This is a genomic window from Luteimonas huabeiensis HB2 (assembly GCF_000559025.1).
In the GTDB taxonomy this organism is placed as follows: Bacteria; Pseudomonadota; Gammaproteobacteria; order Xanthomonadales; family Xanthomonadaceae; genus Luteimonas; species Luteimonas huabeiensis.
Genome location: NZ_JAAN01000020.1, coordinates 56,688 through 112,185, shown reverse-complemented (window position 1 = coordinate 112,185; position 55,498 = coordinate 56,688). Strand labels below are relative to the sequence as shown.

Genomic DNA, 55,498 nt, shown 5'->3' with positions numbered 1-55,498 from the left:
GCGCGCAGAGGCATGCGCCCGATTATACGGACCCATGTAAACGGCAGATGAATACACCGGCAACGCGCCGGTGCAGACTCAATGGTTCCGGAGGGAAAGTGCCGCTGCGAGTATGGGCCGCTTGTGTGTTCCGCCTTCCATGCATCCAACACCTGGTCACCGCAGTCCCAGCGGCTACCAGCTTAACGATGCCGCGATGACCGAGGCGGTCACGCACCACACGATGGATAGAGCACCGGCGCCCGTGTGGCCACCAGCAAGCCAAACCCAATGGACGCGCGATGGCGGCGTCCATCGGTCCTCGGATGCCTTCCGTACACACCGGCTACTGTTCCATCGTACGTGAGCATGTACTGAGCCAGCAGCAGTTGCTGGCGCATGGCTTCGATGTCACTGCCATGACGTTGGTGCGCCCTTCGTTCGAATCGCTTGTGCGGGCAATCTGGTGTCTGCAGGGGGCAAGTGAGGACTGGATCCGGCAATTTTTCACGCCACCAACTCCTGACGCAGATGTTAGAGATGAGACCATTAAGGGGCCTCCGGTAGATTCCATGCTGGTGACGATCGAGAAGCACCATCCCCTATGGGTACATCAGTCGTTAGCTGCACTCAAGGACGCCACGTGGAAGCCAATGCACTCCTACGTACACGGCGGAATTCGTCCTGTGCTTCAAGCGCTACTGGGCTGCCCAGAACACCAGAAGGTTGCCATTGTCCTCAATGGAAATGGCTTCTTAATGTTTGCCACCAACGTTCTGCAAATGACCTGCAGTGGCCCTGCAGGAAAGATCGCGGAACTACAGCGTCGTTTTAGGCAGTGCCTTCCGCCCGCCCCAGCCGTTGACTTCGCGTAGCAACTGGCACCGATCGCGGTGGGGGATGCGCCAACCATTGCCAACGACCGCTCTCGGACAAGAGCGGACATCACGTAGCAACGCCCGGGATGAGAGAGCGGCCGATGACTTACCGCCAAGCAAATCGCGCTGCACGCCCCTACAGATGTCATTTGGCCAGATAGGTGTCGGCTGACATGACTTCCGCATACCCGAATGCGAGCGTTGACATCAGGGCCGTATGCACTTGCTCGGCGGGCACGCTCTTCCCATCGAACTCGAGCTCGCGGGTTGCGCAGGCGTCGTGCACGACCGTTGTCTTGTAACCAAAATAGCCGCGGCGCAAGTTGTCGCGGCGATGCACATGTGGCTCATCGGCCAATAACCGTGACTTATTCGATGCCGTCGGAATCGAGTGTCTCCTTGAGGTCCGTCTTGTGGAACGAGTTCGGATAGTTCTTTGTGATGACGTGCTCGTCGTCTTGGGGGGCTACCTTCGGATGTATCAGCACGCCCTCGGTGCCGGGTACGAAGAACGGCAGGTCGCCGGCGCGAACGCTTACCGGATCATGGACGCAGTCCGGCACTGACCGGATCCGGCACGCAGCGGTCGTTAGCCCGGGACCTTGCTCCTGGCCTGGGAAGCGTCGGCCTCGATCCTGCGGCGCACCTCTTCCTCAAGACCCTTGAGCCCCCAGGTTCTTCCGATCGCGATCGCTTCATCGGCCTCCTTTCCGTCCACCCATGCGGCCCGGAGCGCTGCCATCGCACCGACACGGTTGCCGCTGGCACAGTGCGCGAGCACCGGACGTTTCGCGTCTCGAACAATGGCATCAAACGCCATCACGTTCTCACGGGTGAGATCCACTGCACCGCGTAATGGCAGGTTGGAGTACAGAAGGCCGGCCGCGCGGACGGCTGCCGCCTCGTCGAAATCTGGCGTCTCCGCATCCAAGGTGAGGTCGATGACGTGGCGGATGCCAGCATCACGCACGCGTGAGATGTCGTCGGCATCCAGCCGCCCCGCCGACACGATGCCCGGCGCAGGTGACACCGCATCCGCAACGGTCGGCAGTGCAGTCGGGTACGTGGCGGAGGCGCAGCCGGGGCCTGCGAGCGCAACGACAAGGAAGAGCAATGGAATAGGCTTCATGGCATAACCTCAGGCGCGGTTGACGACACGGTGCAACAGGATGCCAGCCAGCATGGCCGGGATGAACCACAGCGCTTCGACCGAGCCGATCCCCAGGCCCGCGAGTGCAGGACCTGGACAGTAGCCGGCGATACCCCAGCCGATTCCGAACAGTGCCGCACCGCCGAGCAGCTTGCGGTCGACCTGCTTCAGGTTCGACAGCTGGAACGTATCGGCGAGCACCGGGCTGCCACGGCGCAGCACCAAGCGGAACAGCAGCCCGGTGGTGGTGACGGCGCCGCCGAGGACGAACGCCAGCGTCGGATCGAAATCTCCGAACACGTCGAGGAAGCCGAGCACGATGCGGGGGTCGGTCATGCCCGACATTGCCAGCCCCAGACCAAACAGCGCACCCGACAGCAGCGCGGCAATCGAGAACTTCATCATCAACTCCAGACGTGGCGCACAAGGAAGGTGGTTGCAATGGCCGTGGCCATGAAGGTCAGGACGGCCGCCAGCGAGCGCATGGACAGTCGGCCGAGCCCACACACGCCGTGGCCGCTCGTGCAGCCGTTGCCCATGCGCGTGCCGAAGCCCACCAGCAGCCCGGCGACCACCAGCCCGACTCGCGAATAGTCCGTCCGCGGCAGTGGTGCACCGGGCACCAGTGCCATGTATAGGCCCGCGGCGACGATCAAGCCCAGCAAAAACATGGCGCGCCACGACACATCACCTGCCTTCGGGAACAGAACGCCGTTGAGGATGCCGCTGACGCCCGCGACCCGTCCGTTGAGCCACAGCAACAACGTCGCGGACAGTCCAATCAGCACCCCGCCTGCCAGGGCGATCATCCACGTGGTCATGCCTCACCTCCCAATTGGTTCAGGGGCAGCCGCAGGTAGCGGATGCCGTTCGCGTCCGTCGGCGGCAGCTCGCCAGCGCGAATGTTCACCTGCAACGCCGGCAGAATCAGCTTGGGCGCCGCCAGTCTTGCATCCCGTTCGGTCCTCAACTTCACGAACGTCTCCTCATCTGCCTCGCCGCCCACATGCACATTGCGCTGCTTCTGCTCGTCGAGCGAGCTCTGCGGATGCGCCTCGCGCTCGGCCGGCGGGTAGTCGTGGCACAGGAACAGGCGGGTGTCGGCGGGCAGATCGAACAAGGTGCGGATCGATCGGTAGAGCTTGCGCGCGTCGCCCCCTGGGAAGTCCACTCTCGCGGTGCCCGTTTCAGGGGCAAACACCGTATCGCCCACGAACGCGGCGTCACCAACGAGATAGGTCAGACTATCGTCGGTGTGACCGGGCGTCGCGATCGCACGCGCTTCGAGCTCGCCGATGGCGAACGTGTCTCCATCGGCGAACAGCCGATCGAACTGGCGGCCGTCGGTGGCGAACTCCGGCTCCATCCCGAACAGCGCCTTGAAGCGCTCCTGCACCTGGGTGATACCGCGACCGATCGCGACCTTCGCGCCGGTTTCGCGTTTGAGGTATGCCGCCGACGTCAGGTGGTCGGCATGCGCATGGGTTTCAAGGATCCAGTCCACGATCAGCGAATGATCGCGCACGAACGCGAGCACGCGGTCGGCCGAGGCGGTCGAGGTTCGGGCACAGGCGGGATCGTAGTCGAGCACCGGGTCGACGATGGCGGCATGGCCACCGTCACGATCGTAGACCACGTGGGTGAAGGTGAACGTGGCCGGGTCGTAAAAGCTCTGCACCTGCGGATTCATTTGACAGCTTCTTGCTCTGTACTTTAGGTACTGCTACATTACATTCGTCACCTGTCCTTGTCAAGAGCTTACTAAACTACATCCGCCATGGCCCGTTCATCAAAGAAGATACGTCCGATGCCCTCGACCGAGCAGATGGCGCAGCATGCCAATGAAGCGGCCGCACTGTTGAAGGCACTGGCCCATCCGGCACGCCTGCTCGTGCTGTGCCAGCTGGTCGAGGGCGAGGCTTCGGTAGGAGAGTTGCAGCCGATTACCGGGCTCAGCATGTCCGCCCTGTCGCAGCACCTGGCCGTACTGCGCGAGATGCAGCTCGTCACGACGCGTCGCGAGGCGCAGACCATCTACTACGCGCTAGCCGAGGGCCCTGCTGCAAGCGTGCTCGATACGCTATACGCCGCCTACTGTGGCAGCCAGGAGGCTGTCCAATGACCACGTTCCAGTTAGTGATGGGGGTCATTTCCGGCGGCGTCGTCGGCTTCACGCTCGGGCTGGTCGGTGGCGGCGGCTCCATTCTCGCGGTCCCGCTCATGGTCTACCTCGTCGGGGTGCGCGACCCGCATGTGGCGATCGGCACCAGCGCGCTTGCGGTTGCGGCCAACGCACTTATCGGCCTGACCAACCATGCCCGCAAGCGCAACGTGAAGTGGCGTTGCGCCGCGGCGTTCGCTATCGCCGGCGTGCTGGGCGCGTGGTTCGGGGCGATGCTCGGCAAGGCCATGGACGGGCAGCAGCTGCTTGCATTGTTCGCGCTCCTGATGCTCGTGGTCGCCGGCATGATGTTCCGCTCGCGCGGAAGTGAAGGGGATCCGGCGGTGGTGCTCAATCGGGGCAACGCGCCGAAGCTGCTGGGTTCGGGCGCGGTCACCGGGCTCCTGTCGGGTTTCTTCGGTATTGGAGGGGGCTTTCTGGTAGTTCCGGGCCTGATCGCCTCGACCGGCATGCCGATCCTGTTCGCGGTCGGTTCATCGCTGCTCGCCGTTACCGCCTTCGGACTGACCACCGCATTGAGCTACGCGAGCTCCGGACTGGTCGCCTGGTCGCTTGCGGTGGCGTTCATCGGCGGCGGCGCGGTCGGCAGTCTGTTTGGCGCCCGCCTCGCCACACGCCTGGGCGACCGCAAGGGCGTGCTCAACACGGTGCTTGCCGGCCTGATCGTCGTCGTCGCGGTGTACATGCTGTACCGCACCGCGAGTGAGCTCGGCTGGATCTGAATTTCGTTCTTCCCCGCAAACGTTCCGGAGGCTCCCATGAACACACCCTGGCGCTTCGCTGAAGATCACTACGCCGGTGGGCAGCCCACGCCTGCGCATCTGGCCGAACTCGTGCGCGAGGGCGTGCGTACGGTTATCAATCTGCGTGCCCCAGAAGAGCCGGCGGAGTACGACGAAGCCGCCGAGGCCGCCCGGCTCGGCGTGCACTACGTATCGCTGCCGATCGCCGGCGCCGCCGATCTCGACCGAGCCCGGGTGCGCGAGTTCGGCCAGACGCTGGACGATGCGCGCCGCGAAGGCGGGGTCCTGATCCATTGCGCGAGTTCCAACCGCGTGGGCGCAATGATCGCGCTTGACGCGATACTCAACCGCGGCTGCTCGCTGGAAGCGGCGCTCAAGCGCGGCCGTGAGGCCGGTCTGACGACGCTGGAGCCGGCGGTGGTCGCGCTCGCGGAAAACGAAGGAGCCCGGTCATGATCGGTCCCGCCGCCATCTTCCGCCAGCTCTTCGAGCCGGTGTCTTCGACCTACACCTATCTGATCGCCTGCCCCGAAACGCGCGAAGCCGCCCTCGTGGATCCGGTGATGCCCGCCTGGCAGCGCGACCTGCAGGTAGTCAACGAGCTCGGTCTGAATCTCGTTATGACGATCGACACGCACATTCATGCGGACCACATCACGTCGGCGTCGATGCTCCGGCGGGAGGTAGGCAGCCGCATCGCTACCCCCGCGCTCGATGCATTGTCCTGTACCGACGTGCCGATGGAAGACGGCGTCCCCCTGCAGGTCGGCGGCGTGCGCATAGACCCGATGCATACGCCCGGCCACACCGACAACCACTTCGCGTTGGTGATGAATGACCGCGTGTTCACCGGCGACGCGCTGCTGATCGACGGCTGCGGCCGTACGGACTTCCAGAACGGCGACGCGCGTAAACTGTACGAGAGCGTACGCGGTCGGCTGTTCGGCCTCCCGGGCGAGACGCTCGTGTACCCGGCGCATGACTACCAGGGGCGGTGCGTATCGAGCATCGCGCAGGAGAAGCAGCGCAACCCGCGGCTCGGCGCCGAACGCACGCTCGAGGATTTCATCGAGCTGATGGAAAACCTGAACCTGCCATACCCGAAGTTCATCGACTATGCCGTGCCGGGTAACAAGGCGTGCGGGCAGTGTCCTCCGGACCTGCCGGAGCACCTTCGCCAGTACTGTCAGGAAATGGCGGAAAGCCCCCAAGGTTAGCGAGGGTCGGGGGTTGGAGGCATTCCACGGCCGCCGAATCTAACCGTCCTGCCTCGGCAGGACGAGCTCCGCGACCGTCCCACCTCCCTCCCTGGGACGCAAGACCACGTACCCGCCATGACGCTCGGCGATTGCCTCGACGATCGTCAACCCCAACCCGCTGCCTCCTGCGCTGCCGGTCGCGCGTCCTCGCCAGAACCGTTGCGTCGCCTGCCGGTACTCGTCAGGTTCGAGACCAGCGCCACGATCGGACAGACGGAACCGTACCGTGGTGGCATCGGCATCAGCAACAAGGTCTACGGCACTTCCCGGAGGCGAATAGCGCAACGCGTTGTCGACGAGGTTGCGCAACGCCGCCACGGACAGCGCGGGAGGCACCGCCGGCACCGCCTGACTACCGCTTCCAGCCACGACAACGACCCGGCCATTGGCCGCCGGACTGCTGGCCGCCACCGCCTGCTCCACCACCTGCGCGGCGGTGATCCACTGTCCGTCGTCGAACGGCAGCCGTCCTTCGACCCGCGCCAGCATCAGCAACTGGTCCAGCGTCGCACGCATACGCTGCACGCCTTCACCGGCATCGGCCAGCGCACGTCGTGAGTCCTCGCCACCAGTCAGCCGCGCAACCTGCAGGTGAGTGTCGATCGCAGTCAAGGGTGTGCGCAGTTCGTGCGCAGCATGGTTGGTGAAGCTGCGCTCGCGTGACACCGCGTCGGAAACGCGCTGCAGCAGGTGGTTGAGGGATTCGACCAACGGCCGGAGTTCGCCCGGCATTGGTTGCGCGTCGAGGGGCTCGTCGGCATCGGGTTGGCGCTGCGCTAGCGTGCGACGCAGCCGATCGAGCGGCGCGAGCGCACGGCCCGCGCCCAGCCACAACGCAAGCAAGCCACCCACCGCGGCAATCAGGAACGGCAGCCCGGCCGCCAGCGCGATCTGGCGGCTCAGTTCGGCACGCTCACCGAGACTGTCGGCAGTGGTAATGCTGTAACCATTCGCCTCCAGCGTGTAGGTACGCCACGCCGTACCCTCGATCTCACGCGTGCGATAGCCCGGCGCGTCGGTCGCCATCAGTGCGCTGGATGCGCCCTGGGTGGTGGCGATCACCTCCCCACGCAGCGAGCGTATCTGGCACGCCATCCCGCGACTGCCGGCAACGGTCACCGCATCAGCCGCCGCTACCGGCGAGGCGCCCACCAACGCGCCCTGCGCCAGCAGTCCGGACACCATGCGTGCCGACATCGCCAGCCGGTCGTCGAGGGTATGCTGCAGGTTGCGATCGAGGTCACGCAGCATCCACGCCGCCGCCACGCTCCACAGCACCGCCAAGGCGATGCCGATTGTCAGCACCAGGCGGAATCGCAGGCTCATGGCTCGGCCCTGCCGAACCGATATCCGAGTCCGCGCACGGTTTGAATGACATCGGCACCGAGTTTCCGGCGCAGGTGATGGATGTGCACGTTGATTGCGTTGCTGTCGACCTCCTGTTCGAAACCGTACAGGCTGTCCTTGAGCTGTTCGCCGGACAGGCAGCGCCCGCCTGCCTGCATCAGGCTGGCGAGCAGTGCGGTCTCGCGACGCGACAGGTCGACGGGTATGCCGTCGAGCCAAGCCTGCCCACTGGCGGGATCCAGCGCCAGTGAACCGGCTTCGATCAGGTTCACGCTGCGGCCAGCGGCACGCCTCAACAAGGCGTGCAGGCGTGCCACGAGCTCGCCGAGATCGAACGGTTTGACCAGATAGTCGTCGGCGCCGCCTTGCAGGCCGGCGATGCGATCTTCCACCGCATCGCGCGCGGTCAGCAGCAGTACCGGCAAATCATCACCGCTCTGGCGCATGCGCACCAGCAGCTGCATGCCGTCTTCGTCGGGCAGCCCAAGGTCCAGCACCATCGCGTCGCAATGGGTCGTCTGTCGCGCGAGTTCGGCGTGCGCGACGCTCTCCACGCGATCGGCTGTCATTCCAAAAGCCCGAAGACCCGAGACTATGCCCCGGGCGATCAATTCGTCGTCCTCAACGACCAGGATCCTCATTGATGCCAACTCCGGAAACCAGATGCGCGCTGCACCCTAGCGCATGGTACCCGGCGTCGCCACCGCCCGGTCATGGCTCCAGCCTGAGGCGGGCCTTTAATCGTGACTTAATCGCGCGCCCTCATCGTGGCCGGCCTAGGTCTCCGGAGTACTGAATGATGCTGTTGCTGCGCCGGTTGTTGCTAAGCCTGTTGATGTTGCCGATGTTGGCGGTTCCCGTGGCCGCGATGGCGCAAGGCTGGCTCGCGCCACCGAGCGGGCAGCAGCAGCCCGAGTTCCTCGAGGCCAGCGAGGTGTTCAGGGTCGAGGCAACGGCCGTGGAGGATGGCGCGACCCGGCTGAGCGGCACGATCGCGCCGGGCTACTACCTCTATCGACACCGCCTGAGCGTTGTTGTCGACGGCGGCAAGGCGTTGCCGCTGCAGTTGTCGAACGGCAAGGCGAAAACCGACGAGTTCTTCGGCCGCACCGAGGTCTATTACGACACTGTCGAAATCATAGTCAATGGTGGCGACGCGCGCTCGGCGACGCTGCATTGGCAGGGCTGCGCAGATGCCGGCATCTGCTATCCGCCGCAGACCATGCGGGTCGATCTGCCATCGGTCGAGACGCCACCGGCAACCAAGGCCGCTGTGGACACCGCAGCGACGACGCCGCCCTCGGAAAAGGCGACAAGCGACAGCGCCCCGCAGCCGCCCACCGCCCCCTCTGCGGCCTCCGTCTCACAAAACTCGGCAGGCGTAGGCGCATCATCCGTCACGGGCTCGATCAGGGAGGCCGCCCCCGCGCCTTCCGTTGCCGGCGAGGACCAGCGCTTCGCCAGCCGCCTCGCCGATGCCAGCCTGTTCGCTTCGGTCGCGGTGTTCTTCGGCATGGGGCTGCTGCTCGCGTTCACGCCGTGCACGCTGCCGATGATCCCGATCGTTTCCAGCCTGATCGTTGGCGGACAGCCGACCACGCGGCGTGCGCTCGCCTTGTCGGTGGCCTACGTTCTGCCGATGGCGTTGACCTACGCCGCGCTCGGCGTGGCCGCCGGGATCGCCGGTGCCAACCTGCAGGCGGCCTTGCAGAACCCGTGGCTGTTGGGCGCCTTCGCGGCGGTGTTCGTGGTGCTTGCGCTGTCAATGTTCGGTGCGTTCGAGCTGCAGTTGCCGGCGTGGCTCGGCAACCGCCTGGATCGCGCCGGTCGCCAGCAGCGCGGCGGCACGCTCGCTGGCGCAGCCGCGCTCGGGTTCCTGTCCGCGCTGCTGGTGGGACCGTGCATGACTGCGCCACTTGCCGGCGCGCTGCTCTACATCAGCCAGTCCGGCAGCGCGCTGACCGGCGGCCTGGCGCTGTTCGCGCTTGGGCTGGGCATGGGATTGCCCCTGCTCGCGATTGCGGTGTTCGGCGCACGCATCCTGCCGCGCCCCGGCGCGTGGATGGATCGCGTCAAGGCGGTCTTCGGCTACGTCCTGCTGGCGTTGGCGATATCGATGCTGGCGCGGGTGCTGGCACCGGCGACGGCGCTGGTGCTTTGGGGCGCCTGGCTGCTCGGCATGGCGGCGGGTTTCCTGGCCCTGGTCGCACCGCCCGGCAGCGGCCCGCTGCGCCTGTGGCTGCCGCGCTATTTTGCAGCCGCGTCGGCGGTCTGGGCACTCGCACTCATTATTGGCGGTGCCAGCGGCTCCGGCGACCCGTGGCGCCCCCTGGAACGACTCGGTGCCGGCGATGCGAGTGCGCAGACAGCCGCGCCGACGGTCGCCTTCGTCGAAGCCAAGACGGCCGACGACCTGTCGCGTCGCATCGCCGAAGCCGGTGCGCGAGGCCAATGGACGCTGGTCGATTTCTACGCCGACTGGTGCGTTTCCTGCCATGTCATCGAACGGGAAGTGTTCGGTGATCCGCAGGTGGCATCGATGCTCGCCGGCATGCAGGTCGTGAGGCCCGACGTCACCGCCAACGATGCGGCCGACCGGGCATTGATGAAGGCGTGGCAGGTGGCCGGTCCGCCGACGTTGCTGCTCATCGGACCCGACGGTCAAGAACACCGCGCCGAGCGCACGGTGGGCGAGATCACCCCCGAAGCATTCCTGGCCCGCCTGCAGCGCGTCCAGAAAGGAGCGCAATGATGGTCAGTCTTGGCCCGTTTCCCATGTCCCTGGTGGTGCTGCTGGTCGCGCTCGCGATTGCCGCACTGGTCGCCCGGCAGTTCGTTGTGCCCTTGCCCGGGCAACCCGCGATCAAGCCGCTTTCGACGTTCCTCGACATGCTGATGGTCGGCGTGCTCGCGGCGCGGCTAGCCTTCGTGCTCGCATGGTGGCCGCAGTACCTCGCGGATCCGTGGTCAATTGTCCGCATCGGCGACGGCGGCTTCTCGATCTGGGCGGGCGTGCTCGCGGGCCTCGCATTCGGCGCATGGCGGGCGCGAAACGCTCCCGCGCTGCGACTTCCGCTGCTGTTCGGTGCGATCGCAGGGCTGGCTTCCTGGGCCGTTCTCGGTGGCGCGCTGCTGTTGATGCAGCAGTCGGTGGTGAAACTGCCGGCGACCGAACTGAGCACGCTCGACGGCGGCAGCACGAAGCTTTCGGCGATGACCGGCGAGCCGATGGTCGTGAACCTGTGGGCGACGTGGTGCCCGCCGTGTCGCCGCGAAATGCCGGTCCTGGCCAAGGCGCAGGAAGAACGCGGCGACGTGACTTTCGTCTTCGTCAATCAGGGGGAATCCGAATCGGAGATCCGTGACTACCTGCGCGAGAGTCACCTGCAACTGAGCAATGTGCTGCTCGATCCATTCTCGTCCGTAATGCAGGAGTCCGGCTCGCGCGGCCTGCCAACGACGCTGTTCTTCGATGCCGACGGCCGGCTTGTGGACACCCACATGGGCGAACTCTCGAATGCGAGCCTTGCCGTAAAGCTGCGGCGCTTCGGTGCTGCGCCCTCATCGAGTCTCCCAACCCTTCCAACCAAGGAGGTGCCGTGATGGCACGAGTGAACCCCACTGCAATACTGCTTTCGTCCGCCCTGTTGCTCGCCACCGGTTGCAGTCAGGCCGACGAGGAAAAGTCGGTTTCGACCGCACCGGCTGTCCCAACGAACGCCACCAGCAACCCGGAGACTGAAAGGCCCGCCGTGATCGAAGCCATTGAAGCCCAGGGTTTCGAAGTGCTCGGCGAGTTCGACGCCCCATCGGGTCTTCGCGGCTTTGCAGGCGTCGCAGGCCAGCAGCCCGTGGCGGTATACGCGACCAACGACGGCGAACATGCCGTCGTTGGGACGCTGATCAATGCAAAAGGCGAGGACATCGGCGCCGAGGCGCTGCAGCGACTTGTCGCCGGTCCGATGTCGGCCCGCACCTGGGCACTGCTGGAGGCGAGCGAATGGATCGCCGACGGAAAGGCCGATGCGCCCCGCGTGATCTACACGTTCAGCGACCCGAACTGCCCGTTCTGCAACAAGTTCTGGAGTGCAGCACGGCCGTGGGTGGATTCGGGCAAGGTGCAACTGCGGCACATCATGGTCGGTGTGATCCGTCCGGACAGCGCCAACAAGGTTGCCACGATCATGACCGCCAGCTCGCCGTCGGAGGCGCTCCGTCGCAATGAAACCAGCTTTAGCTCAGGCGGCATCAAGCCGGCGGCCTCCGTGCCCGCCAATGTGCGCGCCACCCTCGATGCGAACCAAAGACTGATGGTCCAACTAGGGTTCCAAGGCACGCCGGGCATCCTGTTCCGCGACGACAACGGCACGGTCCAGCGCCGAGCCGGCATGCCGGCACCAGATGACCTGGCCACCGTGCTCGGACCGCGCTGATGCGGGGCACATCCTTGCTATTGGGCCTGGTGCTGGCGGGCATGACCTACTTCGCGCAGGCGACGACGCCGGCGACGTCTCCCGCCCACACTATCGCCATGCATGGCAAAGCGATCGTCCTGTCGGACGCCGCCCACCAACCCGACCCGAAAATGCGCCGGCGGGCGGTATTCAGCCTGACCGTGGCGCCGGCTTCACCCGCTGCGACGGATCCGGGCTTGGAGCGGGTCGCGCGCGCCGTCAACCTCCTCAAGGCAAGCGGAGTGACGAAGAAGCAGTTGGACTTCGTCGTGCTGCTCAGCGAAGGAGCAACGGATTCAGCGCTGGCTGATCCCGCGTACCGCGTCCGCCATGGGGTCGCTAACCCGAACCTCGGGCTGATCGCGCAACTGTCGGCGGCGGGAGTGCAAATGTTCGTGTGCGGCCAGGCCTTGCACTCCCGGCAGCTGGACAGCAACTCGCTGGCACCCAGCATCGCAATATCGCTTTCGGCGTTGACCAGCATCATCACGCTGCAGCAGCAAGGCTATGCGCTGGTTCCGCTGTGAACCAGCAGCAGACGCCGCTGGCTGAATCGACTGTGCCCAGCGATGGTCTCCGGACACCGATCTCGGTGCCGTCCGCAATAGGAGTTCGTCGGCAGTCACTGAGGGGGGGCTCGCCGGCCAGCTGCTCCAGGGTCGGCTCCTGTACCGCTTCTAGGTATGCGGTCGAAGCGTTGATCACGAGAATCAGTCGACCGCGACGGAGACTTGGAGCCAGCGATGTCCGCTTTGGGTCGGAAGCAGCCGCTCAACTGCTGGTTAAGCCTAATCGATCCATTAACCGATTGGCCCACATCTTTGCGCTGTGTCGAAATTTCTCCCTTGGGATCAGCACCCTGGGAACGCGCTCACAGGCACAGCTATCTTCAAGCGTCTTCTCTAACAGCTTGTTGAAATTCTCCCGCGCCAGAGCTTGCTTTCAAGCCATCTGTTTGCGATATCGACCTCAGCCATAGTGGAGGGCGTGGGATGCGCGGTGCAGACGTCACTCAGGAATCGTTGTTCACGGTCGCCAAGCTCGCCGACTTCGTTCCGGCGAACCATCCGCTCCGATCCATTCGGGAGCTGGCCGATGAGGCGCTCAGGCGCATGAGCGGCCTGTTTTCGGCGCTGTACGCCGATACCGGCCGCGCCTCCATCGCGCCGGAGAAACTGATGCGGGCGCAGCTGCTGCAGCTGTTCTACTCGATCCGGAGCGAGCGGATGCTGATGGAGCAGCTCCACTACAACCTGCTGTTCCGCTGGTTCGTCGGTATCGCGATCGACGAGCCGGTCTGGGATCACTCCGTGTTCTCGAAGAACCGGGATCGTTTGAACGGAAACGAGGTGGCGAGCGAGTTTCTGGCCGAGGTGGTGCGGTTGGCGGAAAAGCGGGGCCTGATGTCGGACGAGCATTTCTCGGTCGACGGCACGCTGCTGCAGGCGTGGGCCTCGCACAAGAGCTTCCGTCCCAAGGATGGGACGCCGAAGGACCCACCGGGTGGTGGGCATCGCAACGCCCAGCCTGATTTCAAGGGTCAGAAGCGTCGCAACGAAACGCACGAATCGGCCAGCGATCCGGACGCCAGGCTTTACCGCAAGGGCAATACCGGGGCGCAGCTGAGCTACCAGGCCCATGTGCTCATGGAGCATCGCAGCGGCCTGGTGCGTGCAGCGTGTGTCACGCAGGCCAGCGGCCATGGTGAGCGTGACGCGGCGTTGGCGATGCTTGGTTCGCTGCGCGGCCGACGACGGCGCACGCTGGCCGCGGACAAGGGGTACGACACGGCGGACTTCGTCGCGGGCTGTCGGGCCATGGGTATCACCCCGCACGTTGCGCAGAACACCTCGCACCGCCGCAGTGCCATCGATGGCCGCACTACCCGACACGCCGGGTATGCGATCAGCCTGCGGACGCGCGCCTGGATCGAAACGCACTTCGGATGGCTCAAGGCGGCTGCCGGAATGCGTCAGGTCAAGCAGCGCGGCCTTACGAAGGTCGAGGCGCTGTTTCAGCTGGCGATGGCGGCGAGCAACCTCGTCCGCCTGCCGAAGCTGATCGCCGCGGGGGCCGCGTGATGGCGGCCCCGGCGGGGAAGGTGCGCCTGGAAGTCCGAAAGCGGGCTTGTTTCAGAGCGCGGGACGCGCTTGCGGAGCGCTTGAGCAGCGAGAAATCCGCGCTGCCGACCGAGTCGGGGGCTTCGCCGGGTCGAATTTCAACAGGCTGCTAGCTCCGTAGACCAGTGACCGCCGAGCTCGACCCAACCGTCGAGCATCTTGCCAACTGCATCCTCGATCACGTGGGGTGACGACCCACGCGGGAATCTCATGGACATCAACGACAGGGCTATAACACCGGTGCGCTCGATGTCGATGAGAACAATGATCTCTTGGTTGTGTGGGTCTATCGTCACCACCATGGCAGGACGGGGCCTGTTCGGTCCGCCAGCCAAGTCAATTCAGAAGACGCGCGGTTACTACGGGAGATCGTTCAGCTCGTAGCTGGTACTGCGCCCGCCCGCATTCGATTTCCGCAGCACGCCGCGCGCGAGCAGGTCGTTGATGTCGCGCAGCGCCGTGTCTGGCGAGCACTTGGCGATCGCCGCCCACTTGCTGCTGGTGAGCTTACCTTCAAAGCCATCGAGTAGCCGGTTGAGCAATTTCACCTGTCGCTCGTTCAAAGGTGTGGCTGCCCAGTGCTGCCAGAAGCGTGCCTTGGTCAGCACGGCATCGAGGGTGTGCTGCGCCTGATCGACGGCGCGATGCAGGGTGTCGAGGAACCAGGCCAGCCACTCGGTGACGTCCATGGACCGCTTCTGGGTGCGCTCCAGAATATCGTAGTAGGCCTTGCGCTCCCGCTGGATCTGCGCCGACAGGCTGTAGAAGCGCTGCGGGCTGCCGTCGGCGCGCGCCAACAGCAGGTCGCCGATGGCCCGGGCGATACGGCCGTTGCCGTCGCCGAACGGGTGCAAGGTCACGAACCACAGATGGGCAAGCCCCGCCTTGACGAGCGGTGGCTCACCCGAGTCCGCATTGACCCATTCGAGGAAACGACCTGTCTCGGTCTCCAGTCGATCGGCGGGCGGCGCCTCGAAATGTACGCGCTGGCGGCCGATGGGGCCGGAGACCACCTGCATGGGGCCACTGGCGTCGTCGCGCCAACTGCCGACCTTGATCCTGGAGAGGCCGGAGTAACCAGTGGGAAAGAGCGCCGCGTGCCAGCCGAACAACCGCTCGCGGGTCACCGGCGCCGCGCAGTTGACCGTGGCGTCGAGCACCATCTCCACCACGCCTTCGACATGACGATCGACTGGAGCCAACGCCCCGATGTCGACGCCCAGCCGGCGAGCGATGCTTGAGCGCACGGACTCGACGTTGAGCTGCTCGCCCTCGATTTCGCTGGTCTTGACCACGTCTTCGGTGAGCGCCGCCAGGCTGGCCTGATCGCGCAGCGCCATGCCCACGTCGGCCAGACGCCCCAGCAAGAGCCCTTGAGCACGACTCACATCCGCCATAGGGCCAGCGAGCGCCGCCAGGTCGAAGCGCCAGTCCGGCCAGTCACTGGCCTGCCAGATGTACTTGTAATCGCCGCTGTTCATGCGGAGATTATGGGCTCCATTCTCCGCATGCGCAAGTTTTCACCGCACGTCGTGCGGAGATAAAGTGCGCCATTCGCCGCATGGCGGGCTGCCTTACCCCGAAATGGGTGCGCTTGGGTGCGCTTTTAGTCGGGGCGACGGACGCGGGTTCGATTCCGCATTCCGGAATTGAACTGGCCCCGAAAAGCAGACGAGGTTGAACAGCTTTTCCGGTGACCGATCCACGGGAAAAACCGCTTGATCGTCCGCTGATTTTGACCTGTCAAGCCCCTCTTTTTGCTGTAACCATCAACAGTTGGCGACTTGCCACAACGCCGGTTTCGCGTACTTTCAACGGTCGTTTGGCGCGGGCTGCCGCCCTACCACCAATATCAAAACCCCAACCGTTCTCGGTTGGGGTTTTTTCTTGCCCGATCGCGCCGGTTCCCGCGTGTTGTTGGGGGTTCCTGCGGAAGCCTGCGGACTTCGCCAGCCACCCGAATTGGCCGTTCCGGGCCACATTCCACTCTCTCCTGGCCATTCCTCGCTCCGACCTCGCTCCCTGGAACTGGCCCGAAGTCCGCAAAGGCCGCAACGCAGGCCCATACAGATCAAAGGGTTACGCGCGGACGAATCAAGCGGTTGGATTGCAGCATTGAGGCACTTCGCATAACCCCATTTCCGAAGGCTGAACCGGCATGAGGGCGCTCGCGTCGTTCAGTTCGGGGTTCTCGGTGCCGCTCAGGCCCCGTCATCGCAGCCTTGGCGGGCACCCGAGGCCCTGCAAAACTGCGTTTGCAGGCTCTGCGGGCGCACCTCTCCCTTCATCGCGCACACCCGCACGGGTCATGGCGCACCAGCCAGACCAGCCGCTTGGCGTTGTACGCCGCGCACTTCAGCAGGATCGCCAGTTCGTTTCTCGCCAGCGTCATCGCCCGCACGCACTTGCCGCCCAACTGCTCGAGGCCGGCGAACACATGTTCGCCTCTGGCGCGGACGCGGTTGATCGCCTTGTTGCGCGCGTCCAGTCGCACGCGCCGCTCCTGCCCGGGCTTCGCACGCCGCGCGATGCCGTCCCGCAGCCCGTGGGCCTGCAGCAACTCCCGGTTGGTCTGCGCGTCGTAGCCTCGGTCGGCCAGCAGCCGCGCGCCGGTGTTGGCGCGGTCCAGCACCTCCTTGAGCGTCTGGCCGTCGTCGGCGTTGGCCGGCGTGACCTTCGCCTGGCGGATCAGCTTGTAGCGCGCGTCCGCGTTGGCGTGCACCTTGTAGCCGTAGAAGCTCTTGCCGTGCTTCTTGGTCCAGCGCGCGTCGCGGTCGGTGTGCTGCAGCCGCTTGGCATTCCAGCCCTCGGGCCTGCGGCCTTCGTTGAGCGCTTCGCGCTCGTCCTTGTTCGCCTGGGTGAGCGGTGCCTGCACGATGCTGGCATCCACGATCTGCCCGCCGCGCGGGATGTAGCCGTGCTGCTGCAACTGCAGGCTCACCGCCTCGAAGATGGCGCGGCCGCCCAGACCGCCTTGGGCCAAGCGCTGCTTGAAACTCCACAGCGTGCGCGCATCGGGGATGTGCAGTGCTCCGTCCAGGCGGCAGAAGTGCTGGAAGCTCATGCGGTCCAGCACCTGGTACTCGCAGTCCTCGTCGCTGAGGTTGTACAGCGACTGGATGAACAGCAGCCGCACCATCACCTCGGTGGGGTACGGCGGGCGCCCGCCTTTGCTACGGTCAGCGCGAGGGCAGGCGGTGTCGACCCGGGCGGCAATGGCCGCGAAGTCGATCAGTTCGTCCATTGCTGCCAGGTTGGCGATGAAGCCGCCGAGCTTGGCTTGGCGTTGGTCTTGCACGAACAGGTCAGCGCCAGGCTGGTGACGCCAGAAAGACGAGGGCTTGATGCGCGGGGTGATCATGGGCGACATCATGCCGGCTCACTGGCGACAACGGTTAGGGAGGTTTCGAGAAGTGCCCATAAGCGTTGCGCTCTCTCTTTCAATGAAACGTTAATGGAACGGGGAGTCCGAGAAGACGACTCGATTGCACCTGAATCATCGGGGCAATTGCGAAGCCACCCAGCGCATAATGTCCTGCGCGCCCATGGCGCCCGCCTGACGTGCAACCTCATGTCCCCCTCGGAACAAAATCAGGGTTGGAATGCTGCGAATACCGAACTGGGCGGCCAGGTGAGGCTCGGCCTCGGTATTTACCTTGGCCAACCTCACCTTGGGTTCAAGCAGGGAGGCTGCCTGCTCGAACTGCGGCGCCATCATCTTGCACGGTCCGCACCACGGCGCCCAAAAGTCAACCAGCAGCGGCAGGTCACTGCGCTCCAGATGACGGGCGAAGGTCGCTGTGGTCAGATCAATGGGTTCTCCGGTGAACAGCGGGTGCTGGCACCGCCCGCAATTGGGCTTCTCTGCCAACTTGTTGGCTGGCACGCGATTGATGGATTGGCAGTGTGGGCAGACGATATGAATGCTGTCACTCATGAGGTGACTCCTTGAGACACAGAGGAAGTAATGGCTCCGGCAGTTGGGCCGCTGTGACATGGGGATTCGAGCTGTAGCCCTTGCGTCAGTTGCCGGATGCTGTATTCATCCAGCGTTTCCCGTGCGAGCAGTTCGCGCGCGCAGCGCTCCAGCACTTCTCGGTTGATTTCGAGAATTCGGTATGCACGATCAAACACACCCATCACGATGTCACGGATGGCTTGGTCGATGCGTGTCTGAGTCGATTCGGCTACCCGGCAGCCACCCTGTACCAGTTCAGGCGCATCAAGAAAACGCGGCCTCTGTGCCTCAAAAGCAACGTACCCCAAGCCCTCATCCATGCCGAAGCGTGTAATCATGTCGCGGGCGATGTCGGTGGCCCGCGCGAGATCGTCTGAAGCCCCTGTGGACAGCTCGCCAAACACGAGCTTCTCAGCCGCGCGCCCTCCCAGGAGCACGGCGATCTTGTGCTCCAGGTCGGCACGTGTCATCAGAAATCGGTCTTCGGTGGGCCGCTGCAGGGTGTAGCCGAGTGCACCGATGCCACGCGGCACGATTGAAATCTTGTGTACCGGATCGGTGCCGGGGAGCGCCAGCGCCACCAGCGCATGCCCCATCTCGTGATAGGCCACGGTTTCCCGCTCCTTCGGATTGAGCACACGGTTCTTCCTTTCCAGGCCGGCCACGATGCGCTCAATGGCGGCGGTGAAGTCTTGCAGCTCCACAGCCTGCGCCTTGCGCCGCGTCGCGTTCAGCGCTGCTTCGTTCACGAGATTGGCCAGATCAGCGCCGGAAAAGCCGGTGGTCAACGCCGCCACCTGTTCCAGATCTACACCGTGGGCCAGGGTGATCTTCTTGACATGGACCTTCAGGATATCCAGGCGACCTTTCTTGTCGGGGCGGTCCACCAGCACCTGACGGTCGAAGCGACCGGCGCGAAGCAAGGCCTGATCGAGGATCTCCGGCCGGTTGGTGGCTGCAAGGATGATCAGCCCGACCGAGCTGTCGAAGCCATCCATTTCGGTGAGCAACTGGTTCAGCGTCTGCTCACGCTCGTCGTGTCCACCGATCGGTCCTCCGACACCGCGTGCGCGGCCCAAAGCATCCAGCTCATCAATGAAGATGATCGCCGGCGCCTGCCCGCGCGCCTGCTCGAACAGGTCGCGCACGCGCGCCGCCCCCACGCCGACGAACATCTCGACGAACTCCGAGCCGGAGATGGAAAAGAATGGCACCCCGGCTTCGCCCGCGACGGCTTTGGCGAGCAAGGTCTTGCCGGTGCCGGGCGGCCCTACCAGCAGCACACCTTTCGGGATGCGCGCCCCAAGACGACCGTAGTCCTGTGGGTTCTTCAGGAAGTCGACGATCTCGACCAGTTCGGCCTTGGCTTCGTCGACGCCCGCGACATCGGCGAAGGTGACGCCCGTGTTCTTCTCCATGAATACCTTGGCGCGACTCTTGCCGATGCTCAGGAAGCCACCCATGCCCTGCTTCTCGGCGAAGCGGCGGAACAGGAAGAACCAGACGCCGAAGAAGGCCACGGCCGGCAGAATCCAGGAGAGCACATCACGCAGCCAGGTGCTTTCCACCACCCGCGCGTAGGGCACATCGTATTTCGACAGCCGCTCGGCCAGGTCGGGTTCGACGCGAGTGGCCACGATGGTGGTCTTGCCCCGGCTGTCCGGCGATTTCAGGCGCCCGGTGACCGTGCGGTCCGACACCAATACTTCGGCGACGCGCCCCTCGGCCAGCGCTTTCTCGAACTCACTATAGGGAACGGGTTCAACCGTCTTCGCCGCCTGCCAGTAGTTCTGCAGCGTCAGCAGCAACAGACCGGCGACGATCCAGTAGCCGATGTTCCATTGATCTTTCTTTTCCATGGGCAATGTTCCTCGCAAGTCGTGCCGCTAGAGAATGGGGGTGAACAGACGGGCCACCCCGTCGCGCAAGCGGATGGCCAGCGGGCGGGCGCGCAACGCCATGGCCGATATCTCGTTCGATGCATCACGGGCGGCATCAAAAAGGGATTCCAGCCGCGTAGACAGCGCGGTGTCGTACACCTCCACATTGAACTCGAAGTTGAGGCGCAAACTGCGCGCATCCCAATTGGCCGAACCCAGGCAGCACCACTGGCCGTCTATCAGCATCAGCTTGCTGTGGTCGAACGGGCCAGGCCGTTCGAAGATGCGCACACCGTGCTCCAGCACCTGCCAGTAGTGGGCGCGCGCGGCCCATTGCACCGTGGGATGGTCACCGTTCGCAGGCGTCAGCACGTCGACACGCACGCCGCGCAACGCAGCCGTACTCAGCGCCGCGATCATGGGCTGATCGGGGACGAAATACGGTGTCCAGATGCGCACCGAATGCTTCGCGGCGCTCAAAGCGCCCATGAAGGTCCAGCGCATCCGGTCCAGGGCGTCATCGGGACCGGCCTCGATGCCGCGCGCCCAAGAGGTTCCCTGCTCATCAGCCGTTGCGGGCGGTTCGCCCCAGTAACCCTCGCTGAGCCGCTCGCTCGTGGTATCGCACCAATCATCGGTGAAGCACCGCATCAGATGCGCAACCACTGGCCCGCGCAGACGAAAGTGCAAATCGTGACAGGCCTGGCCCGGCGCATCGGGCCGCCAATACGGACCGAAGATGTTCATGCCGCCGGTGAAACCCGTCTCGCCATCGATCACCAGCAGCTTGCGGTGATTGCGCAGATGCGCGGCATGCAGGCGCGCGGGAATCAACGTCGGGTTGAACGTCGCCGCCGGAACGCCGGCGCGCTGCAAGGCGCGGTAGGCGCTGCGGGGCGTCCAGCGGGCATACACGTCGTCGATCAGCACCCGCACTTGCACGCCGCGCTCATGAGCCCGGCGCAGCGCATCGACGAACTGCGCCCCGATGCCTTGGCTATCGAAGATGTACGAGGCCAAGGCGACGCTGTACCGCGCCGATTCGATGGCGGCGAGCATGGCCGGGTAGGCCTGCTCGCCATCGACAAGCGGCTCGATGCGGTTGCCGCCGGTCAGCGACTGGCCGGTGGCGCGTCCCACCAGGTGGGCCAGACCGGCAAGTGGCGGCGATACAGCCTCGGGCATCGTGGGCGAGAGATCCTGCCGAACAGCAGGATCTGCCCCCGGGAAGAGCCGCTGCGCCCGCCGCTGGTAACGGTTGATGCCGAACAGCCCATACAGCAGCGAACCGCCCAGCGGCAACAAGGCGATCAGCAGTACCCACAGCGTGGCCGATCGCGGGTCACGCTTGTAGATGATCGCGTGCCCCGCTGTGGGGATAGCGACCGCCAGCGACACGAGGGTGGCTGCCCATGTCAGCCCGTTGGGGTCGGACACGACAGCCTCCTCATGACTCAAGATTCGCCGCCCGCCGGCTTCTTCTTGCGCTTAGGCTTGCTCTCGCCGTTCGGCGGTGCCTCGGCCACGTTCGCGGCATCGGGCTTATCAGGCTCGGCCGGCTGCGCGGGTGGCTCCTGGCGCTCGAAGACGACGCGTTCGGCCTTGTCGTCCCAGCGGGCGCTGGCGTGATCGCCCTTGCCGATACCGCCACCCAGCATCTCGCGCGCCAATGCGGTCTCCAGTTCGCTGCGGATCAGCCGCTTGAGCTCGCGCGCGCCGAACTCGGGTTTGTAGCCTTCCTCCGCGAAGTGGTCGATCAAGGTCTGATCGAAGCTGAGCGTCACGCCCTGGCTGGCGGCGTTGCGGGCCACGCGATCGAGCTGCAGGCCGACGATATGGCGGATCTCCTCCTTGCCCAGCGCATGGAAGACGATGATCTCGTCGATGCGGTTGAGGAACTCGGGGCGGAAGTGTGCGCGCAGCACGTCCATCACCTCGGACTTGGTCTTCTCGTATTCCTCGCCGGCGGCGCCACCGGCCTTCAGCCGACGCTGGATGATGTCCGAGCCCAGATTCGAGGTGGCGATGATGATGGTGTTGGTGAAATCCACCACCCGGCCCTTGCCGTCGGTGAGCCGCCCGTCGTCGAACACCTGCAGCAGGATGTTGTAGACGTCGGGGTGAGCCTTCTCGATCTCGTCCAGCAGCAACACGCTGTAGGGCTTGCGCCGCACCTTCTCGGTGAGCTGGCCGCCCTCGTCATAGCCCACATAACCCGGAGGCGCACCCACCAGGCGTGCCACGGAATGGCGCTCCCCGTACTCGGACATGTCGATGCGCAGCAGCGCACCTTCATCGCCATAGATGGACTCGGCCAGCGCCTTGGCGAGCTCGGTCTTGCCCACGCCGGTCGGCCCGAGGAACAGAAAAGTCGCCACCGGCTTGCTGCCTTCGCGCAGGCCCGCGCGCGACAACCGCACGGCATCGGCCACCGCGCGCACCGCTTCGTCCTGGCCCACCAGGCGCTCGTGCAGCCGCTGCTCCAGATGCAGCAGCTTCTCGCGTTCTTCCACCGTCAGCTCGTTGACCGGAATGCCGGTCAGGCGCGAGACGATCTGCGCGACATGCTCGGCCTTGACTTCGGCGCTGCCCGAGGCGCGCTCGCGTTCCCATTCCTCGACGAGCTTCTTGAGTTCAGTCTCCTTGGCCTCGATGCGCTTGCCCAGCTCGGCGGCCTTGTCGTACTGCTTGCGCGAGGCCACATAGTCCTGCTCACGCCGCAGCTGGTGCAGTTCGGACTCCAGCTCTTGCACCGCCACCGGGCGGGCCGTGGCCGACAGCTTCACGCGTGCGGCCGCCTGGTCGAGCAGGTCGATGGCCTTGTCAGGCAAAAAGCGCGCGGTGATGTAGCGGTCCGACAACTCGGCGGCGGCGATGATCGCATCCTCGGTGATGCTGACCTTGTGGTGCGCCTCGAAGGTGTCGCGCAGGCCGCGCAGGATCATCATGGTCTGCGCTACCGTCGGCTCGGGCACCATCACCGGCTGGAAGCGACGCTCCAGCGCGGCGTCCTTCTCGATGTACTTCTGATACTCGTTGAGCGTGGTGGCGCCGATCAGGTTCAGTTCGCCGCGCGCCATCATCGGCTTGAACACGTTGGCCACGTCCAGCCCGCCTTCGCCGCCACCCTGGCCTGCACCGACGATGGTGTGCACCTCGTCGATGAAGAGAATCAGCTCACCCTGGTGCTCGGTCACTTCCTTGAGCACCTTCTGCACGCGCTCCTCGAACTCGCCGCGGTACTTGGCGCCGGCCACCATGGCATTGATGTTGAGTTCCACCAGGCGCTTGTCGCGCAGCGTCTCGGGCACTTCGCCGGCGACCATGCGCTGCGCCAGCCCTTCGACGATGGCGGTCTTGCCGACGCCGGGCTCGCCGATCAGCACCGGGTTGTTCTTCTTGCGCCGGGCCAGCACTTCGATGGTCGTCTCGATCTCCTGCGCGCGGCCGATGACCGGATCGAGCTTGCCCTCGCGCGCCATCTTGGTGAGGTCGCGCGAATACTTGTCGAGTTCCGGCGTGTTGGTCGGCGTCTCGGCGCGGCCATCCTCGGCCCCTTTGCCGACCACCTTGCTTACCTGCTGGCGCAGCGCTTGCGGCGTGAGGCCGTAACGGCGCAGCAGGTTGGCCGCCAAACCTTCGCCTTCCTCGGCGAGCCCGATCAGGAAATGCTCCGGCCCGACATAAGAGTGGCCGAGTTCGTTGGAGGCCACGAAAGCACGGCTGAGCGCGTCCTTGACCCGGGGCGACACGCCGATCTCGCCCTCGAACGGCTTATCGCCGCGCTTGGCTTCGGATTCGATCTGGCGCTTGAGGTCATCGACCTTGATCTTGAACTGCCCCAGGATGGTCTTGACCACGTCGCTGTCGGATAGCGCCAGCAGCAGGTGTTCGGTATCGACTTCGGCGCGCCCGAACTCTGCAGCGTGTCGGGCGGCCTCCTGCAATAGGGCCTCGGACTGTTCGCTGATACGGCTGGCGAGCCCACTGCCGCGACGGCGCGCGGTGCCCGTACCGGCCGGGGCGGGTTCGCCGAACGAGGCATCGACGACCTCGTCGGTATCGGCCGCCATGGACGGTGCGTCGTCACCGATGCGGAAGAAGTCGCTGCCAAGGAAGTCTTCGAACAGCCCGCTGCGCGAGCCGAACAAGGCTTCCAGCGGTGAGACGGTGCGCTTTTGCTGGCGCACCAGTTGGCGATAGTGATCGTCACACAACAGCATGGTGCTGTGGCGACCATTGAGATTGGCTTCCACCCGCACCGTGGCGGGCTGGCCGCAGACTTGGCATTGTTTTCTGGCCATGCTGATGCTCCTGTAAAGATTGATCTGACGAGGCACCGCCGATCACGGTGCCTCATCTCTTTGTGGTTTTTGAGAAAAACGCGCTGCCCCGCGTCAGCCGTTGATCGGGATCGAGTGCCCCTGCTTGGGCGTACTGGCCTCGCGCTTTTCCATCGTGATCGTGAGCACGCCGTTCTTGAAAGCGGCCTTGATCGTGTCCTGGTTGGCATCGGCCGGCAGGTTCAGAGCGCGCTGAAAGCTGCCGTAGGAGCGCTCCACCCGGTGGAAACCGCCGTCTTTCGTTTCCTGCTCCTGACGCTTTTCACCGCGCACCAGCAGCACGTCGTTGTCGAGCGTGATCTGGATGTCTTTTTCCTCGACGCCGGGTACTTCCAGGGCGATCTTGTACTGCTTGTCGGTCTCCTGGATGTCCAGCGCCGGCTTCAGCATGCCCGGCCAGTCCGACGGCCAGCGTGGCATGGCCAGCGTCGGGAAACCGAAGCCTCGAAACGCGTCGTCGAACAGGCGATCGATCTCGCGATGCAATTGCAGGATGGGGCTGACCGGCCCACCCGCCACCGGCAGGTCATTGCGCTGCACCGGCAGCGAGGCAGTGCTCTGTTGTTCTTCCTGCTCCTTCTTGAACCAGTTCCAGGGAGCCAATTTCTTGAAATCAATGTCCATGTCACACCTCCAGAAGAAAAATTGAAGAATCTCGCTCACTCCGTTTGCCTGCGGCCATGGATAGCGCGCCCAGGCGACACGGGATGTTTCGCTGACTTTGGCTGCTCATCTGTGCGTATCACCTCCTTCTTTCTGCCTGCTTGGGTCTGATCATTGATCCATCGATCGATTTCACTTTGACGAAACCGCCACGTCCCGCCGACCTTGAAGGCCGGAATCTCCCCGTGCGAGGCGAGCCGGTAAAGCGTCCGCTTGCCGACTTTCAAGTAGGCAGCCAACTCGTCGAGTGTGAAGATCGCCTGCTGGCGCGCTGTCATACCACCCCCACAAGTTCCGTCGTCACGCGGCCTCGCTCGAGGAAATTCTTGCAAGACTTTGCAAGATATTGCGCCTAACATGCCGAAAGTCAAGAGTCAACATCCAGCGACCTGCTGGCCGATTGATGTGACTCAAATCTTCAAGGACGGTATGCCAGGGCGGGCCGGTCCGGCGCAGGGGACGGTGGGTTGATCGGGACCTTGCGGGCGCCGCCCACGGCCGCAGATCAAACACCGATCCTCACGTTGTAACCGAGCGCCCGCAGCCCCTTGCTCGTGCGCATGTTCCTTGGCGGAAACTCGTCTGGGCGCGCCCAGCCGACGATTTCCCCGAGGCTGCTCAGGCCAATGTGCGGAATTGCCCAGTCGTCGCTGCGGATCGCGTTCCAGAGCCGGGCCGATACACTTCCATTGCCCCAGACGACGTAGTTCAACAGCTCAAGCATCGTCCGCCCTTCGCGGGATCGCTGCCGCCACAGCCACTCGCCGAACTTCTCGACCTTGTCGTCGCCGGCCTGCGGTCGGTCAGGCAAGCCCAAGTGCTCGTTTTCCTGCTTGATGGCGTGGTCTCGGATCGCGTGCACCCGGGAAACGGCATCGACGAATTCCTGCTCCGTCAGTTTGAGAATGCGATCGCGTGCCAGTAACTCGCGCAGCCGGGGCGACCACTCGTAGATGGTGCGTTCTTCAAACGAGTGGTCGAAGTCGGCGTCATGCCACCACTCCAGCGCGTCGCGCAGCGCCAGTTCTGGGTTCTTCGAATTCCTGGCGAAGAACTCCTCGTAGGGGTGGCGGTTTCCATCCTTGACCTGCTTGTAGTAGTAGGCGTGCAGGAATTGGTCGGCTTGCACGCCGGGGGCCACCGACGCATCAATCCAGCCCGGTTTGGCGCCGGGCGCCGAAACCCTGGATGCGATCGATCGCATCACCTGCAGCGTGTCGTTCCAATCCTGCTCGAACTTCTGGAAGCGCTTCTCAGACGATCGCTTCGTGTCGACAAACACCAGACCGTGGTTCTTCGGCAGCAAGCGGTCTGAACCGCCCCGGCTTTCTTGGAGGCCGTTTGGTTTGAGTCAGGCCGCCTTGGCCTGACCGGCTTGCTGCCGATAGTAGTCCGCTTCGGCTTCCGCTGGCGGGATGTACCCGATCGGCTCCAGCAGTCGTTTGTGGTTGTACCAGTGCACCCAGTCCAGCGTGGCCAGTTCCACCTGTTCGCGGTTGCGCCATGACCGCCGATGGATCACCTCGGCCTTGTACAGCCCGTTGATCGTCTCGGCCAGCGCGTTGTCGTAGCTGTCGCCCACGCTGCCCACCGACGGCTCGATCGCGGCCTCGGCCAGCCGCTCGCTGTAGCGGATCGACACGTATTGCGATCCGCGGTCGGAGTGATGGATCAGTTCGCCCTCCCGCTGTCGGGCGTGCAGGGCCTGTTCCAGCGCGTCGAGCACGAAGTCCGTGGTCATCGAGGGGGAAGCCTTCCAGCCCACGATCCGCCGCGCGTACACGTCGATCACGAACGCCACGTACACCATGCCCTGCCACGTCGACACGTAGGTGAAGTCGCTCACCCACAGGGCATTCGGCCGCTCGGCCTGGAACTGCCGGTTCACCCGGTCCAGCGGGCACGGCTGCGCCTTGTCGCTGTGCGTGGTTTTGACCACCTTGCCGCGGATCACGCCGCGCAGGCCCAACCGGCGCATCAGCCGTTCCACCGTGCACCGCGCCACCTGCCAGCCTTCCCGCAGCAACTGCTTCCAGACCTTCCTGGCGCCGTACACCTGCTTGTTCTCGTCCCAGACCCGGCGAACCTCCACCTCCAGCGCCCGGTCCCGCCGCCAGCGGTCCGGACCGGTCTCGGGATCGGCCTCCCGGGCCGCGTGGCTGTAGTAGGTCGACGGAGCGATCTCCAGCACCCGGCAGATCGGCTCGACTCCGTAGGCGTCGCGGTGGTCCGCGACGAACCCGGTCATGGCTTGAAGCGGCGGTCGAGCTCCGCCTGGGCGAAATACGCCGATGCCTTGCGCAGGATCTCGTTGGCCTGCCGCAGCTCGCGGTTCTCCCGTTCCAGCGCCTTCATCCGCGCCCGTTCGTCCGTCGTCAGGCCCGGGCGCAGCCCCTGGTCGCGCTCCGCACGGCGCACCCAGTTGCGCAGCGTCTCGGCCGTGCACCCGATCTTCCCGGCGATCGACTCGATCGCCGCCCACTGCGAACTGTGCGTGTCCTGGTGCTCCGGCACCATTCGCACCGCGCGCTCACGTACTTCCGGGGAATACTTCACTGGCTTGCTCATGACTCCATCCTCTCAAGAGTTGGAGCCTCCAGGAATGCCGGGGCGGTTCAGTGATGCAAAGGCGTCCTGCTTTTGCACGAAGACTACCTGCCTAGCGTGCGGTCGCCCTTTGCTATCGAAGGTGCCAGCGCTGCTGGCAAGCCCTCACTCCCACTCAATCGTCGCCGGCGGCTTCCCGCTGATGTCGTAGACCACGCGCGAGACGCCGCGCACCTCGTTGATGATGCGGTTGGAGACGCGGCCGAGGAAGTCGTAGGGCAGGTGCGCCCAGTGCGCGGTCATGAAGTCGATCGTCTCCACCGCGCGCAGGGCGATCACCCATTCGTAGGCGCGGGCATCGCCCACCACGCCCACGGACTTCACCGGCAGGAACACGGCGAAGGCCTGGCTGACTTGGTCGTACAGGCCGCTGCGCATCAGTTCCTCGATGAAGATGGCGTCCGCGCGGGCCAGCAGTTCGGCGTATTCCTGGCGCACTTCGCCCAGGATGCGCACGCCCAGGCCGGGGCCGGGGAACGGGTGGCGGTAGACCATCTTGTGCGGCAGGCCGAGTTCCACGCCCAGCCGCCGCACCTCGTCCTTGAACAGCTCGCGCAGCGGCTCGACCAGGCCGAGCTTCATGTGCTCGGGCAGGCCGCCGACGTTGTGGTGGCTCTTGATGACGTGGGCCTTGCCGGTCTTGCTGCCGGCCGATTCGATCACGTCGGGGTAGATGGTGCCCTGGGCCAGCCACTTGGCGTTGCTCAGGCGCCCGGCTTCCTCGTCGAAGATCTCGACGAACAGGTTGCCGATGATCTTGCGCTTGGCCTCGGGGTCGGTCACGCCGGCCAGGGCGCGGAAGTAGCGCTCGTGCGCGTCCACGCGCACCACGCGCACGCCCAGGTGCTCGGCGAAGGTGGTCATCACCTGGTCGCCTTCCTGGAAGCGCAGCAGGCCGGTGTCGACGAACACGCAGGTCAGCTGGTCGCCGATGGCCTTGTGCAGCAGCGCGGCGACCACCGAGGAATCGACGCCGCCCGACAGCCCCAGGATCACCTCGTCTTTGCCGACCTGCTCGCGCACGCGGGCGATCTGGTCTTCGATGATGTTGGCGGCGGTCCACAGGGTGCGGCAGCCGCAGATGTCGACGACGAAGCGCTCCAGCAGCGCCCGGCCCTGCTTGGTGTGGGTGACCTCGGGGTGGAACTGCACGCCGTACCAGGGCTTTTCGTCGTGGGCGAAGGCCGCCACCGGCACGCGGTCGGTGCTGGCGGTGACGGTGAAGCCGGGCGGCGCGCGCGAGACGTGGTCGCCGTGGCTCATCCACACGTCCAGCCGGCGCGGCGAGCCCGGGTGGTCGTACAGGCCCTCGAACAGGCGATCGGAGGCGACGATGGTGAGCTCGGCGTGGCCGTATTCGCGCTGGTCGGCGGCCTCGGTCTCGCCGCCGAGCTGCTTGGCCAGGGTCTGCATGCCGTAGCAGATGCCCAAGAGCGGCACGCCGGCGTCGAAGACCTGCCGCGGCGCTTCGGGCGCGCCGTGCTGGGTGGTGGATTCCGGCCCGCCGGACAGGATGATGCCCTTGGGCGCGAAGCGCGCGATCTCGTCCGGGTCGTGGTCCCAGGCCCAGATCTCGCAGTAGACGCCGATCTCGCGGATCCGCCGGGCGATCAGCTGGGTGTACTGGGCGCCGAAATCGAGGATGAGGATCTTGTCGCTGTGCAGATCGGTCATTGCGGGGCGGGCTCGGGAGGTTCGGGGATGCGGCCGGGGCCGCCGAAGGTGCAGCGCTGGCGCTCGGCGTCCCAGTGGCCGCCGTTGTCGGTGCAGGAGCTGGCGACCTGGTGGCCGCGGTACCACTGCAGGCCCATCAGCACCACCACGATCAGCGCCAGGGCGAGCATGCCGGCGCCCAGGCGTCGCCGGCGCAGGGGGCGCGGCGACGCGCCGGAAGGCGGTGCGGGTTTGCGGCGCATGGTCAGCCCATCCGGTAGTTGGGCGGTTCCTTGGTGATCTGTACGTCGTGCACGTGGCTCTCGCGCTGCCCGGCGCCAGTGATCTTGACGAAGGTCGGGCGCGTGCGCATGTCGTCGATGGTCGCGCAACCGACGTAGCCCATGGTCGCGCGCAGGCCGCCGGCGAGCTGGTGCACCACGCCGGAGAGCGGGCCGCGGTACGGCACCCGGCCCTCGATGCCCTCGGGCACCAGCTTGTCGGCCTCGGCGGCGTCCTGGAAGTAACGGTCCTTAGAGCCCTTCTCCATCGCGCCGAGCGAGCCCATGCCGCGATAGCTCTTGTAGCTGCGGCCCTGGAACAGTTCGGTCTCGCCGGGCGACTCCTCGGTGCCGGCGAACAGGCCGCCGATCATCACCGTGGAGGCGCCGGCGGCGATCGCCTTGCCGATGTCGCCGGAATAGCGGATGCCGCCGTCGGCGATCAGCGGAATGCGGTCGGCCAGCGCCTCGGCCACCATCGACACCGCGGTCACCTGCGGCACGCCGACGCCGGCGACCATGCGGGTGGTGCAGATCGAGCCGGGGCCCACGCCGACCTTGACCGCGTCGGCGCCGGCGTCCTCGAGCGCGCGCGCGGCGTCGCCGGTGACGATGTTGCCGCCGACCACCTGCACCTGCGGGAAGGTCTTCTTGACCCAGGCCACGCGGTCGATCACGCCCTGCGCGTGGCCGTGCGCGGTATCGACGATGACCACGTCCACGCCAGCGGCGACCAGCGCCTCGATGCGCGCCTCGGTGTCGCCGCCCACGCCGACGGCGGCGCCGACCAGCAGCTGCTCGTCGGCGTCCTTGGCCGCGTTGGGGTTGTCGCGCGCCTTCTGGATGTCCTTGACGGTGATCAGCCCGCGCAGCTCGAAGCTATCGTTGACCACCAGCACCTTCTCGATGCGGTGCTTGTGCAGCAGGCCCAGCACCTCGTCGTCGCCGGCGCCCTCGCGCACGGTGACCAGCCGGTCCCGGCGGGTCATGACGTTGCGCACCGGGTCGTCGAGCTTGGTCTCGAAGCGCATGTCGCGGCCGGTGACGATGCCCACCAGCTGCCCGCCCTCGACCACCGGCACGCCGGAGATGTTGCGCGCGCGGGTCAGCTTGAGCACCTCGCCGATGGTGGTGTCGGGCCCGACGGTGAAGGGCTCCTTGATCACCCCGGCCTCGAAGTTCTTCACCCGCGCCACTTCCGCGGCCTGGCGCTCCAGGGGCATGTTCTTGTGGATGATGCCGATGCCGCCGAGCTGGGCCATGGCGATGGCCAGCCGCGCCTCGGTCACCGTGTCCATCGCGGCGGAAACGATCGGCAGGTTGAGGCGCAGGTCGCGGGTGAGGCGGGTGGCGAGCAAGACGTCCTTCGGCAGGATCGTCGAATGCGCCGGAACGAGCGAGACGTCGTCGTAGGTGAGTGCTTCGACCTGGATGCGCAGCATGGGCGGTCCGGAGGGGGAGAAGCGCGTCATTGTACCGCGTCGGGCGGCCTGTCGGCGCGGTAGACCGGCGCCGCGGCGCGGTTTTAGGCCCGGCGGCTGGGACGGATCGTCCCGGGCAGGATCGATGCTCGGCGTGCGAAAGGTCGCTTTCCCGGCCGGCGGGGGCATGCTGTTTTTCCCTTCCCCCGCGAGTTTTCCCTTGCCCCGCGAGCGGGGTGCACTCTGTTTTTCCCTTCCCAGGCGGATGGGGGCACGCCGCAGGCGTGCAAAGTCGCCCTCATCCGGCGCTGCGCCCGCTTGCGGGAGAAGGGATGACATGAGCCCGCTCGCGGGAGAAGGGACGACGTGCACCCGCTTGCGGAGAAGGGGTCGCCCCGACGCCGGATCAGGCGGGGGCGTCGGCGGCCTCGGCGGCTTCCAGGGTGTTCTGCATCAGGGTGGCCACCGTCATCGGCCCTACCCCGCCCGGGACCGGGGTGATCCAGCTCGCGCGGCGGGCGGCGGCGGCGAAGCCGACGTCGCCGACCAGGCGGCCGTCGTCGAGGCGGTTGATGCCCACGTCGATCACCACCGCGCCCGGCTTCACCCATTCGCCCGGCACGATGTCCGGGCGGCCCACCGCCACCACCAGCACGTCGGCCTCGCCCACGCGCTGGCGCAGCACCTCGCGCGGGGTGAAGCGGTGGCAGCTGGTCACGGTGCAGCCGGCGATCAGCAGTTCCAGCGCCATCGGCCGGCCGACGTGGTTGGAGACGCCGACGATGGTCGCGTTCTGCCCGCGTACCGGGCGGTCGGTGTAGGCCAGCAGCGTGGTGATGCCGCGCGGCGTGCACGGGCGCAGCCCGAACTGGCGCAGCGCCAGCCGGCCGACGTTCTCGGGATGGAAGCCGTCGACGTCCTTGCGCGGGTCGATGCGCTGGATCAGGCGGTTGGCGTCGGGGATGCCCGGCAGCGGCAGCTGGATCAGGATGCCGTGCACCTCGGGATCGGCGTTGAGGCGGTCGATCAGCGCGCCCAGCTCGGCCTCGGAGGTGCCGGCCGGCAGGTCGATGTCGATCGCGCGGATGCCGACCTTCTCGGCCGCGCGGCGCTTGTTGCGCACGTAGGACTGCGAGGCCGGGTCCTGCCCGACCAGCACCACCGCCAGCCCTGGACGCGTACCGCCGGCGGCCACGCGCGCGTCCACGCGCAGGCGGAGCTCGTCGAGCAGGGAATCGGCGATGCGGCGGCCGTCGAGGATGCGGGCCTGCGGTGCGGGTTCGGAGGTCATGGGGGCGGTGGCGGGAGAACGCGGGCGCCATTGTCCCCGATCGGGCGCCGGGTTTGCAGGCGCGCGTCGCACGCGCGATGCTGCCGCTCCCGTCCACCGGACCCCATGCCATGACCGACGCCCCACGCACCGAGGACATCGAGGCCGCCGCCTTCCGCCGCCTGCTGCACCATCTCAACCACGCGCGGCCCGACGTGCAGAACATCGACCTGATGATCCTGGCCGGCTTCTGCCGTAACTGCCTGGCCGACTGGTATCGCGAGGCGGCGGCCGAGCGCGGCGTGGAACTGGACCGCGAGGCCGCGCGCGAGCGCGTCTACGGCATGCCGTTTTCGGAATGGAAGGCGCGCCACCAGCGCGAGGCCACGCCGGAGCAGCTCGCCGCCTTCGAGGCCGCGCGCGCCGCCCACGCCAGGACCTGAGCGCGGCGATGAGGGCCGCGCTCTGGCTGCTCGCCGCGGCGGTGGGGCTGTACCTGGCGCTGTGCCTGCTGATGTTCGCGCAGCAGCGCCGGCTGCTGTACTACCCGCAGCTCACCCGCGCCGAGCCCGCCGGCACCGACTTCGCGCTCGATCGCGGCGACGCGGTGCTGCGCGGCTGGATCGCCAACCCCGGCGCGCCGGACCCGGTGCTGTACTTCGGCGGCAACGCCGAGCGGGTGGAGGACAACCGCGAGGCGTTCGCGGCCTGGCTGCCTGAGCGCAGCGTCTACCTGCCCGCGCATCGCGGCTACGGCGCCAGCGATGGCGCGCCGGGCGAGGCGGCGCTGTACGCCGACGCGCTCGCGCTGTACGACTTCGTCCGCGCCCGCCACCCGGGGCAGCGGATCGCCGTGGTCGGTCGCAGCCTGGGCAGCAGCGTGGCCGCCTATCTCGCCGCGCGGCGGCCGGTGGACCGGCTGGCGCTGGTCACCCCGTTCGACAGCCTGGGCGCGGTCGCGGCCGGGCACTATCCCTGGCTGCCGGTGCGCCTGCTGCTGCGCGAGCGCTACGAGACCGCCGCGCACCTGCGCGGCTACCGCGGGCCGCTGCTGGTGCTGCGCGCCGGGCGCGACGAGGTGGTGCCGCCGGCGCGCACCGATGCCCTGCTGGCCGGGCTCGGCGGCGACGTCGAGGTGGTCGCCATCGACACGGCCGGCCACAACGATCTGCACGCGCATCCCGGGTACGGGCAGGCGCTGGCGCGCTTCCTGCGCTGAGGCGGCCCGTCAGCCGCCGCCTGCGCGCGGATTCGGGCAGCGCGGCACGCGGGTATCGCCGGCGACGCAATACACGCAGCAGCCGGCCGGCGTGCCCGGCGGTTGCGCGGGCAGCGCGGCGGGCGAAGCGGGCGCCGGTGCCGGCGCGGCCGGGGGCCACGGCGGCGGCGGCGCCAGCCCGGCGAGCGCCTGCGCGGGCTTGAGCTGCAGCAGCACCGTCCAGTCCTGCCGGTTCGCGCTGCACAGGTCCGGGCGCTCCGGGCTGCAGGGCGCATCGCCCGGCTGCCGCGTCGGCAGCGGCCGCAGCTGGCCGCCCGGGGTCAGCGGCAGCATGCGCAGGGTCACGCCGTCGAATACGTTGCCGCCGACCAGGTAGGCCATGCCGTCGCGCGGCTGCGCGCCCACCACGATGTCGCAGTGCATGCCCAGCCCGTCCTCGCCGGCGGCGAGCAGCTGGGCGAGGCCGGAGAAACCGAAGCTGCGATTGGCCGCGCGCGCGTAGCACAGCAGGTCGCCGCGCTGCAGGCGCGCCGATTCCGGCGCGGTGACGAGATACGCGCTGGCGTCGGGCGTGCGGTAGGCGTCGCGCACGTAGTCCACGTGGCTGGGCGAGCCGTTGAAGCCGGGCAGGCCCGCGCGGCGCATCACCCAGGACACGAACGCGGCCGACCACGGCGTATCGACGATGAAGGCGCGGCAGCCCGGCGACGGATAGCCGCCCATGCCGGCGTAGGCGCACTCCCCCGCCCCGGGCCGACCGGCCACGCGCGGCAGCAGGCCGCTGTCGCGCCAGTAGCCGGCCACCCGGCGCCAGGCCTGCTCGCCGTTGGCCAGCAGGCCGGTCTCCGCCTCGCGCACGACGGAGCCGGCCACGCGGCCGTCGGCGTCGATGAAGGGCCGGTGCCAGAGCTGGTGTTCTTCGCAGGCGACGGCGGCCACCCGCGTGCCGGGATCGGGCGACGCGGCCTGCGCGCGCAGCAGCGGACAGGGATCGGCGGCCCGCGCCAGCGGCGCGGCGAGCAGCAGGCACAGGCACCACAGCCATCGCGGCATCGGGCATCTCCGGGGGAAGCGGATCGCAACGCGCCGATCCTGCCCGCCCCTGCGTGAAGGCCGCCGGTACGCCGCGCTACTTGGTGGTGTAGCCGCCGTTGGCCAGGATCGTCTGCCCGGTCATCCACCAGCCCTCGGTCACCAGGTGGCGCACCAGCGGGGCGATGTCCTCGATGTCGGTGAGCCCGGTACGGCTGAAGGCCGACAGCGCGGCGGCGGTGCGGTGGTAGGCCACGGCGTCCTCGCCCTCCTGGCCGTAGAAGAACGGCGTGTCCATCGGCCCCGGCCCGACCGCCATCACCGAGATCCCGCGCGCCCCGAACTCCTTGGCCGCCGCGCGGGTGAAGTGCTCCACCGGCGCCTTGGCCCCGGCGTAGGCGGCGTAGAACGGGGTGAAGGCGCCCAGCAGCGAGGTCACCAGGGTCAGCGCCTTGCCGTGGTCGGCCAGCTTGCGGCCGGCCTCCTGCAGGAAGAAGAACGCCGCCTTGGCGTTGACGTCGAACATGCGGTCGTACTCGGCCTCGCTGATCTCCACGATCGGCTTCTTGAGCACGCGGCCGACGGTATTGATCGCGATGTCGATGCGGCCGAAGGCCTCGAGGCCGGCGTCGAACACCCGCGCGACCTCCGCCGGGCGGGTCAGGTCGCCCTGCACCGCCAGCGCCCGTGTGCCGGCCGCCTCGACCGCGCGAACCGTGGCCTGCGCCGCCTCGCGGCTGTCCTCGGCATGGTGATGGACCAGCACGGCGGCGGCGCCGTGCGCGGCCAGGTCGCGGGCGATCAGGCCGCCCAGGTTCTTGGCGCCGCCGGCGATCAGCACGGTCTTGCCGGGGAGGGAATGGTCGATCCGGGGCATGCAAGCGCTCCTGAGGTGGGGAACGGGCAGTTGACCATCGACGATTTCACGATTACACACATGCAATCCTGAATTTGAATTCGGATTCATCGAACAATCGCCGTGGATCTCCTGCACCACCTCCGGGTCTTCCAGCAGGTCGCCGATTGCGGCGGGTTCACCCGCGCCGCGGCGCTGCTGGGCCTGGCGCCCTCCTCGGTCTCGGCCGCGATCCGCCAGCTGGAGGCGCACCTGGGCGTGCAGTTGTTCCTGCGCAGCACCCGGCGGGTGCGGCTGAGCGGCGACGGCGAACTGTTGCGCACGCGCTGCGAGGCGCTGCTGGCCGAGGCCGACGGCATCGGGCAGATGTTCCGTGCCGGCGAGCGGCCCGCCGGGCTACTGCGCGTCGAGGTGCCGGCGCGGATGGCGCGGCGGCTGGTAGCGCCGGCGCTGCCGGGCTTTCTGGCCGAGTACCCGGACGTGCGCCTGGACCTCGGCGGCAGCGACCGGCTCAGCGACCTGGTCGGCGACGGCATCGACTGCGTGCTGCGGGTAGGCCCCGTGCGCGACGTGGATCTGGTCGCGCGGCCGCTGGGCCGCCTGCGCCAGATCACCTGCGCGGCGCCCGCGCTGCTGGCGCGGTGCTCCGGGGGGCTCGATCTCGACAGCGTGGCCGAACTGCCGGCGGTGCATTTCTGCCACGCCCCGACCGGCCGGCCCGAGCCCTGGGCGTTCCGGACCGCGCGAGGCACCGTCGAACGGCCGATGCGCGGGCGGATCGCGGTCGCCAACGCCGAGACCTACATCGCCTGCGCGCTGGCCGGCCTCGGCGCGATCCAGGTGCCGCGCTACGACGTCGCCGACCTGCTCGCCGACGGCCGCCTGGTCGAAGTGCTGCCCGCCCATCCGCCGCCCAGCCTGCCGGCGACGGTGCTGTTCCCGGCGCGCCAGCGCGCATCGCGGCTGCTGCGCGTCTTTACCGACTGGCTGCAGGCGCTGATCGCGCCGCACGCGGAGCCCTAGGCTGTCTCGACCTTCAGGGTGCGACAGCCCAGGCGGGGCCCATCCTGGTTTTTCCTTCCCCGCAAGCGGGGAGCATGTTGCTTTCCCTTCCCCCGCAAGCGGGGAGCACTCTGTTTTTCCCTTCCCCCGCAAGCGGGGGAAGGTGCCGAAAGGGACGGCATGCGCCCGCTTCCGGAAGAAGGAACGATGTGGGACCGCTTGCGGCGGGTCGATGCCCCCTGAAAAGCGCGAGCGGCGGCAGCCGTCCTGGCTGCACGGCTCGAACGTTTCCGCCGACCGGCTCCCGGGCGCGATCGCGCTATGCGCTGGCGGCGCAGAAGGCCGCGTAGTCGATGTAGCCCGGGAACGCTCTGCCCGGCGCGCAGACCGGGCAGTCGGGATCGGCGTGCAGCCGCGTCTGCCGGAAGCGCATGCCCAGCGCGTCGAAATGCAGCAAGCGCCCGCGCAGCGGCTCGCCGATGCCTAGCAGCAGCTTCACCGCCTCGGTGGCCTGGATCGTGCCGATCACGCCTGGCAGCACGCCGAGCACGCCGGCCTCGGCGCAGTTCGGCGCCGCCTCCGGCGGCGGTGGCTCGGGGAACAGGCAGCGGTAGCACGGCGCCTCGCCGCGGCGGCCGGCGGTGTCGAATACGCTGCTCTGGCCCTCGAAGCGGTGCACGGCGCCATAGATCAGCGGCTTGCCCAGCTTCACGCAGGCGTCGTTGAGCAGGTAGCGCAGGGGAAAGTTGTCGGCGCCGTCGATCGCCACGTTGACGCCCTCCAGCAGCGCCTCGATGTTGGCGGAGGTCGCGCGCTCGGCCACCGTCTCCACGCGCGTGCGCGGGTTGAGCGCGGCCAGCGCCTGCGCCGCCGACGCCACCTTGGGCACGCCGATGCGCGCTTCCGTGTGCAGGATCTGCCGCTGCAGGTTGCTGCGCTCCACCACGTCGTCGTCGACCAGGCGCAGCGTGCCCACGCCGGCCGCGGCCAGGTAGTAGGCGGCCGGCGAACCGAGCCCGCCGGCGCCGACCAGCAGCACGCGCGCCGCGGCCAGGCGCGCCTGCCCCGCCGCCCCGATCTCCGGCAGCCGCAGGTGGCGGTCGTAGCGTTCGTGGAAATCGGCGTCGAAGCCGGCATCCGCCGCGGTCATCGGCAGCCCCTCGGCCTGCCAGCGCGAGGTGCCGCCACTGATCGAGGCGACCCGGGCGTAGCCGCGCGCGGCCAGCAGCTGCGCGGCGCGCAGCGAGCGGCCGCCGGTCTGGCAGATCAGCAGCACCTCGGCGCCGGCATCGGGCAGCGCTTCGCCGGCGCGTTCGGCCAGCTCGTCCAGGGCGATGCCGTCGGCGCCCTCGGCCATGCCGGCCGCGCGCTCGTGAGGCTCGCGCACGTCGATCAGCCGGGCCCCGGCGCGCTGGCGCCGCAGCGCTTCGCGGGGCGTGATTTCATCGACGGACATGCGCGCATTATCGCTCCCGCCCGCGCCGGCGGCGACCCGGTGGCGGGTTTCTGCGTTCCGGGCCGCGCCCGTGAGAGCGCGCGCGGCTTCAGTACGCCAGGATCTCCACCACCGCGTCGGCCGGATAGGCGCGCACGCCCTCCTCCAGCAGGATCAGCGCGTCGGCGTCGGCGGCCGCGCGCATGCGGTGCGAGCCGTCGGCCGGGTTGGGATGCACCCGCACCACGCCGTCGCCGCGCTCCTCCAGGGAGCCGCGCAGGAACTCCAGCCGTTCGTGGCGCTTGTCCCAGGGCTGCGCCAGCCGCGCGTAGCGGCGCGGCCGCGGCGCGCGGCCCTGCAGGCCGTCGGCCAGGCGCCGGCCCAGCGCCAGCCAGGTGGCGAGCACCGAGACCGGGTTGCCGGGCAGGCACAGGAACAGGGCGTCGCCGAGCGCGCTGCCCTCGGCCAGCAGCACCGGCATGCCGGGCTTCAGCCTCGCCTTCCAGAACAGCACCCGGCCGCGCTCGGCCAGCAGCGCCGGCAGATGGTCCTTCTCCCCCGCGGAAACGCCGCCGCAGGTGAGCACGAGGTCGAAGGCGTGGCCGGCGTGCAGCAGCGCCGAGTACACCTGGCCGGGATCGTCGGGCAGCGTCGGCCAGGCGGTGGGCTCCAGGCCGGCGTCGCGCAGCAGCGCCATCAGCTGCGCGCGGTTGGAGTTGTAGATCTGGCCGGGACGCAGCGGCGCGCCCGGCTCGGCCAGCTCGTCGCCGGTAGTGAACACCGCCACCGTGGGCCGGCGCCGCACCGGCAGTTCGGCCAGTCCCTGCGAGGCGCACAGCGCCAGCCGGGCCGGGGTCAGGACCTGGCCCGCCTGCGCCAGCAGGTCGCCGACCTCGCTGTCCTCGCCGGCGCGGCGGACATGGCGCCCGGCGGCCTGCGGCTCGAGGATGCGGACCCGGCCGTCGGCTTCCCGCGCGTTCTCCTTCATCACCACGCTGTCGGCGCCGCGCGGCAGCGGCGCGCCGGTGGTGATGCGCACGCAGGTCCCGGGCGCGACCGCCAGGTCGAGCGCCGGCCCGGCGAACTGTTCGCCGGCCAGCCGCAGGCCCTGCGCGAGCGCCTGCGCCAGGTCGGCGTGCCGGAACGCGTAGCCGTCCATCGCCGAGTTGTCGAACGGCGGCTGGCGCAGGCCGGCGCGGACGTCCTCGGCCAGGACCAGGCCGTGCGCGCGCGCCAGCGCCACGCGCTCCACCGGGGTGCGGTGGCGCGCGGCCGCGGCGTCGATCAGCGCGCAGGCCTCGGCGTAGGCGATGCGGGTGGGGAACTCGGCGTTCATCGGGCCTCCGGATCGGTCGCGATGCCGGCCGCGGCGAGGTCGGCCGGCGTGTTGAGGTTGCCCAGGCGGCCGGCCAGCGCGAGCGCGCGCATGCCGAGCCGGCGCTGCAGCGCCTGCACCGCGAGGCGGTCCTCGCGCAGGGCTTCGGCGGCCGCGGCGGCGAGCGCGGCCGCGGGCCAGCAGGCGAACAGCGGCTGCACGCCGTCCTCGTCGACCGCGAAGGCGGGCTCCGGCGCGGCGAGCAGGGGCGCGGCGGCGGCGGCGTCCGGGTGCAGGACGTCCACCGGCGCGGTCAGCAGCCACGGGGTGCGACAGGCCGCGGCCAGCGCGTGCAGCCCGCCGAGCGGTCCGCGGTCCGGGACCTCATCGGCCACCGTCTCCAGCCCGATCGCGGCGTAGCGCGCCGGCTCGCGGTTGGCGCTGACCAGCACCCGCGACGCCAGCGGCCCCAGCGCCGCGACCACGTGCTCCACCTGCGCGCGGCCGTCGCGCCGCAGCCAGGCCTTGTCGCGCCCGCCCAGCCGGGTGGCGCGGCCGCCGGCGAGGATGCCGAGCGTGACCTGCGCGGGCGCGCGCGCGCTCACTTGCCGCGCTTGACGTGCCGGATCAGCCGCCGCTTGCGCGCCACCTGGCGCTCGGTCAGCTCGTTCTTGCGGTCCTTGTAGGGGTTGTCGCCTTCCTTGAAGACGAAGCGCACCGGCGTGCCCACCAGCCGGAAGCGCTTGCGGAAGAAGTTCTCGAGGTAGCGGTGGTAGCTCTGCGGCAGGGTCCGCAGGCGGGTGCCGTGCACCACCACCGTCGGCGGGTTGGTGCCGCCGGGATGGGCGAAGCGCAGCTTGGCGACGTGCCCGCGCACCGTCGGCGGCGGGTTGGCGGCATAGGCGGCCTCGAGCGCGCGGGTCACCTCGGAGGTGCCGAGCTCGCGGGTCGCGGACAGGTGCGCGCGGTGGATCGCGCGGAACAGCTCGCGCAGGCCGGAGCCGTGCATCGCGCTGATGCGCACGGCCTCGGCCCAGGGCACGAAGGCCAGCTTGCGCGACAGCAGCGCTTCGACCTGCTCGCGCTGGTAGGCGCTCAGGCCGTCCCACTTGTTGACCGCGACCACCAGCGCGCGGCCGGCGTCGAGCACCGCGCCGAGCACGCTCGCGTCCTGGTCGGTCACGCCCTCGCTGGCGTCGAGCAGCACCACCGCCACCTGGCACTGCTCGATGGCCTGCAGCGTCTTGACCACCGAGAACTTCTCCACCGCCTCCTCCACCCGGCCCTTGCGGCGGATGCCGGCGGTGTCGATCAGGCGGTAGCGGCGGCCGTCGCGCTCGAGATCGACCGAGATCGAATCGCGGGTGGTGCCGGGCACCTCGGAGGCGATCATGCGCTCCTCGCCGAGCAGGCGGTTGACCAGGGTCGACTTGCCGACGTTGGGGCGGCCGACGAAGGCCACGCGCATCCGCTCCGGGTCGTCGTCCGGCGCCTCGCCCTCGCCCTCGGCCGGCAGCCGCGCCAGCACGTCGTCGAGCAGGTCGTCGAGCCCGACCCGGTGCGAGGAGGAGATCGCCACCGCGTCGTCGAAGCCGTAGCGGGCGAACTCGGCCATCGCCGCGCGGGCGTCGATGCCGTCGGTCTTGTTGACCACCAGCAGCGTGGGCCGGTCGTGGCGCCGCAGCCATTGCATGAGGTCGTCGTCGAGCGCGGAGGCGCCCTCGCGGCCATCGACCACGAACAGCACCAGGTCGGCCTCCTCCGCCGCGGCACGGGCCTGGCGCGCGGTGGCGCCGGCGAGCCCCGCCTCGTCGCCGCCGATGCCGCCGGTGTCCACCAGCACGAACGGGCGCTCGGGCGCGAGCCGGCACATGCCGTAGTGACGGTCGCGGGTCACCCCGGGCTCGTCGTGGACGAGCGCGTCGCGGGTGCGGGTCAGCGCGTTGAAGAGCGTCGACTTGCCGACGTTCGGGCGGCCCACCAGGGCGACGAGGGGCAACATGGGCGATGGCCTTGCGAAACGGAGCGGGAATGGCCGGGCACGGCCGCGGCCGCGACGTGCGCGGCCGGGTACATCCTAGACGGTGCGACCGCCGCCGGCGCGCGGACGGCCCGCGGGCCCGGCTTGCCGCCGGGCGGCGGCCGGGGCGTTGCGAGCGCCCGGGCCGCGGCGCAGCAGGCTACTGGCCGATGCGCCAGGCGCTCAGGTCGCCTTCGACGTTCTGCACCACCAGCACGCCGTCGCCGACCGCGGGCGTGCCCAGCAGCGCCTTGCGGCCGGCGCGGGCGCGGGCGGCGAACTGGCCGTTGTCCAGGCGCAGCCAGTGCAGGTAGCCCTCGTAGTCGCCCACGACGGCGTAGTCGCCGTGGATCGCGGCGGCGGTGAGATTGCGCCGCGCCAGCGCGTCCTGCTGCCACATCGCGGTGCCGCTGCGCTTGTCCAGGCCCCACACGGTGCCGTTAGGGTCGGAGACGGTCAGCAGCGTCGGCGCCAGGCCGAGGCGGCCGACGCCGCCGCGGTCGCTGGCCCAGATCGGGCGGCCGCTGGGCGCCTCGATGGCCATCGTCTGACGCTTGTAGCTGGAGGCGAACAGCACCGCCCCATCGAGCACCGGCGTGCCGTCGACGTCGGCCATGCGTTCCAGTTCGGTACGCCCGTCCGGCGTGCCGACCATCTGCTCCCACAGCACGCGGCCGTCGGCGAGGCTGAGCGCGGCGACGGTGCCGTCGTCGTTGCCGACGAAGACGAAGCCCGGGCCGAGCGCGACGCCGCTGTGGCCGCGCACGGTCAGCGCGGGCAGCTCGCGCACCCAGAACCAGCGGCGCTCGCCGGTGGCGGCATCGAACGCGGTGACGCGGCCGTCGTTGGAGCGCACGATCGCCACGCCCTGGCCGATGGTCGGGGCCGCCAGCACCTCGTTGCCGACCTTCGCCTGCCAGCGCTCGGCGCCGGTGGCGGCATCCAGCGCGATCACCTCGCCGTCGAGCCCGCCGACCACCACCAGCCCGTCGCCGACGCCGGGCCCGCCCGACAGCCGCAGGTCGGACTCGTAGCGCCAGACCGAGGCGCCGGTCTGCAGGTCGAAGGCGTGCACGCCGCCCCGGACCGCGGCGGCGTAGACGCGGCCGTCGGCGATCGCCGGCGCCTGGCGCGCGCCGATGCGGCGCTCGCCCTTGCCGGCGCTGGCCGTCCACAGGCGGGTCGGCGTCGCGGTCGCGGTGAACTCGACCAGCTCGGCCGGATCGGTGGTGTTGGGCGCCTCGTCGTCGTCCTTGCTGAACCAGCCGCGCACGGTGCTGCAGCCGGCCAGCGCGACCGCGCACAGCAGCAGGGCGGCGGTGCGCAGCGCGAGGGAGCGTTCGGCAGACTTCATCGGGTGACCTCGTTCTGGGGCGGTTCGCCGCCGACGTCGGCGAGCTTGAGTTCGATCAGGCCGCGGCCGGGCGCGGCGACGTCGGCCCGCGCCATCGCCCGGGCGTAGGCCTCGCGCGCCTCGGCATCGCGCTCCAGGGCCACGTAGGCGTCGCCCAGCGTCTCCAGGCCGGCGGCGTCCTGCGCGTCGGCGAGCAGGGACACCGCTTCCTCGGCCCGACCGGCCTCGATCAGCAGTTGCCCCAGGCGCTGCCGCCGGATCGGTTCCAGCGCCGGATCGCCGGCATCGCCGGATTGCAGGGTCTGGATGGCGCCGTCGAGATCGCCGGCGTCGAGCTGGGCGCGGGCCAGGTCCAGCACCGCGAGCTCGCCGTAGCCGGTGCCGCGCATCGCCGCTACCTGGGCCTTGGCGTCGTCCAGGTCGCCGCTGGCGAGGTCGTTCAGCAGGCGCTGGTACGCGACGCCGGCCTCGACGCGCTGGGCATGCTCCCGCGCCTGCCACCAGCGCCAGCCGCCGACCAGGCCCAGCGCGATCGCGATCCCGGCCAGGATGCCGAGGCCGTTCTGCCGCAGCCAGTTGCGGACGCGTTCGCCCTGTTCGTGCTCGTCTGGAAGATCGTCGATCGCCATGCTGTCTCTCGCCGCGCGGTGCGGGCCGCGGGCTGTTGTTCTTCTCGGGGACCCGGGGCCGGGTCGGCTGGCCGTGCGGGCGCGCCGCGGCGGGCGCGCCGTTGCTCACTCCGAAAGCGGAGCGAGCGAGCCGTCAGAGGATACCGCAAAGCGCGCCACGTTCGCGCGCATGAAGGGCGCGATGTCCTGCACCTCGTCGCCGCGCCGCACCTCCACCGCGCCGGCGTTGCCCAGCACGACGCGTCCGACCTGCCCGGCCGGGTAGCGGCGGCTCTCGCCGGCGCGCAGCAGCGCCTGCTCGATCTCGGTGCCGTCCGGCGCGATCACCTGCACCCAGCTTTCCCCGGACACGGTCAGGGAGAGTTCGGCCGAGCGCGGCGTCGCCGGCGCCCGCTGGATCGGCGGGGTCATCGAGGCCACGAACGGCCGCTGCGGATGCGCCGGCGCGGCCGGCCGATCCCCGGCGGCGCCGGGTACCGGCGACTGCGCCGGCGCGGCGCCGGGCAGCGAGGCCGGGTCGACGTCGAGCGTGGCGATGGCGCGGGCGTCGCCCTCCACGTGCTGGCGGGTCACCATCCACACCGGGACCGCGATCGCCGCGGTGATCACCGCGTACACCAGCCGGCGCGAGGCCTGCTCGGCGAAGCGCTGCAGCCGCGAGGTGTAGGTCCGGGGCTGCAGGGTCGCCGGCTGCACCGGCTGGTTCGCCCCGGCCGGCAGCAGCGCGTCGGCGGCGAGCCCGAGCGCGCGCGCGTAGCTGCGGATCTGTCCGCGCACGAACACCGGCGCGCCCAACCGGTCCCAGTCGTCGGCCTCGAGCGCTTCCACGACGCGGACCGGCACGCGCATCCGCCCGGCGACCTGCTCGACGCTCAGGCCGGCGCGCGATCGCGCTTCCCGCAGGCGCTCCCCGTGCCCGGCTTCGGGCAGGCCTGGATTCGCTGCAGATGTCATGGTCGACTGCTTTCCCCGGCTTGTTCGGACAGCGTGCCCGGGAATTCCGTTCCCATCCGCTGACGATAGCGATCGGCGGCGTTCCTGTCGCCGAGTCTGTCTTCGATCTGTGACGCGAGTAGAAGCGCGCCGGCGGAGGCCGGGGCCGCGGCGAGCCGGCGCTCCGAGAACGCCCGCGCCTCCAGGTAGCGGCCATTACGGTACTGGTATTCGGCCAGCGCTGACAACGCCACCACGTTGACCGGGTCCAGTTCCAGCGCCGCGCGCAGGTCGCGCTCGACGCGCTCCGGCTGCCCGGCGGCCTGCGCGCAGGCGCCGGCGTTGGCCAGCGCGTTGGCGATGTTGCCCTGGCGCGGGTCGGCGATGACGCGGTCGAAGTACGGCATCGCCTCCGCCGCGCGGCCGCTCGCGCACAGCCAGGCGCCGTAGTTGTTGAGCGCGATGGCGTTGTCCGGCGCGGCCTCGGCGGCCCGGCGGTAGTAGTCGCCCGCCTCGGCCGTGCGGCCGGCGCGCGCCTCCAGCAGCCCGAGCACGGTCAGCGCATCGACCGAGGCCGGATCCACGCGCAGCGCGTCGCGCGCATGCCCGGCCGCGGCGGCCGCATCGCCCTGCGCGAGCGCGCGGTCGGCGCGGGTCAGGTGCACCGCCGCCTCGTTGCGCCGGCGCTGCTCCGGCGTGCTCTTGAATTCGTAGCCTGGCGCCACCCGCACTTCCTTGCCGCGGGAATAGTCCTTGCGCACGAAGGTCAGCCGCGAGCAGCCGGCCGCCAGCACGGCGGCCGCGACCGCGGCGGCGAGCAGCACCCGGCCGAGCGGCTCAGGCCGCCGCATCGACGCCTTCCCCGCCCTGCAGCCGGCGGCGGAACTCGGCCTGGCGACGGGTGCGGTCGGCGACCTGGCCCTTGAGCTGGCCGCAGGCCGCGTCGATGTCGTCGCCGCGGGTGCGGCGCACGGTGGTCAGCACCTGCGCATCCAGCAGCAGCTTCTGGAAGGCGCGGATGTCGCCGTCCTCGGCGCGCTCGTAGGCGGTGCCCGGGAACGGGTTGAACGGAATCAGGTTGACCTTGGCGGCGTCCTTCATCTGCACCGCGCGGTCGAAGGCGCGCATCAGCGCGGCCAGCTGGCGGGCATGCTCGGGGCGATCGTTGACCCCGCGCATCATCGTGTACTCGAACGTGATCGAGGTGCCCTTGCGGCGCAGCGCGTAGCGCTTGCAGGCGTCCATCAGCTCGGCGATCGGGTACTTCCTGTTCAACGGCACCAGCTGGCTGCGCAGCTCGTCGTTCGGCGCGTGCAGCGAGACCGCCAGCGACACGTCGCTGGCCTCGCCGAGGCGATCGATCATCGGCACCATGCCGGCGGTGGACAGGGTCACGCGCTTGTTGGCCAGGCCGTAGCCCAGGTCGTCGCGCATCACGCTCATCGCGCGCACGACGTTGTCGAAGTTCATCAGCGGCTCGCCCATCCCCATCATCACCACGTTGGTGAGCCTGCGCTGCTTGTGCGGGACGTTGCCGAGGTGCCGCGCGGCCACCCAGACCTGGCCGACGATCTCGGCGGTGGACAGGTTGCGGTTGAACCCCTGGGTGGCGGTGGAGCAGAAGCTGCAGTTGAGCGCGCAGCCCACCTGCGAGGACACGCACAGCGTGCCGCGCCCCTTGTCGGGGATGAACACCGTCTCGATGGCGTTCCTGCCGTCCATGCCCAGCAGCCACTTGTGGGTGCCGTCGGCGGAGGGCTTCTCGAACTGGACGCCGGGCACGCGGATCTCGGCATGCGCCTCCAGCTTGCCGCGCAGCGTCTTGCCCAAGTCGGTCATCTCCCCGAACGTGGTGACGTGGCGGTGGTGGATCCACTTCATGACCTGGTGGGCGCGGAAGCGCTTCTCGCCGAGGGTCTCGACGAAGAAGCGCTCCAGGCCCTCGCGGTCCAGCTCCAGCAGGTTCTGCCGGGCCGGCGCGTCGCTGGCCGGCGCCGCCGCGCGCGCGGGGCCGGCCGCCGGCGCGGGCGCGGCGGCGTCGAGGGCTTGCGGGCGGGCGGCGGGCTCGGTCACGGCGGCGGGCTGCGCGGGATCAGCGCGCGTAGACGTCGGTGGTGGGGAAGAAGTAGGCGATCTCCACCGCGGCGGTCTCGGCGGCATCGGAGCCGTGCACGGCGTTGGCGTCGATGGAGTCGGCGAAATCGGCGCGGATCGTGCCGGGGGCGGCGTCCTTCGGGTTGGTGGCGCCCATCAGCTCGCGGTTCTTGGCGATCGCGTCCTCGCCTTCCAGCACCTGGATCATCACCGGGCCGGAGATCATGAACTCCACCAGGGCGTTGAAGAATGGGCGCTCGCGGTGCACGGCGTAGAAGCCCTCGGCTTCCTTGCGCGAAAGCTGCTTCATGCGCGCGGCCACGACCTTCAGGCCGGCCTGCTCGAAGCGTGCGTAGATCTGGCCGATGACGTTCTTGGCGACGGCATCGGGCTTGATGATGGACAGGGTGCGCTCCAGCGCCATGGGGGGTCTCCGATCAGGCGGGCCGCGACACGGCGCGGCCCAGATTAACATGGAAAAACCCGCGGCGATGCGCGGGTTTAGCCGATCTGGCTGGAAAGGATTCTAGCTCATCGCGGCCTGCCTTGGGTAGCGCGGCCGCACGCCGCCCGCGCGGCCGGCGTCCGCCCCCCGCGACGCCTGCCGCCAACCGGCGTGCTGCGCTGCGGATTGACCCCGCGACGATCCTGCGCCTAGCATTCAAACAATCGTTTGATTGTGGTGCCGCATGTCCACCGCCCCCTGGCCCGGCAAGCCCTTCTCCACCAAGGAGCGCATCCTCGGCGCGGCCGAGGAGCTGTTCGCGCAGCAGGGCTTCGGGGCGACCTCGCTGCGGCAGGTGACCAGCCGCGCCGACGTCAACATCGCCGCGGTGAACTACCACTTCGGCAGCAAGGAGAACCTGGTCAACGAGGTGTTCCGCCGGCGCATGGACGACATGAGCGCCGAGCGGCTGTTGCGCCTGAACGCCGCCCGCAGCGAGCGCCCCGGGGAACTGGAGGCCGTCCTGGCCGCGTTCGTCGAGCCGGCGCTGGCCCTGGCCGGCGACCGTGCCGGCGGCGGCGCCTTCATCCGCGTCATCGCCCGCGCCTACGCCGAGCAGAACGACCGCCTGCGCGCGTTCCTGTCCGAGCGCTACGGCCACGTGCAGCGCGAGTTCGCCCGCGCCATCGCCGACTGCGTGCCCGGACTGGGCAAGGAGCAGCTGTACTGGCGGCTCGACTTCCTGGGCGGCGCGCTCACCTACGCCATGGCCGACTTCGGCCTCATCCGTCGCCCGAACGGCGTGGACGAGGCGACCCACCGCCGCCGCGCGGCGGAGGAACTGATCCGCTTCGCCGCCGCCGGCATCCGCAGCGGCGATGCCGGCTGAGGATCGCCGGCGCCGCGGCCGGACCGAACGACCGGAATGAGGCGCATCGCGCATCCGAGCCCACGCAAGAACGTTGTTCATCAAGGAGTTGCGAAGAATGTCTGAGAAACTGCTGGTCCGCCGCGCCGCCGTCCTCGGCGCCGGGGTCATGGGCGCGCAGATCGCCGCCCACCTCACCAACGCCGGCGTCGATACCGTGCTGTTCGACCTGCCCGCCCAGGACGGCCCCGCCGACGGCGTGGTGCTCAAGGCGATCGCCAACCTGGGCAAGCTGAGCCCCGCGCCGCTGGCGGACAAGGCGCTGGCCGAGGCGATCGTGCCGGCCAACTACGACACCGGCCTGGACCTGCTGCGCGAGTGCGACCTGATCGTGGAGGCCATCGCCGAGCGCATGGACTGGAAGCAGGACCTGTACCGCAAGATCGCGCCGTTCGTGCCGGCGCACGCGGTCCTGGCCAGCAACACCTCGGGCCTTGGAATCAACAAGTTGGCGGAAGTTCTTCCGGAAGAACTCAGGCACCGGTTCTGCGGCGTCCACTTCTTCAACCCGCCGCGCTACATGCACCTGGCCGAGCTGATCCCGGCCGCCACCACCGATCGCGCCGTGCTGGAAGGCCTGGAGACCTTCCTGACCACCCAGCTCGGCAAGGGCGTGATCTACGCCAAGGACACCCCGAACTTCATCGGCAACCGCATCGGCGTGTTCTCGATCCTGGCCACCGCCCACCACACCGCCGAGTGCGGGCTGGGCTTCGACGAGGTGGACGCGCTGACCGGCCCGTTGATCGGCCGCCCGAAGTCGGCGACCTACCGCACGTCCGACGTGGTCGGCCTGGACACCATGGCCCACGTCATCAAGACCATGGCCGACACCCTGCCCGACGACCCCTGGCACCGCTACTTCAAGGCCCCGGCGTGGCTGGACGCGCTGATCGCCAAGGGGGCGCTGGGCCAGAAGACCGGCGCCGGCGTGTTCCGCAAGGTCGACAAGGACATCCTGGTGCTCGACGTGGAGAAGCAGGACTACCGCCCTGCCGACCGCAAGGCCGCCGATGAGATCGTGGAGATCCTCAAGACGAAGGACCCGGCGCAGAAGTTCGCCCGGCTGCGCGAGAGCCAGCACCCCCAGGCCCGGTTCCTGTGGGCGGTGTTCCGCGACCTGTTCCACTACAGCGCCTACCACCTGGCCGACATCGCCGAGACCGCGCGCGACGTGGACCTGGCCATCCGCTGGGGCTACGGCTGGTCGCTCGGCCCGTTCGAGACCTGGCAGGCAGCCGGCTGGAAGCAGGTGGCGCAGTGGATCGCCGACGACATCGCCGCCGGCAAGGCGATGAGCGACGCCCCCCTGCCCGCCTGGGTGCTCGACGGGCGCGACGGCGTGCATGGCGCCGACGGCAGCTACAGCCCGTCGCGGGACGCGGCGGTGCCGCGCTCCTCGCTGCCGGTGTACCGGCGCCAGCGCTTCCCCGATCCGCTGCTGGGCGAGCGCTTCCCGCAGGGCGAGACGGTCTACGAGAACGACGGCGTGCGCCTGTGGACCGACGACGACGACATCGGCGTGGTCGGCTTCAAGACCAAGATGAACACCGTGTCCGATCAGGTGCTCGACGGCCTGCAGGAGGCGATCGGCATCGCCGAACGGCGCTTCGCCGGGCTGGTGCTGTGGCAGCAGAAGGAGCCGTTCTCGGCCGGCGCCGATCTCGCCGGCGCGCTCGGCCTGCTGCAGGCGGGCCGGATCGACGCCTTCGAGGCGATGGTCGCCAACTTCCAGCGCACCAGCCAGCGCATCAAGTACGCGCTGGTGCCGGTGGTGGCCGCGGTGCGCGGCCTGGCGCTGGGCGGCGGCTGCGAGTTCCAGATGCACAGCGCCCGCACCGTCGCCGGGCTGGAGAGCTACATCGGCCTGGTCGAGGCCGGCGTGGGCCTGCTGCCGGCCGGCGGCGGGCTGAAGGAGCTGGCCCTGCGCGCGTCGCAGGCCGCCGGCCCCGGCGGCGACGTCTTCGCCGAGCTGAAGAAGGTGTTCGAGACGGTGGCGATGGCCAAGGTCTCGACCTCGGCGCTCGACGCCAAGGCGCTGGGCCTGCTGCGCCCCGCCGACAAGGTCGTCTTCAACGCCTACGAGGCCCTGCACATCGCCAAGGCCGAGGCGCGCGCGCTGGCCGAGGGCGGCTACCGGCCGCCGCTGCCCGCGCGCCGCATCCGCGTCGCCGGCGACGTCGGCATCGCGACCTTCCGCATGCTGCTGGTCAACATGCTCGAAGGCCGCTTCATCAGCGAGTACGACGACGAGATCGCCACCCGCATCGCCACCGTGCTGTGCGGAGGCGAGGTCGACCGCGGCGCCGTGGTCGACGAGGACTGGCTGCTCGATCTCGAGCGCCGTCACTTCGTCGAACTGGCGCAGCAGGAGAAGACCCAGGCCCGCATCGCGCACATGCTCAAGACCGGCAAGCCGCTGAGGAACTAGGGGGGCCGGAGGCCCGGGGCCGAAGACAGGCCCCGCCCGCCCCGCTCCCATCGCTTCCGCGACGTTCTCCTGGCCCCCGGCCCCTCATTCAGGAACCCACCCAATGACCAGACAGATCCAAGACGCCTACATCGTCGCCGCCACCCGCACCCCGGTCGGCAAGGCGCCCAAGGGCGTGTTCCGCAACACCCGCCCGGACGACATGCTGGCCCACGTGCTCAAGGCCGTGGTCGCGCAGGCGCCGGGCATCGACCTCGGCCGCATCGACGACGCCATCATCGGTTGCGCCATGCCCGAGGCCGAGCAAGGCATGAACGTGGCCCGCATCGGCGTGCTGCTGGCCGGCCTGCCCGACACCGTGGCCGCGCAGACCGTCAACCGCTTCTGCTCCTCCGGCCTGCAGGCCGTCGCGCTGGCGGCCGACCAGATCCGGCTGGGCAACGCCGACCTGATGCTGGCCGGCGGCACCGAGAGCATGAGCATGGTGCCGATGATGGGCAACAAGGTCGCGCTGTCGCCCTCGGTGTTCGCCGACGACCACGTCGCCATCGCCTACGGCATGGGCATCACCGCCGAGAAGGTCGCCGAGGAATGGAAGGTCTCGCGCGAGGACCAGGACGCGTTCGCGCTGGCCTCCCACCGCAAGGCGATCGCCGCGATCCAGGCCGGCGAGTTCGCCGACGAGATCACCCCCTACGAGGTCGTCTCGCGCCAGCCCGACCTCGCCGGCAACGCGATCCGGCTGAAGAAGCTGCGGGTGGAACACGACGAAGGCCCGCGCCCGGATTCGAGCGCCGAAGGGCTGGCCAAGCTGCGGCCGGTGTTCCGCAACGGCCAGTTCGGCGGCACCGTGACCGCCGGCAACAGCTCGCAGATGAGCGACGGCGCCGGCGCGGTGCTGCTGGCCTCCGAGCAGGCGATCAAGGACTACGGCCTGACCCCGCTGGCCCGCTTCGTCAGCTTCGCGGTGGCCGGCGTGCGGCCGGAGGTGATGGGCATCGGGCCGATCGCGGCGATCCCCAAGGCGCTGCGCCAGGCCGGGCTGTCCAAGGACCGGCTCGACTGGATCGAGCTCAACGAGGCCTTCGCCGCCCAGGCGCTGGCGGTGATCCGCGACAGCGAGCTGGATCCGGACAAGGTCAACCCGCTGGGCGGCGCGATCGCCCTGGGCCACCCGCTGGGCGCCACCGGCGCGGTGCGCACCGCGACCATCGTGCACGGCCTGCGCCGGCGCAAGCAGAAGTACGGCATGGTGACGATGTGCATCGGCACCGGCATGGGCGCGGCCGGGATCTTCGAGTCGGTGTAGCGCTGCAGCGCACGCGATGGGCCCTTCCCGCCGGGCCCATCGCGTCGCGTTCGCTCAGTTCTCGGCGACGCCCAGCTCGTCGAGCGCGCGCTGCATGCTCTCGCGCGCGGCCTCGCTCAGGGTCTCGTGGTCGAGCGCGAAGCGGATCGTGGCCTCGATCAGGCCGATGTGGGCGCCGCAGTCGAAGCGCGTGCCCTGGAAACGATAGGCATCGAACCGCCCCCCCCGCGCGATCAGGTCGGCGATGGCGTCGGTCAGCTGGATCTCGCCGCCGCTGCCGCGCCCGGTGTTCTCCAGCGAGGCGAAGATCTCGGGCGGCAGCACGTAGCGGCCGACCACCGCCAGCGTGCTGGGCGCGTCCTCCGGCCTGGGCTTCTCCACCATGTTGCGGATCGCGCCGTGGCGGTCCGAGAAGCCCTCGATATCGACGATGCCGTAGCTGGAGGTCTTGTCGCGCGGCACGTTCTGCACCGCGATCACGCCGGCGCCGGAGGCTTCGGCATGGTCGGCCATCTGCTTGAGCGCGGAGGCGCCGCCGCGGTTCCAGATCAGGTCGTCGGGCAGCAGCACCGCGAACGGCTCGTCGCCGACGACCTCCTTGGCGCACAGCACCGCGTGCCCCAGCCCCAGCGCCTCGGGCTGGGTGACGAAGATCGCGCGCACGTGCGCGGGCAGCGGGTTGCGCACCATTTCGAGCTGCTCGTGCTTGCCCGCGCGCTCCAGCTTGTCCTCGAGCTCGTAGGCCTTGTCGAAATAGTCCGCGACCGCGTGCTTGTAGCGGTTGGTGATGAAGACCAGGGTGTCGCAGCCGGCGTCGATCGCCTCGTCCACGGCGTACTGGATCAGGGGCCGGTCGATGACCGGCAGCATTTCCTTGGGGACGGTCTTGGTGGCGGGAAGGAATCGGGTGCCGAGCCCGGCGACGGGGAACACGGCCTTGCGGATGCGTCGAGTCATGTCTTTCTTGCGAGTCGGGCGGGAAAGGCGACCACGGTCGCAGCCTGCGGCTCGGCCGGCTCGAGCGGGTTGAACTCGGGCACCGACTCGCGCAGCGACTGCGCCAGGGCGTCCAGATCGTAACGTTGCGAGGCGTCGCGAAGGTGTGCAGCCGCGCTCAGCACGCGCTCGGCGAGGATCGCCCGCGCCTCGGCCTGCAGGATCTTGGGATGCGAAGTGGGCCGGTAGCGTTCCTCCGCGTGGAACAGCGTCTCGTGCAGCTTCTCGCCCGGGCGCAGGCCGGTGTACACGATCGCCACGTCGCGCTCGGGGTGCTTGCCGGCCAGCCGGATCATCTGTTCGGCCAGCAATCGGATCGAGACCGGCTCGCCCATGTCGAGGGTGTAGATCGCATGCCGCGAGCCCAGCGCGGCCGCCTGCAGGATCAGCAGGCAGGCCTCGGGGATGGTCATGAAGTAGCGGGTGACCTCGGGATGGGTCACGGTCACCGGCCCGCCGGCGCGGATCTGTTCGCGGAACAGCGGCACCACGCTGCCGGCCGAATCCAGCACGTTGCCGAAGCGCACGGTGACGAAGCGGGTCGTCGCCGATTCCGCCAGCGCCTGGCAGACCATCTCGGCCAGGCGCTTGGTCGCGCCGAGCACGTTGACCGGATCGACCGCCTTGTCGGTGGAGATCAGCACGAACGAGGCCACGCCGGCGGCCACCGCCTCGCGGGCCACGGTCTCGGTGGCGAGCACGTTGTTGCGCACCGCCTCGCGCAACTGGCCCTCCAGCACCGGCACCTGCTTGTAGGCGGCGGCGTGGAACACGGCCTCGGGCGCGGACGTGGACAGCGCATGGCGGATCACCGCGGGATCGCCGCAATCGCCCAGCACCGGCACGCACTCGACCTGCGGGAAGTCGCGCCGCATCATCGACTCGATGGTGGTCAGCGCCAGCTCGTCCATGTCGAGCACGGTGACCTGGCGGGCGCCGTTGCGCGCGCACTGCCGGCACAGCTCGGCGCCGATCGATCCGCCGCCGCCGGTCACCAGCACGCTGCGCCCGCCGAGCCAGCTGCGGATCGACTTCCAGTCCGGCACCACCGGCTGGCGGCCCAGCAGATCCTCGATCGCCACTTCCTTGAGCTCGCCCGGCAGCGAGCGGCCTTCCAGCAGGTCGTCGATCCTGGGCACGGTGCGGAACGGCAGGCCGGTCTCCTCGCACAGCGACACGACCTTGCGCATGGCCACCGCGTCCAGCGAGGGCATGGCGATGATCAGCAACCGGGCCGCGGTCTCGGGGGCGATCTTGGCCACGTCCTCGACGCGCCCCAGCACCGGCACGCCCTGCAGGTAGCTGCCGTGCAGCTTGGGCGCGTCGTCCAGGAAACCCACCGCCTGGTAGGCGCCGGTGCGCCGAAGGTCGCGCAGCAGCGCCTCGCCCGCCTGGCCGGCGCCCAGGATCAGCACCCGCACCGCGGTGTGGTCGGTCTGCGCCAGGCTGTAGTCCTTCCAGCTGCGGTACAGCAGTCGCGGCATGCCCAGCAGCGCGGTCAGCACCACCGGGTAGAGGATCAGCACCGTGCGCGGGACCTGATCGAGGCGGTTGTAGAGGAACAGCGACAGCAGGATGGCGACCAGCCCGAACAGGCTGGCCTTCAGGATGTTGAGCAGATCCGGCACGCTGGCGAAGCGCCAGACGCCGCGGTACAGGCCGACCCGCCACAGCACCAGGCCCTGGGCCAGCAGGACCAGCAGCGTCGAGGTCGACCACAGCGGCACTTCGGGAGGGATCGGCTGCATGGACAGCCGGAACTGGTGCAGGGCCACCCAGCACAGCCAGACCATGGCCAGGTCGTGCAGCACGATGCCCGCGCGGGGCACCAGCGCGGCTGCGCGTTCGGACCAGTTCTTCACAGGGGCGAACCTTTCGATGTCATCCGGCGATCAGCATCCTGCAGCACGAACCAAAGCAGGCCCCCTGCGACCTGCCACACGACTATCGCGACCATCATAAACCCAAATGGGAGATCCGACCTGTACGATGCGATCGCCGCCAGGCCCCCCGCCCCGCTCCATGCCGCATAGGCGAGCGTGGTGCGTGCGTGCCCCACGCGCCGTGCCCAGGCCTGATAGGCGTGCTGCACGTGCGGCCGCCACCACGCCTCGCCGCGGAGCATGCGCCTGAGCAACGTGAGGGAGGCATCAAGACCGAACGCGCCCAGCGGTACCGACAGCAAGGCCAGCCAGAGCAGCGCGGACTGGGGCTCCGTCGCGTTCGCGTGGCGATCGAACAGGCCGCGGGCGACCAGCGCCGCCAGCAGGTAGCCCAGCGCGCCGCTCCCCACGTCGCCCAGGAAGATGCGCGCGCGAGGGAAATTGAACGGCAGGAAGCCGCAGCAGGCCGCGGCCAGCGCCCAGGCCGCCAGGCGCAGATCGGGATCCGCGGCCAGGCTGCCGCAGACCGCGGCCGCGATCGCCGCCTGGCTCGCCGCGAGCCCGTTGATGCCGTCCATGAAATTCCAGACGTTGAGCAGCCCGACGGCCAGCACGAACGCCGCGCTCGCGGCGAGCCAGTGTCCGCCCGCCCCGGCCACCGCCGCGCCCAGCAGCGCCCCGGCCACCAGATGCACGGCGAACCGGCGGCGCGCCGACAGCGGCCGATGGTCGTCCCACCAGCCGATGAAGGCCACCAGCGCAGTGCCGGCGCAGACCGCCAGCCAGTACCCGCGCGGCGCGGGTGCGGAGGGCGCGACCGCCAGCCAGCCCAGCAACGGCGACAGCGACAGCACGATCGCGATGCCGCCGCCGCGCGGCGTCGCCACCGCATGGCTGCGGCGCTCGCCCGGTTCGTCGAGCAGGCGCCGCCACAGCGCGTAGCGGCGCGCCAGCCACGTCAGCGCCGCGGTCGCCAGGGCGACGGCGGCGCAGATCGCGAGCGTGTTCGGCATCGGATCCGACAGGGCCTAAACCACGGCGTAGTTGAGCAACGGCTTGATCGTGCCCCATTCCTTGCAGCTGGGGCATTGCCAGTGGTGGCTGCGCGCGCCGAAGCCGCAGCGGTTGCAGCGGTAGCTGGGATTGCGCACCAGCAACTGGTCGGTGATGTGCTTGAGGTCGTGCAGGGTGCGGACCGGGTCCGCGCCCTCGCCCGCGGCCAGGGTGAGATCGATCAGCGCGGCCTCGCCGCGCACCGAAGGACGGTCCTTGAGCTGCGCGGCGAGATACTCGCGCGCGGCGGCCACGCCGCGCTCGGCTTCGACCAGCCGGGTCAGCGCCAGCACCGGCGCGATGCCGCGGTAGTGCTCGGTCATCTCGGCCAGGAACGAACGCGCCCCGGTGGCGTCGCCGTTGCGCTCGTAGGCGG

General features: G+C 68.8%; 55 protein-coding genes and 1 other annotated feature (2 of these 56 only partly in view). Of the genes, 16 read left to right on the top strand and 39 right to left on the bottom strand.

Annotated elements, in window-relative coordinates; all coding sequences use genetic code 11:
* On the bottom strand, positions 1–14 hold the beginning of the coding sequence (locus tag Z164_RS0108350) for a CopL family metal-binding regulatory protein (protein WP_024890252.1). The gene continues 403 nt to the left of window position 1, outside the view; only the first 14 of its 417 coding nucleotides appear in the window; its start codon is at positions 12–14; its stop codon lies beyond the left edge, outside the window.
* Positions 15–281: 267 nt separating this feature from the next.
* Here Z164_RS0108350 and Z164_RS22400 point away from each other — a divergent pair, with 267 nt between their 5' ends.
* Entirely contained in the window at positions 282–854 is a 573-nt protein-coding gene (locus tag Z164_RS22400) for a DUF6988 family protein (RefSeq protein WP_152540893.1), read from the top strand.
* Positions 855–1,002: 148 nt separating this feature from the next.
* On the opposite strand, the gene Z164_RS23105 is transcribed toward Z164_RS22400, so the two are convergent.
* From Z164_RS23105 to Z164_RS0108320, 6 genes are read right to left on the bottom strand one after another with little or no spacing between them, the layout of a single operon-like run.
* Positions 1,003–1,215 (bottom strand): hypothetical protein, encoded by a 213-nt coding sequence (locus Z164_RS23105; protein ID WP_201769582.1) that lies wholly within the window; start codon positions 1,213–1,215, stop codon positions 1,003–1,005.
* A 10-nt stretch (positions 1,216–1,225) separates the two neighbouring features.
* Positions 1,226–1,420, bottom strand: a complete 195-nt coding sequence (locus Z164_RS23100) for an isochorismatase family protein (RefSeq protein WP_052338391.1) — start codon at positions 1,418–1,420, stop codon at positions 1,226–1,228.
* Positions 1,421–1,446: 26 nt separating this feature from the next.
* Positions 1,447–1,986, bottom strand: coding sequence for a protein tyrosine phosphatase family protein (locus Z164_RS0108335; RefSeq protein ID WP_024890250.1), 540 nt, complete (start codon positions 1,984–1,986; stop codon positions 1,447–1,449).
* A gap of 9 nt (positions 1,987–1,995) precedes the next feature.
* Positions 1,996–2,412, bottom strand: coding sequence for a DUF6691 family protein (locus Z164_RS0108330; RefSeq protein WP_024890249.1), 417 nt, complete (start codon positions 2,410–2,412; stop codon positions 1,996–1,998).
* Entirely contained in the window at positions 2,412–2,828 is a 417-nt protein-coding gene (locus tag Z164_RS0108325) for a YeeE/YedE family protein (RefSeq protein WP_024890248.1), read from the bottom strand. The genes Z164_RS0108330 and Z164_RS0108325 overlap by 1 nt, the downstream gene beginning before the upstream one ends.
* Complete coding sequence (locus Z164_RS0108320) at positions 2,825–3,697, bottom strand: MBL fold metallo-hydrolase (RefSeq protein WP_024890247.1); 873 nt, start codon at positions 3,695–3,697, stop codon at positions 2,825–2,827. The genes Z164_RS0108325 and Z164_RS0108320 overlap by 4 nt, the downstream gene beginning before the upstream one ends.
* A 117-nt stretch (positions 3,698–3,814) precedes the next feature.
* Here Z164_RS0108320 and Z164_RS0108315 point away from each other — a divergent pair, with 117 nt between their 5' ends.
* Genes Z164_RS0108315 through Z164_RS0108300 form a run of 4 tightly spaced genes read left to right on the top strand, consistent with a single transcriptional unit; the run spans position 3,815 to position 6,149 of the window.
* Positions 3,815–4,129 (top strand): ArsR/SmtB family transcription factor, encoded by a 315-nt coding sequence (locus Z164_RS0108315; protein WP_043689608.1) that lies wholly within the window; start codon positions 3,815–3,817, stop codon positions 4,127–4,129.
* Positions 4,126–4,911 (top strand): sulfite exporter TauE/SafE family protein, encoded by a 786-nt coding sequence (locus Z164_RS0108310; RefSeq protein ID WP_024890245.1) that lies wholly within the window; start codon positions 4,126–4,128, stop codon positions 4,909–4,911. The genes Z164_RS0108315 and Z164_RS0108310 overlap by 4 nt, the downstream gene beginning before the upstream one ends.
* Positions 4,912–4,947: 36 nt before the next feature.
* Positions 4,948–5,388 carry a protein tyrosine phosphatase family protein gene (locus tag Z164_RS20225; protein WP_024890244.1) on the top strand — a complete coding sequence of 147 codons (441 nt, stop codon included), beginning with the start codon at positions 4,948–4,950 and terminating at the stop codon, positions 5,386–5,388.
* The gene (locus tag Z164_RS0108300) at positions 5,385–6,149 is read left to right on the top strand and encodes an MBL fold metallo-hydrolase (protein ID WP_043689606.1); all 765 of its coding nucleotides are present in this window, start codon (positions 5,385–5,387) and stop codon (positions 6,147–6,149) included. The genes Z164_RS20225 and Z164_RS0108300 overlap by 4 nt, the downstream gene beginning before the upstream one ends.
* Before the next feature lie 39 nt (positions 6,150–6,188).
* Here Z164_RS0108300 and Z164_RS0108295 read toward each other — a convergent pair whose 3' ends face one another.
* The gene (locus Z164_RS0108295) at positions 6,189–7,517 is read right to left on the bottom strand and encodes an ATP-binding protein (RefSeq protein WP_024890242.1); all 1,329 of its coding nucleotides are present in this window, start codon (positions 7,515–7,517) and stop codon (positions 6,189–6,191) included.
* Positions 7,514–8,179, bottom strand: coding sequence for a response regulator (locus Z164_RS0108290; protein ID WP_024890241.1), 666 nt, complete (start codon positions 8,177–8,179; stop codon positions 7,514–7,516). Before Z164_RS0108290 ends, Z164_RS0108295 begins: the two co-directional genes overlap by 4 nt.
* A 155-nt stretch (positions 8,180–8,334) precedes the next feature.
* Here Z164_RS0108290 and dsbD point away from each other — a divergent pair, with 155 nt between their 5' ends.
* The 5 genes from dsbD to Z164_RS0108265 all read left to right on the top strand — a co-directional run bounded on the left by dsbD (position 8,335) and on the right by Z164_RS0108265 (position 14,073).
* Complete coding sequence (gene dsbD, locus Z164_RS0108285) at positions 8,335–10,290, top strand: protein-disulfide reductase DsbD (protein WP_236621778.1); 1,956 nt, start codon at positions 8,335–8,337, stop codon at positions 10,288–10,290.
* Positions 10,287–11,141, top strand: coding sequence for a TlpA disulfide reductase family protein (locus Z164_RS0108280; RefSeq protein ID WP_236621777.1), 855 nt, complete (start codon positions 10,287–10,289; stop codon positions 11,139–11,141). The genes dsbD and Z164_RS0108280 overlap by 4 nt, the downstream gene beginning before the upstream one ends.
* Complete coding sequence (gene dsbG / locus Z164_RS0108275) at positions 11,141–11,971, top strand: thiol:disulfide interchange protein DsbG (RefSeq protein WP_043689604.1); 831 nt, start codon at positions 11,141–11,143, stop codon at positions 11,969–11,971. The genes Z164_RS0108280 and dsbG overlap by 1 nt, the downstream gene beginning before the upstream one ends.
* Positions 11,971–12,519, top strand: a complete 549-nt coding sequence (locus Z164_RS0108270) for a DsrE family protein (protein WP_024890237.1) — start codon at positions 11,971–11,973, stop codon at positions 12,517–12,519. Before dsbG ends, Z164_RS0108270 begins: the two co-directional genes overlap by 1 nt.
* A 465-nt stretch (positions 12,520–12,984) precedes the next feature.
* On the top strand, positions 12,985–14,073 hold the full coding sequence (locus tag Z164_RS0108265; protein WP_024890236.1) for an IS5 family transposase: 1,089 nt from the start codon (positions 12,985–12,987) through the stop codon (positions 14,071–14,073).
* 398 nt (positions 14,074–14,471) lie between these two features.
* On the opposite strand, the gene Z164_RS0108255 is transcribed toward Z164_RS0108265, so the two are convergent.
* The 14 genes from Z164_RS0108255 to folD form a co-directional block, all read right to left on the bottom strand.
* Positions 14,472–15,593, bottom strand: coding sequence for a Fic family protein (locus Z164_RS0108255; protein ID WP_024890234.1), 1,122 nt, complete (start codon positions 15,591–15,593; stop codon positions 14,472–14,474).
* 803 nt (positions 15,594–16,396) lie between these two features.
* Positions 16,397–17,473, bottom strand: a complete 1,077-nt coding sequence (locus Z164_RS0108250; protein WP_024890233.1) for an IS5 family transposase — start codon at positions 17,471–17,473, stop codon at positions 16,397–16,399.
* A gap of 135 nt (positions 17,474–17,608) precedes the next feature.
* Positions 17,609–18,049: a thioredoxin TrxC gene (gene trxC / locus Z164_RS0108245; RefSeq protein WP_009238721.1), complete on the bottom strand. Its 441-nt coding sequence runs from the start codon at positions 18,047–18,049 to the stop codon at positions 17,609–17,611.
* A complete protein-coding gene (gene ftsH, locus Z164_RS0108240) occupies positions 18,046–19,929 on the bottom strand; it encodes an ATP-dependent zinc metalloprotease FtsH (protein ID WP_024890232.1) in 1,884 nt (627 codons plus the stop codon). The genes trxC and ftsH overlap by 4 nt, the downstream gene beginning before the upstream one ends.
* Positions 19,930–19,956: 27 nt before the next feature.
* Positions 19,957–21,387 (bottom strand): cardiolipin synthase, encoded by a 1,431-nt coding sequence (cls, locus tag Z164_RS0108235; protein ID WP_024890231.1) that lies wholly within the window; start codon positions 21,385–21,387, stop codon positions 19,957–19,959.
* Positions 21,388–21,404: 17 nt separating this feature from the next.
* The gene (gene clpK, locus Z164_RS0108230) at positions 21,405–24,254 is read right to left on the bottom strand and encodes a heat shock survival AAA family ATPase ClpK (RefSeq protein WP_024890230.1); all 2,850 of its coding nucleotides are present in this window, start codon (positions 24,252–24,254) and stop codon (positions 21,405–21,407) included.
* 93 nt (positions 24,255–24,347) lie between these two features.
* On the bottom strand, positions 24,348–24,917 hold the full coding sequence (locus Z164_RS0108225) for an Hsp20/alpha crystallin family protein (RefSeq protein ID WP_024890229.1): 570 nt from the start codon (positions 24,915–24,917) through the stop codon (positions 24,348–24,350).
* A gap of 35 nt (positions 24,918–24,952) precedes the next feature.
* Positions 24,953–25,234: a helix-turn-helix domain-containing protein gene (locus Z164_RS21865; RefSeq protein WP_081770122.1), complete on the bottom strand. Its 282-nt coding sequence runs from the start codon at positions 25,232–25,234 to the stop codon at positions 24,953–24,955.
* A gap of 227 nt (positions 25,235–25,461) precedes the next feature.
* The gene (locus Z164_RS23690; RefSeq protein WP_024890228.1) at positions 25,462–26,262 is read right to left on the bottom strand and encodes a hypothetical protein; all 801 of its coding nucleotides are present in this window, start codon (positions 26,260–26,262) and stop codon (positions 25,462–25,464) included.
* Positions 26,263–26,307: 45 nt separating this feature from the next.
* Positions 26,308–27,524, bottom strand: a protein-coding gene (locus Z164_RS0108215) for an IS3 family transposase (protein ID WP_425477218.1) whose coding sequence is annotated in 2 segments (ribosomal slippage) — positions 26,308–27,236 and positions 27,236–27,524 — 1,218 coding nt in all. Because the reading frame shifts where the segments join, the coding sequence is not laid out codon by codon here.
* Positions 27,130–27,246: a sequence feature (AL1L pseudoknot), on the bottom strand. Its footprint overlaps the gene before it by 117 nt.
* A gap of 144 nt (positions 27,525–27,668) precedes the next feature.
* Positions 27,669–29,237, bottom strand: coding sequence for a glutamine-hydrolyzing GMP synthase (gene guaA / locus Z164_RS0108205; RefSeq protein ID WP_024890225.1), 1,569 nt, complete (start codon positions 29,235–29,237; stop codon positions 27,669–27,671).
* Positions 29,234–29,479: a hypothetical protein gene (locus Z164_RS0108200; RefSeq protein WP_024890224.1), complete on the bottom strand. Its 246-nt coding sequence runs from the start codon at positions 29,477–29,479 to the stop codon at positions 29,234–29,236. The genes guaA and Z164_RS0108200 overlap by 4 nt, the downstream gene beginning before the upstream one ends.
* Positions 29,480–29,481: 2 nt before the next feature.
* Positions 29,482–30,939 carry an IMP dehydrogenase gene (guaB, locus tag Z164_RS0108195; protein WP_024890223.1) on the bottom strand — a complete coding sequence of 486 codons (1,458 nt, stop codon included), beginning with the start codon at positions 30,937–30,939 and terminating at the stop codon, positions 29,482–29,484.
* A gap of 385 nt (positions 30,940–31,324) precedes the next feature.
* Entirely contained in the window at positions 31,325–32,209 is an 885-nt protein-coding gene (folD, locus tag Z164_RS0108190; protein WP_024890222.1) for a bifunctional methylenetetrahydrofolate dehydrogenase/methenyltetrahydrofolate cyclohydrolase FolD, read from the bottom strand.
* Positions 32,210–32,319: 110 nt separating this feature from the next.
* Between folD and Z164_RS0108185 the strand changes: the two genes are divergently transcribed.
* Together Z164_RS0108185 and Z164_RS0108180 are read left to right on the top strand one after the other, a co-directional pair.
* Positions 32,320–32,631 carry a DUF1244 domain-containing protein gene (locus Z164_RS0108185; RefSeq protein ID WP_024890221.1) on the top strand — a complete coding sequence of 104 codons (312 nt, stop codon included), beginning with the start codon at positions 32,320–32,322 and terminating at the stop codon, positions 32,629–32,631.
* A gap of 8 nt (positions 32,632–32,639) precedes the next feature.
* Positions 32,640–33,407, top strand: a complete 768-nt coding sequence (locus Z164_RS0108180; RefSeq protein ID WP_024890220.1) for an alpha/beta hydrolase — start codon at positions 32,640–32,642, stop codon at positions 33,405–33,407.
* Between the two features lie 9 nt (positions 33,408–33,416).
* Here the strand turns inward: Z164_RS0108180 and Z164_RS0108175 are convergent, their stop codons facing one another.
* Together Z164_RS0108175 and Z164_RS0108170 are read right to left on the bottom strand one after the other, a co-directional pair.
* Positions 33,417–34,460 carry a DUF2272 domain-containing protein gene (locus Z164_RS0108175; protein ID WP_024890219.1) on the bottom strand — a complete coding sequence of 348 codons (1,044 nt, stop codon included), beginning with the start codon at positions 34,458–34,460 and terminating at the stop codon, positions 33,417–33,419.
* Between the two features lie 76 nt (positions 34,461–34,536).
* Positions 34,537–35,316, bottom strand: a complete 780-nt coding sequence (locus Z164_RS0108170; RefSeq protein WP_043689601.1) for an SDR family oxidoreductase — start codon at positions 35,314–35,316, stop codon at positions 34,537–34,539.
* Positions 35,317–35,418: 102 nt separating this feature from the next.
* Between Z164_RS0108170 and Z164_RS0108165 the strand changes: the two genes are divergently transcribed.
* Positions 35,419–36,318 carry a LysR family transcriptional regulator gene (locus Z164_RS0108165; RefSeq protein WP_024890217.1) on the top strand — a complete coding sequence of 300 codons (900 nt, stop codon included), beginning with the start codon at positions 35,419–35,421 and terminating at the stop codon, positions 36,316–36,318.
* Positions 36,319–36,616: 298 nt separating this feature from the next.
* On the opposite strand, the gene moeB is transcribed toward Z164_RS0108165, so the two are convergent.
* The 10 genes from moeB to ndk form a co-directional block, all read right to left on the bottom strand.
* Positions 36,617–37,753, bottom strand: a complete 1,137-nt coding sequence (gene moeB, locus Z164_RS0108160; RefSeq protein ID WP_024890216.1) for a molybdopterin-synthase adenylyltransferase MoeB — start codon at positions 37,751–37,753, stop codon at positions 36,617–36,619.
* A gap of 88 nt (positions 37,754–37,841) precedes the next feature.
* Complete coding sequence (locus tag Z164_RS0108155) at positions 37,842–39,068, bottom strand: molybdopterin molybdotransferase MoeA (RefSeq protein WP_024890215.1); 1,227 nt, start codon at positions 39,066–39,068, stop codon at positions 37,842–37,844.
* Positions 39,065–39,652, bottom strand: coding sequence for a molybdenum cofactor guanylyltransferase (gene mobA / locus Z164_RS0108150; protein WP_024890214.1), 588 nt, complete (start codon positions 39,650–39,652; stop codon positions 39,065–39,067). The genes Z164_RS0108155 and mobA overlap by 4 nt, the downstream gene beginning before the upstream one ends.
* On the bottom strand, positions 39,649–41,049 hold the full coding sequence (der, locus tag Z164_RS0108145; protein WP_024890213.1) for a ribosome biogenesis GTPase Der: 1,401 nt from the start codon (positions 41,047–41,049) through the stop codon (positions 39,649–39,651). Before der ends, mobA begins: the two co-directional genes overlap by 4 nt.
* 178 nt (positions 41,050–41,227) lie before the next feature.
* Positions 41,228–42,421, bottom strand: a complete 1,194-nt coding sequence (bamB, locus tag Z164_RS0108140) for an outer membrane protein assembly factor BamB (protein ID WP_024890212.1) — start codon at positions 42,419–42,421, stop codon at positions 41,228–41,230.
* Positions 42,418–43,050, bottom strand: coding sequence for a YfgM family protein (locus Z164_RS0108135; RefSeq protein ID WP_024890211.1), 633 nt, complete (start codon positions 43,048–43,050; stop codon positions 42,418–42,420). The genes bamB and Z164_RS0108135 overlap by 4 nt, the downstream gene beginning before the upstream one ends.
* Positions 43,051–43,155: 105 nt before the next feature.
* Complete coding sequence (locus Z164_RS0108130) at positions 43,156–44,004, bottom strand: helix-turn-helix domain-containing protein (RefSeq protein ID WP_024890210.1); 849 nt, start codon at positions 44,002–44,004, stop codon at positions 43,156–43,158.
* Entirely contained in the window at positions 44,001–44,834 is an 834-nt protein-coding gene (locus Z164_RS0108125; RefSeq protein WP_024890209.1) for a tetratricopeptide repeat protein, read from the bottom strand. The genes Z164_RS0108130 and Z164_RS0108125 overlap by 4 nt, the downstream gene beginning before the upstream one ends.
* The gene (rlmN, locus tag Z164_RS0108120; RefSeq protein ID WP_043689623.1) at positions 44,821–45,945 is read right to left on the bottom strand and encodes a dual-specificity RNA methyltransferase RlmN; all 1,125 of its coding nucleotides are present in this window, start codon (positions 45,943–45,945) and stop codon (positions 44,821–44,823) included. The genes Z164_RS0108125 and rlmN overlap by 14 nt, the downstream gene beginning before the upstream one ends.
* A gap of 130 nt (positions 45,946–46,075) precedes the next feature.
* Complete coding sequence (gene ndk, locus Z164_RS0108115; protein WP_024890207.1) at positions 46,076–46,501, bottom strand: nucleoside-diphosphate kinase; 426 nt, start codon at positions 46,499–46,501, stop codon at positions 46,076–46,078.
* 265 nt (positions 46,502–46,766) lie between these two features.
* Between ndk and Z164_RS0108110 the strand changes: the two genes are divergently transcribed.
* From Z164_RS0108110 to Z164_RS0108100, 3 genes are all read left to right on the top strand, one after another.
* Positions 46,767–47,411 carry a TetR/AcrR family transcriptional regulator gene (locus tag Z164_RS0108110; RefSeq protein ID WP_024890206.1) on the top strand — a complete coding sequence of 215 codons (645 nt, stop codon included), beginning with the start codon at positions 46,767–46,769 and terminating at the stop codon, positions 47,409–47,411.
* Between the two features lie 97 nt (positions 47,412–47,508).
* Entirely contained in the window at positions 47,509–49,881 is a 2,373-nt protein-coding gene (locus tag Z164_RS0108105; RefSeq protein ID WP_024890205.1) for a 3-hydroxyacyl-CoA dehydrogenase/enoyl-CoA hydratase family protein, read from the top strand.
* 103 nt (positions 49,882–49,984) lie between these two features.
* Positions 49,985–51,190, top strand: coding sequence for an acetyl-CoA C-acyltransferase (locus Z164_RS0108100; RefSeq protein ID WP_024890204.1), 1,206 nt, complete (start codon positions 49,985–49,987; stop codon positions 51,188–51,190).
* Between the two features lie 54 nt (positions 51,191–51,244).
* On the opposite strand, the gene galU is transcribed toward Z164_RS0108100, so the two are convergent.
* The 4 genes in view from galU to lapB are tightly spaced (at most 15 nt apart) and all read right to left on the bottom strand, a layout consistent with a single transcriptional unit that may run on beyond the window.
* The gene (galU, locus tag Z164_RS0108095) at positions 51,245–52,147 is read right to left on the bottom strand and encodes a UTP--glucose-1-phosphate uridylyltransferase GalU (RefSeq protein ID WP_024890203.1); all 903 of its coding nucleotides are present in this window, start codon (positions 52,145–52,147) and stop codon (positions 51,245–51,247) included.
* Positions 52,144–54,048, bottom strand: coding sequence for a polysaccharide biosynthesis protein (locus Z164_RS0108090; protein ID WP_024890202.1), 1,905 nt, complete (start codon positions 54,046–54,048; stop codon positions 52,144–52,146). Before Z164_RS0108090 ends, galU begins: the two co-directional genes overlap by 4 nt.
* Positions 54,045–55,082 carry an MraY family glycosyltransferase gene (locus Z164_RS0108085; protein WP_024890201.1) on the bottom strand — a complete coding sequence of 346 codons (1,038 nt, stop codon included), beginning with the start codon at positions 55,080–55,082 and terminating at the stop codon, positions 54,045–54,047. The genes Z164_RS0108090 and Z164_RS0108085 overlap by 4 nt, the downstream gene beginning before the upstream one ends.
* A gap of 15 nt (positions 55,083–55,097) precedes the next feature.
* Positions 55,098–55,498, bottom strand: the 3' portion of a protein-coding gene (gene lapB / locus Z164_RS0108080; protein ID WP_024890200.1) for a lipopolysaccharide assembly protein LapB. Its footprint extends 784 nt past the window's final position; the window shows 401 of its 1,185 coding nt (coding positions 785–1,185); its start codon lies beyond the right edge, outside the window; it ends in the stop codon at positions 55,098–55,100.

Coding starts and splice junctions, on each gene's coding strand:
- Z164_RS22400 (WP_152540893.1), top strand. CDS start 282: ATGGCGGCGTCCATCGGTCCTCGGATGCCTTCCGTACACACCGGCTAC.
- Z164_RS0108335 (WP_024890250.1), bottom strand. CDS start 1,986: ATGAAGCCTATTCCATTGCTCTTCCTTGTCGTTGCGCTCGCAGGCCCC.
- Z164_RS0108330 (WP_024890249.1), bottom strand. CDS start 2,412: ATGATGAAGTTCTCGATTGCCGCGCTGCTGTCGGGTGCGCTGTTTGGT.
- Z164_RS0108325 (WP_024890248.1), bottom strand. CDS start 2,828: ATGACCACGTGGATGATCGCCCTGGCAGGCGGGGTGCTGATTGGACTG.
- Z164_RS0108320 (WP_024890247.1), bottom strand. CDS start 3,697: ATGAATCCGCAGGTGCAGAGCTTTTACGACCCGGCCACGTTCACCTTC.
- Z164_RS0108315 (WP_043689608.1), top strand. CDS start 3,815: ATGCCCTCGACCGAGCAGATGGCGCAGCATGCCAATGAAGCGGCCGCA.
- Z164_RS0108310 (WP_024890245.1), top strand. CDS start 4,126: ATGACCACGTTCCAGTTAGTGATGGGGGTCATTTCCGGCGGCGTCGTC.
- Z164_RS20225 (WP_024890244.1), top strand. CDS start 4,948: ATGAACACACCCTGGCGCTTCGCTGAAGATCACTACGCCGGTGGGCAG.
- Z164_RS0108300 (WP_043689606.1), top strand. CDS start 5,385: ATGATCGGTCCCGCCGCCATCTTCCGCCAGCTCTTCGAGCCGGTGTCT.
- Z164_RS0108295 (WP_024890242.1), bottom strand. CDS start 7,517: ATGAGCCTGCGATTCCGCCTGGTGCTGACAATCGGCATCGCCTTGGCG.
- Z164_RS0108290 (WP_024890241.1), bottom strand. CDS start 8,179: ATGAGGATCCTGGTCGTTGAGGACGACGAATTGATCGCCCGGGGCATA.
- dsbD (WP_236621778.1), top strand. CDS start 8,335: ATGATGCTGTTGCTGCGCCGGTTGTTGCTAAGCCTGTTGATGTTGCCG.
- Z164_RS0108280 (WP_236621777.1), top strand. CDS start 10,287: ATGATGGTCAGTCTTGGCCCGTTTCCCATGTCCCTGGTGGTGCTGCTG.
- dsbG (WP_043689604.1), top strand. CDS start 11,141: ATGGCACGAGTGAACCCCACTGCAATACTGCTTTCGTCCGCCCTGTTG.
- Z164_RS0108270 (WP_024890237.1), top strand. CDS start 11,971: ATGCGGGGCACATCCTTGCTATTGGGCCTGGTGCTGGCGGGCATGACC.
- Z164_RS0108265 (WP_024890236.1), top strand. CDS start 12,985: ATGCGCGGTGCAGACGTCACTCAGGAATCGTTGTTCACGGTCGCCAAG.
- Z164_RS0108255 (WP_024890234.1), bottom strand. CDS start 15,593: ATGAACAGCGGCGATTACAAGTACATCTGGCAGGCCAGTGACTGGCCG.
- Z164_RS0108250 (WP_024890233.1), bottom strand. CDS start 17,473: ATGATCACCCCGCGCATCAAGCCCTCGTCTTTCTGGCGTCACCAGCCT.
- trxC (WP_009238721.1), bottom strand. CDS start 18,049: ATGAGTGACAGCATTCATATCGTCTGCCCACACTGCCAATCCATCAAT.
- ftsH (WP_024890232.1), bottom strand. CDS start 19,929: ATGGAAAAGAAAGATCAATGGAACATCGGCTACTGGATCGTCGCCGGT.
- clpK (WP_024890230.1), bottom strand. CDS start 24,254: ATGGCCAGAAAACAATGCCAAGTCTGCGGCCAGCCCGCCACGGTGCGG.
- Z164_RS0108225 (WP_024890229.1), bottom strand. CDS start 24,917: ATGGACATTGATTTCAAGAAATTGGCTCCCTGGAACTGGTTCAAGAAG.
- Z164_RS21865 (WP_081770122.1), bottom strand. CDS start 25,234: ATGACAGCGCGCCAGCAGGCGATCTTCACACTCGACGAGTTGGCTGCC.
- guaA (WP_024890225.1), bottom strand. CDS start 29,237: ATGACCGATCTGCACAGCGACAAGATCCTCATCCTCGATTTCGGCGCC.
- Z164_RS0108200 (WP_024890224.1), bottom strand. CDS start 29,479: ATGCGCCGCAAACCCGCACCGCCTTCCGGCGCGTCGCCGCGCCCCCTG.
- guaB (WP_024890223.1), bottom strand. CDS start 30,939: ATGCTGCGCATCCAGGTCGAAGCACTCACCTACGACGACGTCTCGCTC.
- folD (WP_024890222.1), bottom strand. CDS start 32,209: ATGACCTCCGAACCCGCACCGCAGGCCCGCATCCTCGACGGCCGCCGC.
- Z164_RS0108185 (WP_024890221.1), top strand. CDS start 32,320: ATGACCGACGCCCCACGCACCGAGGACATCGAGGCCGCCGCCTTCCGC.
- Z164_RS0108180 (WP_024890220.1), top strand. CDS start 32,640: ATGAGGGCCGCGCTCTGGCTGCTCGCCGCGGCGGTGGGGCTGTACCTG.
- Z164_RS0108175 (WP_024890219.1), bottom strand. CDS start 34,460: ATGCCGCGATGGCTGTGGTGCCTGTGCCTGCTGCTCGCCGCGCCGCTG.
- Z164_RS0108170 (WP_043689601.1), bottom strand. CDS start 35,316: ATGCCCCGGATCGACCATTCCCTCCCCGGCAAGACCGTGCTGATCGCC.
- moeB (WP_024890216.1), bottom strand. CDS start 37,753: ATGTCCGTCGATGAAATCACGCCCCGCGAAGCGCTGCGGCGCCAGCGC.
- Z164_RS0108155 (WP_024890215.1), bottom strand. CDS start 39,068: ATGAACGCCGAGTTCCCCACCCGCATCGCCTACGCCGAGGCCTGCGCG.
- der (WP_024890213.1), bottom strand. CDS start 41,049: ATGTTGCCCCTCGTCGCCCTGGTGGGCCGCCCGAACGTCGGCAAGTCG.
- bamB (WP_024890212.1), bottom strand. CDS start 42,421: ATGAAGTCTGCCGAACGCTCCCTCGCGCTGCGCACCGCCGCCCTGCTG.
- Z164_RS0108135 (WP_024890211.1), bottom strand. CDS start 43,050: ATGGCGATCGACGATCTTCCAGACGAGCACGAACAGGGCGAACGCGTC.
- Z164_RS0108130 (WP_024890210.1), bottom strand. CDS start 44,004: ATGACATCTGCAGCGAATCCAGGCCTGCCCGAAGCCGGGCACGGGGAG.
- Z164_RS0108125 (WP_024890209.1), bottom strand. CDS start 44,834: ATGCGGCGGCCTGAGCCGCTCGGCCGGGTGCTGCTCGCCGCCGCGGTC.
- ndk (WP_024890207.1), bottom strand. CDS start 46,501: ATGGCGCTGGAGCGCACCCTGTCCATCATCAAGCCCGATGCCGTCGCC.
- Z164_RS0108110 (WP_024890206.1), top strand. CDS start 46,767: ATGTCCACCGCCCCCTGGCCCGGCAAGCCCTTCTCCACCAAGGAGCGC.
- Z164_RS0108105 (WP_024890205.1), top strand. CDS start 47,509: ATGTCTGAGAAACTGCTGGTCCGCCGCGCCGCCGTCCTCGGCGCCGGG.
- Z164_RS0108100 (WP_024890204.1), top strand. CDS start 49,985: ATGACCAGACAGATCCAAGACGCCTACATCGTCGCCGCCACCCGCACC.
- galU (WP_024890203.1), bottom strand. CDS start 52,147: ATGACTCGACGCATCCGCAAGGCCGTGTTCCCCGTCGCCGGGCTCGGC.
- Z164_RS0108085 (WP_024890201.1), bottom strand. CDS start 55,082: ATGCCGAACACGCTCGCGATCTGCGCCGCCGTCGCCCTGGCGACCGCG.